The 56,153-nt window shown below is 62.1% G+C and carries 57 protein-coding genes (2 of these 57 cut by a window edge); 38 read left to right on the top strand and 19 right to left on the bottom strand.

The features are described from left to right. On the top strand, positions 1–482 hold the end of the coding sequence (locus SJ05684_RS26530; protein ID WP_034855198.1) for an NADH-quinone oxidoreductase subunit N. Its footprint begins 958 nt before the window's first position; 482 of the gene's 1,440 nt are visible here — the last part of the coding sequence; the start codon falls outside the window, past its left edge; it ends in the stop codon at positions 480–482. A 148-nt stretch (positions 483–630) separates the two neighbouring features. Here the strand turns inward: SJ05684_RS26530 and SJ05684_RS26525 are convergent, their stop codons facing one another. Genes SJ05684_RS26525 through SJ05684_RS26515 form a run of 3 tightly spaced genes read right to left on the bottom strand, consistent with a single transcriptional unit; the run spans position 631 to position 3,874 of the window. Continuing rightward, positions 631–1,647 (bottom strand): sensor histidine kinase, encoded by a 1,017-nt coding sequence (locus SJ05684_RS26525; protein WP_034855196.1) that lies wholly within the window; start codon positions 1,645–1,647, stop codon positions 631–633. Beyond that, a complete protein-coding gene (locus tag SJ05684_RS26520; RefSeq protein ID WP_034855195.1) occupies positions 1,644–2,333 on the bottom strand; it encodes a response regulator transcription factor in 690 nt (229 codons plus the stop codon). The genes SJ05684_RS26525 and SJ05684_RS26520 overlap by 4 nt, the downstream gene beginning before the upstream one ends. A gap of 14 nt (positions 2,334–2,347) precedes the next feature. Continuing rightward, a complete protein-coding gene (locus tag SJ05684_RS26515) occupies positions 2,348–3,874 on the bottom strand; it encodes a DUF4153 domain-containing protein (protein WP_034855193.1) in 1,527 nt (508 codons plus the stop codon). A gap of 381 nt (positions 3,875–4,255) precedes the next feature. Here SJ05684_RS26515 and SJ05684_RS26510 point away from each other — a divergent pair, with 381 nt between their 5' ends. Beyond that, positions 4,256–7,498, top strand: a complete 3,243-nt coding sequence (locus SJ05684_RS26510; protein WP_083846151.1) for a PAS domain S-box protein — start codon at positions 4,256–4,258, stop codon at positions 7,496–7,498. Here the strand turns inward: SJ05684_RS26510 and SJ05684_RS26505 are convergent. Next, positions 7,431–7,820, bottom strand: a complete 390-nt coding sequence (locus SJ05684_RS26505) for a response regulator transcription factor (RefSeq protein WP_034855192.1) — start codon at positions 7,818–7,820, stop codon at positions 7,431–7,433. The genes SJ05684_RS26510 and SJ05684_RS26505 overlap by 68 nt on opposite strands. Before the next feature lie 237 nt (positions 7,821–8,057). On the opposite strand from SJ05684_RS26505, the gene SJ05684_RS26500 reads away from it, so the two are divergent. The 6 genes from SJ05684_RS26500 (at position 8,058) to SJ05684_RS26475 (ending at position 14,036) form a co-directional block, all read left to right on the top strand. Continuing rightward, positions 8,058–8,528 (top strand): hypothetical protein, encoded by a 471-nt coding sequence (locus tag SJ05684_RS26500; RefSeq protein WP_034855191.1) that lies wholly within the window; start codon positions 8,058–8,060, stop codon positions 8,526–8,528. Between the two features lie 263 nt (positions 8,529–8,791). Continuing rightward, positions 8,792–9,478, top strand: a complete 687-nt coding sequence (locus tag SJ05684_RS26495) for a response regulator (protein ID WP_034855189.1) — start codon at positions 8,792–8,794, stop codon at positions 9,476–9,478. Positions 9,479–9,521: 43 nt separating this feature from the next. Continuing rightward, entirely contained in the window at positions 9,522–10,691 is a 1,170-nt protein-coding gene (locus SJ05684_RS26490; protein ID WP_034855187.1) for an FIST N-terminal domain-containing protein, read from the top strand. Next, positions 10,688–12,931 (top strand): hybrid sensor histidine kinase/response regulator, encoded by a 2,244-nt coding sequence (locus SJ05684_RS26485; protein WP_034855185.1) that lies wholly within the window; start codon positions 10,688–10,690, stop codon positions 12,929–12,931. Before SJ05684_RS26490 ends, SJ05684_RS26485 begins: the two co-directional genes overlap by 4 nt. A gap of 77 nt (positions 12,932–13,008) precedes the next feature. Then, complete coding sequence (locus tag SJ05684_RS26480; RefSeq protein ID WP_034855183.1) at positions 13,009–13,686, top strand: hypothetical protein; 678 nt, start codon at positions 13,009–13,011, stop codon at positions 13,684–13,686. Continuing rightward, positions 13,683–14,036, top strand: a complete 354-nt coding sequence (locus tag SJ05684_RS26475) for a hypothetical protein (RefSeq protein ID WP_034855181.1) — start codon at positions 13,683–13,685, stop codon at positions 14,034–14,036. The genes SJ05684_RS26480 and SJ05684_RS26475 overlap by 4 nt, the downstream gene beginning before the upstream one ends. Positions 14,037–14,108: 72 nt before the next feature. Here the strand turns inward: SJ05684_RS26475 and SJ05684_RS26470 are convergent, their stop codons facing one another. Next, the gene (locus SJ05684_RS26470; RefSeq protein ID WP_034855179.1) at positions 14,109–14,735 is read right to left on the bottom strand and encodes a hypothetical protein; all 627 of its coding nucleotides are present in this window, start codon (positions 14,733–14,735) and stop codon (positions 14,109–14,111) included. Between the two features lie 170 nt (positions 14,736–14,905). Here SJ05684_RS26470 and SJ05684_RS26465 point away from each other — a divergent pair, with 170 nt between their 5' ends. The 10 genes from SJ05684_RS26465 to gfa all read left to right on the top strand — a co-directional run bounded on the left by SJ05684_RS26465 (position 14,906) and on the right by gfa (position 24,322). After that, the gene (locus SJ05684_RS26465) at positions 14,906–16,033 is read left to right on the top strand and encodes an S-(hydroxymethyl)glutathione dehydrogenase/class III alcohol dehydrogenase (protein WP_095694392.1); all 1,128 of its coding nucleotides are present in this window, start codon (positions 14,906–14,908) and stop codon (positions 16,031–16,033) included. Between the two features lie 10 nt (positions 16,034–16,043). Continuing rightward, positions 16,044–16,874, top strand: a complete 831-nt coding sequence (fghA, locus tag SJ05684_RS26460) for an S-formylglutathione hydrolase (protein ID WP_034856428.1) — start codon at positions 16,044–16,046, stop codon at positions 16,872–16,874. Positions 16,875–16,887: 13 nt separating this feature from the next. After that, complete coding sequence (locus SJ05684_RS26455; protein ID WP_034856426.1) at positions 16,888–17,301, top strand: c-type cytochrome; 414 nt, start codon at positions 16,888–16,890, stop codon at positions 17,299–17,301. A 153-nt stretch (positions 17,302–17,454) separates the two neighbouring features. Beyond that, positions 17,455–19,260: a lanthanide-dependent methanol dehydrogenase XoxF5 gene (gene xoxF5, locus SJ05684_RS26450; RefSeq protein ID WP_034856424.1), complete on the top strand. Its 1,806-nt coding sequence runs from the start codon at positions 17,455–17,457 to the stop codon at positions 19,258–19,260. Between the two features lie 77 nt (positions 19,261–19,337). Continuing rightward, the gene (locus tag SJ05684_RS26445) at positions 19,338–19,874 is read left to right on the top strand and encodes a c-type cytochrome, methanol metabolism-related (protein ID WP_034856422.1); all 537 of its coding nucleotides are present in this window, start codon (positions 19,338–19,340) and stop codon (positions 19,872–19,874) included. Next, on the top strand, positions 19,831–20,700 hold the full coding sequence (locus SJ05684_RS26440) for a substrate-binding domain-containing protein (protein WP_095694391.1): 870 nt from the start codon (positions 19,831–19,833) through the stop codon (positions 20,698–20,700). Before SJ05684_RS26445 ends, SJ05684_RS26440 begins: the two co-directional genes overlap by 44 nt. Before the next feature lie 168 nt (positions 20,701–20,868). Continuing rightward, complete coding sequence (locus tag SJ05684_RS26435; protein WP_034856408.1) at positions 20,869–22,056, top strand: lanthanide ABC transporter ABC transporter substrate-binding protein PedA1; 1,188 nt, start codon at positions 20,869–20,871, stop codon at positions 22,054–22,056. A gap of 1 nt (position 22,057) precedes the next feature. Next, on the top strand, positions 22,058–23,029 hold the full coding sequence (locus tag SJ05684_RS26430; RefSeq protein ID WP_034856407.1) for a YVTN family beta-propeller repeat protein: 972 nt from the start codon (positions 22,058–22,060) through the stop codon (positions 23,027–23,029). A gap of 37 nt (positions 23,030–23,066) precedes the next feature. After that, positions 23,067–23,507, top strand: a complete 441-nt coding sequence (locus tag SJ05684_RS26425; protein ID WP_050980079.1) for a cupredoxin domain-containing protein — start codon at positions 23,067–23,069, stop codon at positions 23,505–23,507. A gap of 245 nt (positions 23,508–23,752) precedes the next feature. Next, complete coding sequence (gene gfa / locus SJ05684_RS26420) at positions 23,753–24,322, top strand: S-(hydroxymethyl)glutathione synthase (RefSeq protein ID WP_034856419.1); 570 nt, start codon at positions 23,753–23,755, stop codon at positions 24,320–24,322. Between the two features lie 216 nt (positions 24,323–24,538). Here the strand turns inward: gfa and SJ05684_RS26415 are convergent, their stop codons facing one another. From SJ05684_RS26415 to SJ05684_RS26375, 9 genes are all read right to left on the bottom strand, one after another. After that, the gene (locus tag SJ05684_RS26415) at positions 24,539–25,090 is read right to left on the bottom strand and encodes a thioredoxin family protein (protein ID WP_034856405.1); all 552 of its coding nucleotides are present in this window, start codon (positions 25,088–25,090) and stop codon (positions 24,539–24,541) included. A 110-nt stretch (positions 25,091–25,200) separates the two neighbouring features. Then, positions 25,201–25,893 (bottom strand): ribulose-phosphate 3-epimerase, encoded by a 693-nt coding sequence (rpe, locus tag SJ05684_RS26410; protein ID WP_034856404.1) that lies wholly within the window; start codon positions 25,891–25,893, stop codon positions 25,201–25,203. Further along, a complete protein-coding gene (gene cbbX, locus SJ05684_RS26405) occupies positions 25,890–26,822 on the bottom strand; it encodes a CbbX protein (protein WP_034856403.1) in 933 nt (310 codons plus the stop codon). The genes rpe and cbbX overlap by 4 nt, the downstream gene beginning before the upstream one ends. Before the next feature lie 14 nt (positions 26,823–26,836). Next, positions 26,837–27,226, bottom strand: coding sequence for a ribulose bisphosphate carboxylase small subunit (locus tag SJ05684_RS26400; RefSeq protein WP_034856401.1), 390 nt, complete (start codon positions 27,224–27,226; stop codon positions 26,837–26,839). Between the two features lie 26 nt (positions 27,227–27,252). Next, positions 27,253–28,713, bottom strand: coding sequence for a form I ribulose bisphosphate carboxylase large subunit (locus SJ05684_RS26395; protein ID WP_034856399.1), 1,461 nt, complete (start codon positions 28,711–28,713; stop codon positions 27,253–27,255). Positions 28,714–28,742: 29 nt separating this feature from the next. Next, positions 28,743–29,822: a class II fructose-bisphosphate aldolase gene (gene fba / locus SJ05684_RS26390; RefSeq protein WP_034856398.1), complete on the bottom strand. Its 1,080-nt coding sequence runs from the start codon at positions 29,820–29,822 to the stop codon at positions 28,743–28,745. Between the two features lie 4 nt (positions 29,823–29,826). Beyond that, positions 29,827–31,914, bottom strand: a complete 2,088-nt coding sequence (gene tkt / locus SJ05684_RS26385) for a transketolase (protein WP_244426663.1) — start codon at positions 31,912–31,914, stop codon at positions 29,827–29,829. A 10-nt stretch (positions 31,915–31,924) separates the two neighbouring features. After that, entirely contained in the window at positions 31,925–32,794 is an 870-nt protein-coding gene (locus tag SJ05684_RS26380) for a phosphoribulokinase (protein ID WP_034856397.1), read from the bottom strand. A 10-nt stretch (positions 32,795–32,804) separates the two neighbouring features. After that, a complete protein-coding gene (locus SJ05684_RS26375; protein WP_034856395.1) occupies positions 32,805–33,854 on the bottom strand; it encodes a class 1 fructose-bisphosphatase in 1,050 nt (349 codons plus the stop codon). A 106-nt stretch (positions 33,855–33,960) separates the two neighbouring features. On the opposite strand from SJ05684_RS26375, the gene SJ05684_RS26370 reads away from it, so the two are divergent. The 6 genes from SJ05684_RS26370 to pqqE all read left to right on the top strand — a co-directional run bounded on the left by SJ05684_RS26370 (position 33,961) and on the right by pqqE (position 38,664). Then, complete coding sequence (locus tag SJ05684_RS26370) at positions 33,961–34,902, top strand: LysR family transcriptional regulator (RefSeq protein WP_034856394.1); 942 nt, start codon at positions 33,961–33,963, stop codon at positions 34,900–34,902. Positions 34,903–35,313: 411 nt separating this feature from the next. After that, positions 35,314–35,409, top strand: a complete 96-nt coding sequence (pqqA, locus tag SJ05684_RS26365; RefSeq protein ID WP_026187092.1) for a pyrroloquinoline quinone precursor peptide PqqA — start codon at positions 35,314–35,316, stop codon at positions 35,407–35,409. A 147-nt stretch (positions 35,410–35,556) separates the two neighbouring features. Continuing rightward, positions 35,557–36,468 (top strand): pyrroloquinoline quinone biosynthesis protein PqqB, encoded by a 912-nt coding sequence (gene pqqB / locus SJ05684_RS26360; protein WP_034856391.1) that lies wholly within the window; start codon positions 35,557–35,559, stop codon positions 36,466–36,468. Between the two features lie 2 nt (positions 36,469–36,470). After that, the gene (gene pqqC, locus SJ05684_RS26355) at positions 36,471–37,250 is read left to right on the top strand and encodes a pyrroloquinoline-quinone synthase PqqC (RefSeq protein ID WP_034856389.1); all 780 of its coding nucleotides are present in this window, start codon (positions 36,471–36,473) and stop codon (positions 37,248–37,250) included. Next, positions 37,247–37,543: a pyrroloquinoline quinone biosynthesis peptide chaperone PqqD gene (gene pqqD, locus SJ05684_RS26350; protein WP_034856387.1), complete on the top strand. Its 297-nt coding sequence runs from the start codon at positions 37,247–37,249 to the stop codon at positions 37,541–37,543. Before pqqC ends, pqqD begins: the two co-directional genes overlap by 4 nt. After that, positions 37,540–38,664: a pyrroloquinoline quinone biosynthesis protein PqqE gene (gene pqqE, locus SJ05684_RS26345; protein WP_034856386.1), complete on the top strand. Its 1,125-nt coding sequence runs from the start codon at positions 37,540–37,542 to the stop codon at positions 38,662–38,664. Before pqqD ends, pqqE begins: the two co-directional genes overlap by 4 nt. Before the next feature lie 195 nt (positions 38,665–38,859). On the opposite strand, the gene SJ05684_RS26340 is transcribed toward pqqE, so the two are convergent. Then, on the bottom strand, positions 38,860–39,792 hold the full coding sequence (locus tag SJ05684_RS26340; protein WP_034856385.1) for a LysR family transcriptional regulator: 933 nt from the start codon (positions 39,790–39,792) through the stop codon (positions 38,860–38,862). A gap of 95 nt (positions 39,793–39,887) precedes the next feature. Here SJ05684_RS26340 and SJ05684_RS26335 point away from each other — a divergent pair, with 95 nt between their 5' ends. The 14 genes from SJ05684_RS26335 to arsH all read left to right on the top strand — a co-directional run bounded on the left by SJ05684_RS26335 (position 39,888) and on the right by arsH (position 51,226). Next, a complete protein-coding gene (locus tag SJ05684_RS26335) occupies positions 39,888–41,039 on the top strand; it encodes a muconate/chloromuconate family cycloisomerase (RefSeq protein ID WP_034856384.1) in 1,152 nt (383 codons plus the stop codon). Positions 41,040–41,043: 4 nt separating this feature from the next. Continuing rightward, positions 41,044–41,334: a muconolactone Delta-isomerase gene (gene catC / locus SJ05684_RS26330; RefSeq protein ID WP_034856383.1), complete on the top strand. Its 291-nt coding sequence runs from the start codon at positions 41,044–41,046 to the stop codon at positions 41,332–41,334. A 73-nt stretch (positions 41,335–41,407) separates the two neighbouring features. Further along, a complete protein-coding gene (gene catA / locus SJ05684_RS26325) occupies positions 41,408–42,346 on the top strand; it encodes a catechol 1,2-dioxygenase (protein ID WP_034856382.1) in 939 nt (312 codons plus the stop codon). Between the two features lie 113 nt (positions 42,347–42,459). Further along, positions 42,460–43,818 carry a Rieske 2Fe-2S domain-containing protein gene (locus tag SJ05684_RS26320; protein ID WP_034856379.1) on the top strand — a complete coding sequence of 453 codons (1,359 nt, stop codon included), beginning with the start codon at positions 42,460–42,462 and terminating at the stop codon, positions 43,816–43,818. Then, positions 43,815–44,303 carry a benzoate 1,2-dioxygenase small subunit gene (benB, locus tag SJ05684_RS26315; protein ID WP_034856378.1) on the top strand — a complete coding sequence of 163 codons (489 nt, stop codon included), beginning with the start codon at positions 43,815–43,817 and terminating at the stop codon, positions 44,301–44,303. The genes SJ05684_RS26320 and benB overlap by 4 nt, the downstream gene beginning before the upstream one ends. A gap of 42 nt (positions 44,304–44,345) precedes the next feature. Beyond that, positions 44,346–45,371, top strand: coding sequence for a benzoate 1,2-dioxygenase electron transfer component BenC (gene benC / locus SJ05684_RS26310; RefSeq protein ID WP_034856376.1), 1,026 nt, complete (start codon positions 44,346–44,348; stop codon positions 45,369–45,371). Then, positions 45,368–46,156, top strand: a complete 789-nt coding sequence (benD, locus tag SJ05684_RS26305) for a benzoate diol dehydrogenase BenD (RefSeq protein WP_034856375.1) — start codon at positions 45,368–45,370, stop codon at positions 46,154–46,156. The genes benC and benD overlap by 4 nt, the downstream gene beginning before the upstream one ends. A gap of 37 nt (positions 46,157–46,193) precedes the next feature. After that, positions 46,194–47,525, top strand: a complete 1,332-nt coding sequence (locus tag SJ05684_RS26300; RefSeq protein WP_034856417.1) for an MFS transporter — start codon at positions 46,194–46,196, stop codon at positions 47,523–47,525. A 120-nt stretch (positions 47,526–47,645) separates the two neighbouring features. Then, positions 47,646–48,473: a 3-oxoadipate enol-lactonase gene (gene pcaD / locus SJ05684_RS26295; protein WP_034856373.1), complete on the top strand. Its 828-nt coding sequence runs from the start codon at positions 47,646–47,648 to the stop codon at positions 48,471–48,473. Between the two features lie 37 nt (positions 48,474–48,510). Beyond that, positions 48,511–48,867: an ArsR/SmtB family transcription factor gene (locus SJ05684_RS26290; protein ID WP_034856371.1), complete on the top strand. Its 357-nt coding sequence runs from the start codon at positions 48,511–48,513 to the stop codon at positions 48,865–48,867. A 19-nt stretch (positions 48,868–48,886) separates the two neighbouring features. Then, on the top strand, positions 48,887–49,396 hold the full coding sequence (locus SJ05684_RS26285; RefSeq protein ID WP_034856370.1) for an arsenate reductase ArsC: 510 nt from the start codon (positions 48,887–48,889) through the stop codon (positions 49,394–49,396). Between the two features lie 3 nt (positions 49,397–49,399). Continuing rightward, positions 49,400–50,098, top strand: a complete 699-nt coding sequence (locus tag SJ05684_RS26280) for an aquaporin (RefSeq protein WP_034856368.1) — start codon at positions 49,400–49,402, stop codon at positions 50,096–50,098. Beyond that, on the top strand, positions 50,095–50,526 hold the full coding sequence (gene arsC / locus SJ05684_RS26275; RefSeq protein ID WP_034856367.1) for an arsenate reductase (glutaredoxin): 432 nt from the start codon (positions 50,095–50,097) through the stop codon (positions 50,524–50,526). Before SJ05684_RS26280 ends, arsC begins: the two co-directional genes overlap by 4 nt. Next, a complete protein-coding gene (gene arsH, locus SJ05684_RS26270) occupies positions 50,483–51,226 on the top strand; it encodes an arsenical resistance protein ArsH (protein ID WP_034856365.1) in 744 nt (247 codons plus the stop codon). Before arsC ends, arsH begins: the two co-directional genes overlap by 44 nt. Positions 51,227–51,256: 30 nt before the next feature. Here arsH and SJ05684_RS26265 read toward each other — a convergent pair whose 3' ends face one another. The 4 genes from SJ05684_RS26265 to SJ05684_RS26250 form a co-directional block, all read right to left on the bottom strand. Continuing rightward, positions 51,257–52,276, bottom strand: coding sequence for an AraC family transcriptional regulator (locus tag SJ05684_RS26265; protein WP_034856364.1), 1,020 nt, complete (start codon positions 52,274–52,276; stop codon positions 51,257–51,259). A gap of 271 nt (positions 52,277–52,547) precedes the next feature. Next, positions 52,548–54,092: a malonate--CoA ligase gene (locus SJ05684_RS26260; RefSeq protein WP_034856362.1), complete on the bottom strand. Its 1,545-nt coding sequence runs from the start codon at positions 54,090–54,092 to the stop codon at positions 52,548–52,550. Further along, a complete protein-coding gene (locus SJ05684_RS26255) occupies positions 54,089–55,528 on the bottom strand; it encodes a malonyl-CoA decarboxylase (RefSeq protein ID WP_034856361.1) in 1,440 nt (479 codons plus the stop codon). The genes SJ05684_RS26260 and SJ05684_RS26255 overlap by 4 nt, the downstream gene beginning before the upstream one ends. Beyond that, positions 55,525–56,153, bottom strand: the 3' portion of a protein-coding gene (locus SJ05684_RS26250) for a TRAP transporter large permease (protein WP_034856359.1). It continues 688 nt past the right edge of the window; 629 of the gene's 1,317 nt are visible here — the last part of the coding sequence; its start codon lies beyond the right edge, outside the window; it ends in the stop codon at positions 55,525–55,527. The genes SJ05684_RS26255 and SJ05684_RS26250 overlap by 4 nt, the downstream gene beginning before the upstream one ends.

Here is a 56,153-nt window from a genome sequence, read left to right as displayed (position 1 = left end):
AGGATGGGATCGCCAGCGTCATGCTCTACCTGCTGATCTATGCTTTCATGACTCTCGGCGTCTTTGCCGTTGTCGTAATGATGCGCAACGGCGACTTCTCCGGCGAGGCAATCCCGGACTATGCGGGCTTCGCCAAGTCGCATCCGGGGCTTGCGTTCCTCATGCTGCTCTATCTCTTCTCGCTGGCCGGCATTCCGCCGACGGCCGGGTTCTTCGCCAAGTTCTACGTGCTCGTCGCGCTCGTCGAGCAAGGTTTCGTCGCGCTGGCGGTGGTCGCGGTGCTCTTGAGTGCCGTCGCCGCCTATTTCTATATCCGGGTTGTGATGGTGATCTACATGCGCGAACCGGAGAGGGTCTTCGATCCGGCACTGACGCCCTCCGTCCGCGCCACGCTCGCCCTGACCGCCGCCGGCACCATCGGCATCGGCCTGTTTCCCGCCTGGTTTCTGAGACTTGCACAAACGTCGGTGTTCGGCGGCTAGATGTGGAGTCTCGGCGATGTGTCTTCCGGCGCCGATGCTGCGGATGGGCGGCCTGGATGGATGGTCCGGACACACCGCCTTGGCAGGCGCAAATCCAAAGGGTTCAGAGCGACCTCTGCGCGCCTGAAAAGACGCGCGGCGTTGCAGCTCATTTGAGGACGGGCAAGACAAGCTCGAACCGGGTGCCTCGGCCATCGCTATCCAGGAGCCTGATGGTGCCGCCGTGGGCGGCGAGCATGGCTTGCGTGATCGCGAGGCCCATACCGGTACCGCCGCTTTCACGGCGGGTCGAGAAGAAGGGCTGAAATATGAGGGCGCGATTGCCCTCGGAAATCCCCGCACCGTCGTCCGCGACGAGTAGGGCGAGAGTGCGCTCTCCGGATGAGGCGGCGAGCTTGAGCTTGGAGGCCCCATGCTGGTCGGCATTTTCCGCGATGTTGGCGAGCGCGATCGCCAGGGCTTCTTGCGGCATCGCAATGGGGGTCTCGACATCGCCTGAACTTATGACCTTGAGCCCTTCGAACCGCCGGCTCAGTTCGGCTGCGACTTCGGCGATGCTTGTCTTACCCTTCATCGCCGGAAGCTCGGCCTGTGCGAGCTCCCGCAGCCGGACAAGCAAGTGATCGAGCCTTTCGGCATCGGCAAGGATATTCTCGAGAAAGCGGCGGCTTTGCGCCTTTGCCATGGGCGCTTCCGTGTCGTCGTCGATGAGAAGCTCGGCGGCGCCTCTGATTGCGGTCAGCGGCGACTTCAGTTCGTGGCACACATGGGCGGCGAAGGAACGGACATAATCGGTGCGGTCGACGAGTTCGCCGGCCAGGTCGAGAAAGCTCTGCGACAGCGAGGCGATCTCACGCGTGCCGTATCGCTCCAACGGCTTCAGCGCCGCACGTCCTCCGCGTGCGATTTCTTCGGTTCGGCCGATCAAGGCTTCGATCGGCCCGGTTACGCTGCGTGTAAGAACGTAGGCGACACCCAAGGTGAATAAAAAGGCGATGACCAGAGCGCCGAGCTCCGACGCGGCAAGGTAGTGGGTGTCACCCTCGACGGCACGAAACCATATGAGGATCGTGACAGGCAGCGCCATCACCGCTAGCAGGACCGAATAGACGATCAAAGCCAGCGACGGGCGCCATTTCCGCCTGATCCTGGGGGCTCGCGTCATATATGGGACCCAGGTTCTGCGGCAAGCTTGAAACCGACGCCATGGACCGTTGCGATGATGCTGGTGCACCCGGCCTTGGCGAATTTCGCCCTGATGTTCCGGATGTGGCTGTCGATGGTCCGGTCGGCGACATGGATGCTGGCGCCATAGGCCGCCGCCATCAATTGCTCCCTCGCGAACACCGTTCCTGGCCGGGCAAGCATGGCCGCGAGAATGGAAAATTCGATGGCGGTCAGGCCGATCTCGACGCCGCCAAAGGTGACAGACCTGCTATCCCGGTCGAGCCGAACGGGCCCTCGGTTCAGGGACGATTGCTGCTCGCGCCCGCCCACCCGCTTCAGGATGGCCTTTACGCGCGCCATCAGTTCTCGCGGACTGAACGGCTTGGTGACATAGTCGTCACCGCCGATCTCCAGCCCGACGATCTTATCTATTTCTTCGTCACGCGCGGAGAGAAACAGGATCGGCAAGGCCGACGCTGCGCGGATGCGGCGGCAGACTTCAAGTCCATCCATTTCCGGCATGCCGATGTCGAGGATTGCGAGGTCGATGTTTCCCCGATGAAAGGCCATCATCGCTTCCGTTCCGTTCCTTGCGGCGACGGGGCTCATACCGGCCCGCTCGACCGCGAAGCAAATCACGTCGCGAATATGGGGTTCGTCATCGACGACCAGGATGCGTGACACGGGTGCAGGTCCTGTCAAAACTCTTGCCGATCGTTCTTAGCGCCCTCCGCCGGCCTTGCAATGTTTTTATGCTCGGAGAGGTAGTGCTGAAGCCGATGAGCACTGAAGCTCCAGCTTCGCCAGTTGCTCGCGGATGCAAGTGCGTCAGCTTCAAGACGGGTCCTCACAGAAAGCGCGCCAGTCGTTTCGTAGGCACCTCGCGGGAGCGCTGCAATGTAGATGTCGAGCGCGGGAACGGCGGCAGGCCCAAGCGAGTACACGTATTCCAGATCTAGAGGCATGCCCTCTCCGGTAAGCTCGCGGCTATGCTCCACGTTGAAGCGTGCGACCAATGCCGGGAAGTCGATGAAAGCGCAGATATAGAGCGTCGCAGCCAGAACTGTCAGATTCATGGCAATCAGCCATTCGTTGGACCGGCGCATGAGGATGCGCAGTAATATCAGCGCGAGGCCGACCGCAACGAGGCCCATCCAGATGCCCGCCGCCAACCGCAACTCCGTCAATGAGTAGGCCTCGACATAGAGATCGAGTCTCAGGATCGAAGAAGTGCAAAGCAGGATATTCTGGCCGATCCACGCATGCACGAGTCCGCGGATCACCGGGCTTGCCTCGCCTGGGCCGTTGCTGCGCATTGCGACGAGGACGAATGCACCGGCAAGCAGGGCCGTGACGATCAGGGGATAGGCGCCGCGATGGGCATATTCCGCATGCGTCATTCCGTCCGGCAGCTCCGCGCCGCCCCAAAGATAAACAAGGTCAAGTGACGTCTGGACGGCGAACAAAACGTTGAAGATCAGCAGCGATCGGAAAACGGCGGCTTGCCCGAACAGATTGCCGTCGAACGCTTCGCCGCCGGCTTTGGTTCGCGAGGCCCGTCTACGGCGCCGCTTGAGCCGGGGCCGCAAGAGCGCCCAGACGGCTGCCGCGGCCACAAGCCAGAAGGCGAGACGCCAGGGATTGAGGAAGTGAAGAATTGCTGCGAAGTCGATATTCGACAGGACTTGCTCGATCAGTGGATTGGCAAGCGAAAAGAGGGTGAGAAATACCAGCGTGAGCAGCCCTGGGACGAGCCAGCCGACGAGTTTCGGAAGGATCCTGGCAGCCTGGTGATGCGAGGCGCGATCGGCCCTCAATTTGTGCCAGTCTCGGACGAGCCGCATGGGAGCCGCAAGTGCGAAGCGGAAGAGCACGGAAGGAAACGCGGTAAGGCGCTGCGGCATAAGCCTCGATCGGGCCAGCGCCGCGACCGCGATTCCGAAAGCCGCGAACAAGGCGCCTGGAAGCGACGGTGTTTCCAGGAGCGGGAGGGACGCGAGGAATGCGATCGCGGCAAGGGCGACGGCCGACCTAACAGCAAGCGGCTTCGAGGCTGAAAACAGGACGCCGGCCGTCACAGCCATGGCAAACAGGAACATGTTGATGCCGAGCGGCTGTTGAAAGAACAGGCCATCGGCAGCCGCAACGAGGGTCAGCAGGACGAAGATAACGCCATTCCTTCGGCCGGCCTGCTGTTGAACCACGGCGCTATCGGTCATTGTCATCGACAAGTTTCTCCTTGGTGAATGTCCGTGCGTGCTCGCGGCCGGCAAGGACGCGTCTGCAGCTCGTTTCCGAAGTCAGCCACCACCCGTCATCACGGAGGCGGTCTGGAATCTGGTGTGAGGGGGAGGAAGAGAGTTCGAAGCGGGTCATGGTGACAGGATGTCGTCCGGATTTGCAGATTCCGTGCAGGCTCTTGGGAGTTATTCAGGAGCGCGGACCTCGCGGGGCATTGTTGGGGAGCGGCGCGATCACAGCGGCTCCCGTGGACCACCTCGGAAAGGCGGTAATGTGCGCCTCCATATGCGCCGCGGATTGCAGGCGCCCATACATGAGCGCAATATAAGCGACACATGATATTTGTCTGGGGGAACTCGGCGATCATGTTACGTAACCGCTTGATCTTTCCTGTTGCCGGCGTCGCTCTCGTTCTCAGTCTCGTGTTGGCGGGGCTATGGATCTGGACGGGGAACACCATCGTCTCGATCATGTCCGAGCGTCTGATCCGAGAGGTGACGCAAGCCGTGCATCGCGATGTTGGCCATTTGGTGCGCGGCGCCAATAAAGCTGTGACCCGATTGGCCAACGGCCTTGTTCGAGACGACCTGCCGCTCGGCGATCGGGACGCGGTCGCACGACAGCTCTACGCGTCGCTGACCGAGGAGCCCGACGTCGACTGGATGTTTTTCGGGAACGAGGCCGGCGGGATCGTTTCGGTCGGGCGATTGGCGGATTCAACCATTGTGTTTCTGATGACGGACGACTCTCGCGCGGGTGTCGTGCGCGAGTTCGAAGCCTTGCCGGGCGGACGGATCGGCCGTTTGAGAAAGTCGGAGGGCACGTTCGATGCGCGCGAAAGGGCCTGGTATTCGCAGGCGAAGGAAACCGGCGAGCGGTACTGGACCGAGGCCTATCTCGGCGTCGGCGAGCCGATCCTGGGTGTCTCGCTCTCCGGCCCGGTACTCGATCAGGACGGTAATTTCGTAGGTGTGTGCGGGATCGATCTCATTCTGACGCAGCTTTCCAGGTTCTTGCAGACACTGGACATAGGCGAGAACGGGCGGGCCTTCATCGTCGATGCGACCGGACATCTGATTGGTGCGTCGGGAGGAGTGTCACCCGTCGCAATCGGGGCGGACGGAGAGCATCTGCGCCTGCAGGCATCAGAGTCTACGGATCCCATTCTTCGCGAAACCGCGCGCTACCTTGGTCGACATCCCGACCTCGCCGGATCCTCGCCCTCCGCACCGGCGGTGTTTTCCTTCGAAGACTCTTCCCTCGGCGAGGTCTATGCGGCGGCCGACCGCGTCGAAGGACCCGGGGCACTTGAGTGGACGATCATCGCGGCCGTGCCATCCTCGGATTTCCTCGGACCAGTCCATCGCGCCGCCTATCTTTCGATGGGCATCGGCGCCGCCATCGTTGCAGTCTTCGTCCTTCTTGGCATAGGAGTGATCGGACGCACGTTGCGGCCGCTTGCTACCCTGACCGAGGCCGCGAACGCGATCGCAAAAGACGAATGGCAAGAGGTGCCCGAGTTTCGGCGGAAGGACGAGGTCGGCCGGCTCGCCCAGGCCTTCACGCTCATGACCTCCCGTCTCAAGGAGACTTTGGAGGGCCTGCGGCGAAGCGAGGCCAATTTTGCGGAAGCTCAGCGCGTCGCCCATGTCGGCTATTGGGAAAGGGATCTCGGCACGGAAAGTCTTTTGTGGTCGGAGGAGACATTCCGCATCTTTGGCATGGCGCCGCGGCCGGGCATGGTGGTCAGCCTTGCCGAGGCGGTCGAGCGGATTCATCCGCAGGATCGGTCGTTCTGGAGCCAGGTCGCAACAAGGGCCCTGAGCGGTGAGGGCCGCTATGAAATCGAGTACCGCATTGTCAGGCCCAGCGGCGAGTTGCGCATCGTCCACAGCCAGGGCGATCTGACCAAGGACGCGTCGGGCCGGCCGCGCAGCATGTTCGGTACGATCCAGGACATAACCGAGCGCAAGCGGGTGGAAGCGGCGCTGCGAGACAGCGAGGAGCAATGGAGGGCCGTATTCGAGAACAACCCGACCATGTACTTCATGGTGGACGCGACCGGCCGCATCGCGTCCGTGAATCCGTTTGGTGCGGAGCAGCTCGGCTACACGGTCGACGAGTTGATCGGCCGTCCCGTGGAGGATGTCTTCTACAAGGACGACCGAGCCGCCGTCCAGAGGCATGCGGCGGCCTGCCTCGAAAATCCCGGCCGCGCCATGAGCTGGGAACTGCGCAAGATTCGTAAGAACGGCTCGATGCTCTGGGTCCGCGAAACTGCCCGGACGATGTACATCAAGAAACGGCCCGTAATCCTGATCGTTTGCGAAGACGTCACGGAGCGCAAGCGCGCCGAAGAGGCGGCCCGGCGGAGCGAGGAAGAGCTGCGCGAGGTCATCGAGACCGTTCCGGCGATGGTGTGGACCGCCCTGCCTGACGGCCGGGTCGATTTCATCAATCGGCGGTGGCAGGATTTCACTGGATTGTCGCTGGATGCAACGGGAGAAGCCTGGGAGTTTAAAGCCCGAATCCACCCCGACGATCTTGAGCACTATATGGCCCTGTGGCGCACCTCGTTGGCCACGGGAGGTCCGTTCGAGGCTGAAATGCGCGTCTGCCGCGCGTCTGATGGGGAATATCGCTGGTGGTTCGAAAGTGCCGTGCCGCTCAGGGATGAGCATGGAAACATTCTCAAATGGTATGGATTTCTCTTCGACATCGAAGACCGCAAGCGGGCGGAAGAAGCTCTGCAGAAGGCGCAGGCGGAGCTCGCGCATGTCACGCGCGTGACGGCAATGGGAGAGCTGACCTCATCGATAGCGCACGAAGTCAATCAGCCTCTCGCCGCCGTGGTCACCAATGCCAACGCAGCCCTGCGCTGGCTTGCAAGCCGACCCCCCGATATCGACGAGGCCCGGGAGACGCTGGAACGGATCGTGCGCGACGGGCACCGGGCCGGTGAGGTGATCGGCCGGGTACGCGCGCTGCTGAAGAAGACTCCCGCTACAGTCGTGCAGGTGGATCTGAATGGTCTCATCGAAGATACGATCGCCCTCGTCCACCGTGAGCTACGCCGCAACCGCATTGTCCTTAAGACCGAACTGGCACACGACCTCCAGACCGTTAAGGGCGACCGAATTCAGTTGCAGCAGGTCATTCTGAACTTGGTGATGAACGGCATCGAGGCGATGAAGAACGTGACGGATCGGCCACGCGAGCTTTTGATCAGGTCGAGCCCGGAGGCAGCCGGGGCCGTGCTGGTAACGGTACAGGACACAGGCGTCGGGCTTGAGCCCGATAGCCTGGATCGCGTGTTCGAGGCGTTTTACACGACGAAAGCCGAGGGTCTGGGCATTGGCTTGGCCATCTGCCGCTCGATCATCGAAGCGCATGGAGGGCGGCTGTGGGCTGTGGCGAATGAGCCTTCGGGGGCTGTGCTCCGCTTCAGCCTGCCTTCGGACCCGGACGACCGCGCCCGGGGGAGGCAGTCGGCCAACCTCCAGCTATCTGAAGGGGCAGATCCGCCTGAACCGTCTCCGATCATCCCTTACCGTCGCTCCCGCGCGCCAGCGCGGAGCGGACGCAATTCAGCAGATCCTGTTCGCTGAATGGCTTTTCCAGATAGCCGACAACGTCGGATCCAAGGCCGTGCGCGCGCGCATCCCCGTTCGGATAGGCAGTGATCAGAACGGTCGGGATGCTCTCTCCCAACGCCACGAGCCGGCGGTGCAGATCGATCCCGCTCATCCCCGGCATATGGATGTCCGTTACGAGACAGTCCGTGCGGCGAAGATCAGGGAATTTCAAGAAATCACCGGCGGACGAAAACGCCTCCGCATCAAATCCCAGCGACCTCATAAGGCCCCTGGTGGCCTCGCGCATAGACTGGTCATCATCGACAATCGCAATGAGAGGCTTTTTCGTCGGCACTGCAGCCTCCAGTTCGCGATAGGCGCCTTGCGAAGATCTATGGTTGCGGCCAATTTGTGGCTTGCTTGCAGCATGCAAGGTCGACGACGGCTCGGGAAGCTATACGATGGTATAGAATGTCAGAATGGGCCGCTGCGACGCGGACAGGCTTTGTTTTTCGCGCGGGTTTGATGGCGCTCAGATGTGGCTCGATGAGCTTGACGGCATCGAGCTCAGCATGCAGTGGGGACAGTTCTGATGGTAACTGATGCCGAGGATGATGGCACCCGTGGCGACGATCTCGTCTGGCGATGGCATGACAATCTCATCTACGGGATCCGGTTTGATATTGGCGATCCCGAAAGGCAAGATTGGCGCAGCGATCTGGTGCTCGATATCGACTTCATCGTCGAGTGGCTTTGTGGAAATTCCGGGGAGGCTCGTTTCCGCATAGCGCCAGCCACGCTGACGTTCCACGACGTCGCCGATCTGCAGCTCTCGATAAATCACGGGGATAGCGAGGGGCGCACCGCGATGAGTGAACTGTCCATCGACCGGGTCAGTCGGGAGCGTTTGGCGCGTCCATTCGAGTTTTGGCGGTGGACGATCAGCTTGAACTCGCCTCAGGGCGGCAAGATCGCGTTCTGTGCCAGCGGGTATTCCGAAATGCTTCGGGTCGGTCCGCGGCTGGTCAGCGAGCAACGTCTGCCGCGCGGCCAGCGCTCTTGATACCGGAAACTGCACCAAGTCCTCGCGACGAGCGGCAACGGGAAGTGGTGCAGTCACGTTGTGCGTCAGATTGAATGCGCGGCGCTACGGTGCCCTGTGGCGGACGTGGTCGCCATTGCCTGACCTGGAAAACTGTGCGACAAATTGCCTCGCGTCGTGCTGGGGGAGAGCATGGCTGCGTCGGGAGCAGGGACATTGCACGGTGACGTTGGAGCCGTTTGAGGCTGCTCCCCAACCTGGGAAGTACTCTTGGGAGGAGAGCCATGCCGCGGGCCCCGTCCGTCCATCCGCTTTCGATAAGATCGGCGCTGGTGATCGATGATCATCCGCTCTATTGCGACGCGCTGGCCGCAACGATGGAAAGCGCCTTCAATACGCGCCGGATTCGAACGGCGACATCGCTGAGCGAGGCGCTGCTGCAATTGCGAATGCGATTTTCGCCCGATCTGATCATGCTTGACCTGAACCTGCCCGATGCGTCCGGTCTGAGCGGCTTCCTCAAGATCAAGGAAAGGACGCCCGATATCCCGGTGATCGTGATCTCGGCGATCACGTCCAACGACATCGTCCAATCGGTGATCGCTGCCGGTGCCGCGGGGTTCATCCCCAAGGATATCGGCCGCCAGAATTTCCACGAGGCGATGCAGGATATCTGGAACGGCAAGACCTATGTGCCGCCGGGCTACACGGCGGCGGCCCGCGCTCCGATCACGGACCGGTCGGTGGAGGCGATATCGCGCAAGATCGCGAATCTGTCGCAGCAGCAGACCCGCATTCTGGGGTTCATCTGCGAAGGCATGCCGAACAAGCTGATCGCTTACGAGATGCAACTGGCCGAGGCGACCGTCAAAGCCCATATCACCGCGCTTCTGCGCCGACTGGGCGTCCATAATCGCACGCAGGCTGCGATGCTGGTGCGCGAAGTCTCAATCCGCCACAGTCTCCAGTAGGCTGTTGGCAAGGTACCTGGCGGGGCTGGAGGATGGCGGCGAATTGACGGCTGTCGACGATCTTGACCGCATGCCGGCGGAGGCAGTGCAACTTGCCGCCTCGCGTGCCGAAGACGCGGCCGTTGCCGTTGCCGAGATTCGTCGGCAGCTTGCCTCGGCGAAGCCAAGCTTCATCCTTCTGTTCGTGCCGCACAGGCTGCAAAGCAGCGACCTGGCCGGCGCCCTGCGAAGATCATTGCCGGACGTCGTGGTTTTCGGCTGCACGACGGCGGGCCAGATCACGCCGCGTGGATACGAGGACCACGCATTGCTGGCGATCGCCTTCGAGCGGCATCACTTCCGTGTGGCGTCGATCCTGTTCAAGCCGATAGCGCCGGTGTCGATCGCCGATGTCGTGTCGAAGACGGAGCGTCTCGTCTCTCAGTTTCCCGCAACGCCCGGACGAAAGCGGCTTGCCCTCATCTTTGCGGACGGACTGTCCAAGCAGGAGGACATCCTGATGTCGGCCCTGGAGGCGGGACTGAAGGACATTCCCGTGTTTGGCGGATCGGCCGGCGACGGGCTCCGGTTCGAGCGCACGCAGGTGCTGCGCAATGGCGAATTCCACAGCAACGCCGCGCTCCTTCTGCTCTTGGAAACGGACCTCGCCTTTACCGGTCTCGGCTTCGATCATTTCCAGCCGACGGAGCAACGCATGGTTGTCACCCGTGCAGTGCCGGAGGAGCGGCTGGTGCTGGAGATCAACGGTTCACCGGCGGCGCAAGAATATGCCCGGCTCGTGAGGGCCCCGGTTGCCGAGCTTTCGCCGACCATCTTTGCCGAGAACCCGGTATTGGTGCGCAACGGCAATCTCTATCACGTGCGGGCGATCCAGCAGATCCACGGCGAACACGGCCTCACTTTTCTTTCGGCGATCGACGACGGCCTGCTGTTGCGGCTCGGGCGCGGCAAGGAAATCATCCGCACGCTGGAAACGGGTCTTGCCGTCAGCGGCGAGGGCGGTGAGGCACCGGACTTCATCCTGGGCTTCGACTGCTATCTGCGCAAGCTTGAGATCGCCCGCAAGGGCTTGTCCGGCGAGGCATCCGAGCAGTTCCGCCGGCGTCGGGTCGTCGGCTTCAGCACCTATGGCGAACAGCACCTCGGTGTGCATGTGAACCAGACCTTTGTCGGCGTTGCTTTCTTCCGCCCGAAAGGAGACACCCTGCTGTGATCGATCCGAACGAGCCATACGAGGTTCAGATTGCCAAGCAGGCCAAGATCATCGAGGCCCTGATCAATCGGGCCGAACGCGCTCACGAAGTCGGCGGCTCGGCTTACTCGCTGTTCGAATCAGCTATCGCCCTGCAGGCCAAGGTCTGGGAAAAGACCAAGGACCTGGAAGAGGCCCTCGACACGCTCGGACGGGCCTCGAGCGAGCTTGAGATCGCCTATAAGACGCAGGAGCGCATCCAGAGAAACCTTGCGGATGCCATGGTGGCCATGGAAGGCGGTTTCGCGCTCTTCTCCGAAGACCGCCTGCAGGTCTGCAATGCCCAGTTCCGTGAGTTGCTTCCCGACATCGAGCCGCTGATCAAGCCCGGATTGGAGTTCGACGACTATCTCGCGGCCGTCAACACCAGCAAGTATCTGAACCCGGACGAAAACGGGGTGCTCGGTCGGGCCCAATTGCTGATGAGCGGACAGAGGCCGGGCCGGCGCTTCTCATCCTTCGTGATGGTGCTCAGGAACGACCGCTGGTTCCAGTTTTCCTGCCGACTGACCAGTTCCGGCAACATCGCCGTGTTACAGACCGAAGTCACCGACATCGTGCGGGAGAACCGGCGCGAGAAGAACCGCCTGATCGATCAGCAGGCGCATTTCCTGCACGCGGCCTTCGATCACATGTCGCTCGGCATTTGCACCTTTTCGGCAGAGAGCGAATTGCTGATTCGCAACGAGCGCTTCGGCCAGCTTCTCGGCGTACCGCTACCACTTCTGAGAAAAGGTACGCGGTTCCAGCGCATCGTCGAACATGTCGAACGCCACGAGATTCTCGACCGCAAAGGCGGCCGGTCCGACTTCGCCGGCTGGTTCAGGGCCGTTCGCAGGGGCGATACGGTGCAGGAAAGGTTCAGGCGGCGCGACGGTATGAGTCTCGACATTCGCATCCATTCCTTGCCTGACGACGGTTTCATCGTCTCGGTCATGGACGTAACGGCAGAGACCCAGGCTGCGGCACTGCTGGAGCAACGCGTGCAGGAGCGGACAGTCGAGCTGACGGAGGCCAATCGGCTCCTGCAGATCCATGCCGACGAGCAACGGAAGATTGAGGCGGCGCTGCGGCAGGCCAAGGAGGCGGCCGAAGCAGCCCACACTTCCAAGACCCGTTTTCTGGCCGCAGCCAGCCATGACCTTCTTCAGCCGATCAATGCCGCCAAGCTTTATCTTTCGATGCTGACCGAAAGGGTGGGCGAGCCGGGGGCGAGCGAGGTGGTCAGCCGGCTCAACCGATCCTTCACCTCGATCGAATCGCTCCTGCAGGCGCTTCTCGACATTTCCCGCCTCGACAGTTCAGGCGCGGAGTTCAACATCACCTCTTTCGACCTTGGAAGCCTGCTCCAGGGCGTAGCCGAGGATTTGGCGCCCCTGGCGACGGAAAAGGGAATAGATCTCCGGATCGTCCCCTCGACGCGCTGGGTCACCAGCGATCAGCGTTACCTGATGCGCTGCATCCAGAACCTGGTGGTGAACGCCATCCAATACACGGAGCGCGGCCGCGTTCTGGTGGGTTGCCGCCTGCGCCGCAACCGGGTGCGGATCGAAGTCTGGGACACGGGCATCGGGATTTCGCAGGATGACCAGACGCGGATCTTCAACGAGTTCACCCGGGCAGGCGGTGCGGGAAAAAGCACCGGCATGGGGCTTGGCCTGTCGATCGTCGAGCGCGCGTGCCGGCATCTCAATCATCCCGTCCGCCTGGTTTCGCGGCCTGGACAAGGCTCCGTATTTTCGATCGAAGTGCCGCAGGCCGTCGCCGGCCGCGCCAGCGCCTGCGAAAATCCGACAATGGAACCCATTGCCGATGGCGACCTCGATCTCATCGTCATGCTTGTCGAAAACGATGCCGACGAGCTCGATGCCATGACGCAGATTCTCGAGAGCTGGGGAGCAAGCGTGCTGGCGGCCAGCTCGACGGCCGAGGCGGCCGCCCTCATGCAGGAAATAGGCACTGCGCCCGACATTCTGCTGGCCGATTATCAGCTGGACGATGGCGACAACGGCATAGAAACGATCCGCACGCTGCGCGCTCTGGCTGGAGTGGAAATTCCCGCCGTCATCATTTCGGCCAATCGGCAACGCGATTTCGTGCGGGTCGGCGAAGAGATGTCTTTCGCCGTCCTCGCCAAGCCGGTGCAACCGGTGCGGCTGCGGGCGCTCATCGACTGGAAGACCCGCGCGCGTGTGGCGTGAGACAAACACAGACAAAGGTCTCCGGTGACATTGCCGCAGCCCTTGCTAGGGTCAGGACAGGGAAAGGGAGGTCTAAGATGCGTGTTCTTCTTGTGGCTGCTCTGCTCCTTGTGGGAAGCGGTCAGGCACCGGCAACGGCAGCCGGAACCTACGAGCTTCTCTTTCGCTCTACGGCGCTGAAGGGGCTCGAGGCGGTCCCGGCCGGCAGCGAAGCCGGCCAAAGCACAGTTGTCTACGATAGGCTCGTTTCCGGCGCCGCCGACGGGCAGATGGATGGCAGTTTCAGCATCGGCCTGAAGGTCAAGGCCGACGACAAAGTCACCATGACGCTCTATCAGGGGACGCGGTCCCGCGGCCTGGGTGAGTATCCGGCCTCGGTCGGCAATCCCGTCATCATGTATTTCCTGGAAAGCGTGCTTGCGGATATTGCCGCTCAATCGGGCGGCAGTCCCTTTTACATGCGCAACCGCATCAAGGAGGCCCTGCTCGAGGATGCGCAGGTCGTGCCGGTGACGCGTCAATACCGGAACCGCGATGTCGCCGCGCAGGAGGTGATGATCCGGCCGTTCCTGAAAGACAAGGCGCGGGCGCGGATGGGGAGGTTCTCCGAACTGGCGCTTACCGTCACCGTCTCGGAAGAGATTCCCGGCTGGTACTATTCGCTGGTCGCCACTGTGCCTGCAGCAGCAGGCGCGTCGGAGGTTGGTTATTCCCATGCGATTACTTTGGACGGGAAAGGGGAAGGCAAGCCATGATGCGCGGTGCCGTAAGCGCGCTGGCGTTCGCCGCCGCGATCGCGCCGGCCGGTGCCCAGAACATGTCCGAGCGCCTGAACGATTATCCGACCGAAGCGCGGGCGGACTACGTGTTCGGTTGCATGGCGACCAACGGGCAGAGCCGGGCGGTGCTGAGCCGATGCGCGTGTTCGATCGACGTGATCGCTTCCATCCTGCCCTATGATAAGTATGTTCAAGCGGAAACGGTGCTGTCGCTTCAGCAGGTCGGCGGCGAGCAGACGGCCATGTTCAAGTCGGCGGTCGTGCCACGCACCATGGTGGCCGAATTAAGGCGCGCCCAGGCCGAGGCCGAGATGCTCTGCTTTTGACCTTTGAGGCAGCAGCGGACAGGCGCGAAAGAGGAAACGTCTAGGCGGTTTCCCGCATCCAGCGCTAACTCTTTACTGGGTGTCCCTGTCAGGCATGTGCTTGAGCAGAATTTGGCCGATCGCATAGGCGCGTTTTTCCAAGAGAACCGGCGTTTCGCAGACATATGTCAGCGCTTGCGCACGATCGCGGTAGATGCGCTCATCCCAGTCCATCTGTTCCTCAAGCTTGTCGAGCCGGTCGAAATCCGGATCCTTTTCTCCCGCAAGCCTTGCCGTTTCTGTCCGGCTGCCCTCTATCCGCGACGAGAGCGCGATCTGTTTGCGGGAATAGCGGGAAATCCCCGCGATCAGCTGCCTTCGGGTGTCAGCGATATTGTCGAATACGGCGAGGAAGATATTGCCGAGCAACTCGCCGTCCACCGGCGCACTCTTCTCGACGAAATCGCGGACATGGATCTCGGCCTCATCCAGCGAGACCCGGCGGAGCGACAGCGTCGCAGCGAGATCCTTGGCCGCGGGGGTGAGTTGAGCGCGGGTTATCGGCGCCGGCCAGATCAGGCTCGCCGAAAGGTTCTCGACCTTGCGCTGAATGCATGGCCAGTCCGGATCCGAGAAATCGGTGGCGGTTGCTACGGGAGCCTGCGTCAGCCAAAGCGCCATGCCAAGCGCCGTACCAAACCGATGACGGGCCGCATTCATTCTTCTCGCCTCCATCTTCGAACGAGCGTCAGTATAGGCTGACCAAAGTAAAAGCCAAAGGTCGCGATTTACACACTAAGGTCGCAATTGTCTTTGCGCCTGGGCCCGTCTGTAATCCTGGTACAAGGCCCCACAAGGGACCCCCTACGAATTGTTACCGGAGGCAATCCATGCGCACACGCGCTGCTCTGGCTGTCGAAGCCGGAAAACCCCTTGTCGTGACCGAAGTCGACCTGGAAGGTCCGCGGGCAGGCGAGGTGCTCGTCGAGGTGAAGGCGACCGGAATCTGCCATACCGACGATTTCACCCTCTCCGGCGCCGATCCGGAAGGGCTGTTTCCGGCAATCCTCGGCCATGAGGGCGCCGGCATCGTCGTCGATGTCGGTGCCGGCGTCACGAGCGTCAAGAAGGGCGACCACGTCATTCCGCTCTATACGCCGGAATGCCGCTCCTGCCCCTCGTGCTTGTCGCGCAAGACCAATCTCTGCACCGCCATCCGCGCCACCCAGGGCCAGGGCGTGATGCCGGACGGCACCTCGCGCTTCTCGCTCAACGGCGAGAAGCTGCACCATTACATGGGCTGCTCGACTTTCGCCAATTTCACCGTGCTGCCGGAGATCGCCGTCGCCAAGGTCAACCCGGACGCCCCCTTCGACAAGATCTGCTATATCGGCTGCGGCGTCACCACCGGCATCGGCGCCGTCATCAACACCGCGAAGGTCGAGATCGGCGCAACGGCGATCGTCTTCGGCCTGGGCGGCATCGGTTTGAACGTCATCCAGGGGCTGAAGCTTGCCGGCGCCGACATGATCATCGGCGTCGATTTGAACAATGACAAGAAGGAATGGGGCGAGAAGTTCGGCATGACCCACTTCGTCAATCCGACGGAGGTGGGCGAGGACATCGTGCCCTATCTCGTCAACCTGACGAAGCGCGGCGCCGACCAGATCGGCGGCGCCGACTACACCTTCGACTGCACCGGCAACGTGAAGGTGATGCGCCAGGCGCTGGAGGCCTCGCATCGCGGCTGGGGCAAGTCGGTGATCATCGGGGTCGCCGGCGCCGGCCAGGAGATCGCGACGCGGCCGTTCCAGCTCGTCACCGGCCGCACCTGGATGGGCACCGCCTTCGGCGGCGCGCGCGGGCGCACCGACGTGCCGAAGATCGTCGACTGGTACATGGAGGGCAAGATCCAGATCGATCCGATGATCACCCACACCATGCCGCTCGATGACATCAACAAGGGCTTCGAGCTGATGCATTCCGGTGAAAGCATACGCAGCGTCGTCGTCTATTGAGAGCCAAAAAATGGAACTCGTCTCGCAAAACAAATGCTTTGGCGGAACGCAGTCGGTATTTCGGCACGCTTCCGAGCTCTGCGGCGTCGAGATGACGTTCGGCCTGTACATGCCGCCGCAAACACGGACGCGCCGGGTCCCGCTGCTCTGGTATCTCTCGGGACTCACCTGCACCCATGAGAATGCCATGATCAAGGCGGGCTTGCAGCGATACGCGGCTGAACACGGGCTGGCTCTGCTCTTTCCCGACACGTCACCGCGCGGGGAAGGGGTTGCAGACGATCAAGCCTACGATCTCGGCCAAGGCGCCGGGTTTTACGTCAATGCGACTCAGCAGCCCTGGGCGCGGCATTACCGCATGTACGATTACATCGTGGCGGAGCTGCCCAACCTGCTGCTCGGCAAACTGCCGTTGAACGGCGTTAACGGCATCACCGGGCACTCCATGGGCGGCCATGGAGCATTGACGATCGCCTTTCGCAATCCCGGCCTGTTCCGATCCGTTTCGGCCTTCGCACCGATCGTCAATCCGACCCGATCCGACTGGGGCCGCAAGCAGTTCTCGGCCTATCTCGGCGACGACGAGGCCAATTGGGGCAATTACGACGCCTGCCTGCTCTTGAGCGAGCTCGGATGGCGGGGCGATATCCTGATCGATCAGGGCGCAGCGGACCAGTTTCTGGACCAGTTGCAGCCAGAGGCAATGGCGCGGCTCATGGCGGAGCGGCGGCAGGCCGGCGTGCTGCGGATGCAGGCCGGCTACGATCATAGCTACTATTTCGTGGCGAGCTTCGGTGAAGACCATGTGCGCTGGCATGCAGAGCGGCTGAACGCCGCGTAAGGGAGAGGAAGGAATGACTTCAAGGCTTTGTATCGGGCTGGCTGTTGCAATCGCATTCGGCAGTGTCTTTGCAGGCGTGGGTTCGCCGGCACTTGCCCTGGATCCCGCGGCCGGAAATCCGGCGGCGGGCGAAAAGGTTTTTCGCAAGTGTCAGGCCTGTCATGCGATCGGGCCGGATGCCAAATCGAAGGCCGGCCCGCTGCTGACCGGCGTCATCGGCCGCCCGGCGGGCAAAGTCGAAGGCTTCTCCTATTCCCCCGCGTTGAGCAAGGCGGCCGAATCGGGGTTGACCTGGACGCCTGAAAAAATCGCGGAGTTTCTGACCAATCCGAAAAGTTTCCTGCCGGGCACGAAGATGGCCTTTGCGGGGCTGCGCAAGGATCAGGAGCGCGCCGATCTCATCGCATATCTGGCAACCTTTCCCTAACGCGAGCAGGAGGAGCTTAAAGCAAGACACAGGAGGAGCCGCCCCTCACAGGCGGCAGTGTCGCAAGCCGATACCGGGAAGAGGAGACCGCGAGGTTTCCCGGGGCGAGCGGGTTGAACGGCCCTGATCGGCAGACCCAAGAGGAGGATGAAAATGAAACGACTTCTTACAGTGCTTGCCTTCATATCGATAGGCGGTAGCCCGCAGGTCGCTCTCGCCAACTCGGAACTGCAAAAGCACATCGACGACCCCAATCAGTGGGCCATTCAAACCGGCGACTATGCCAACCTGCGCTACTCCAAACTTGACCAGATCAACAAGGACAATGTCGGCAAATTACAGGTCGCGTGGACCTTCTCCACGGGCGTTCTGCGCGGCCATGAAGGATCGCCGCTCGTCGTCGGGGACATGATGTATGTCCACACCCCCTTCCCGAATACGGTCTATGCGCTGGATCTCAGCAAGGAAGGCCAGATCGTCTGGAAGTACGAGCCGAAACAGGATGAGAACGTCATTCCCGTGATGTGCTGCGACACCGTCAATCGCGGCGTAGCCTATGCGGACAACAAGGTCTTCCTGCATCAGGCGGATACCACCGTCGTGGCGCTTGACGCCAAGACCGGCAAGGTAATCTGGAGCGTCAAGAACGGCGATCCTTCCAAGGGTGAGACCAATACGGCCACCGTCATGCCGGTAAAGGACAAGGTTCTCGTCGGGATATCCGGCGGTGAGTTCGGTGTCCGCGGCCACGTGACGGCCTATTCGATTGCAGATGGAAAGCTCCTGTGGCGTGGTTACTCCATGGGGCCGGACGGCGATACGCTAATGGATCCCGAAAAGACCACCCATCTGGGCAAGCCGGTCGGCAAGGACTCCGGCCTCACCACCTGGGAAGGCGATCAGTGGAAGATCGGCGGAGGCACCACTTGGGGGTGGTATGCCTATGACCCCGAACTGAACCTGATGTATTACGGGTCCGGCAACCCGTCGACCTGGAACCCGAGCCAGCGGCCCGGCGACAACCGCTGGTCGATGACCATCTGGGCGCGGGACGTCGACACCGGTATGGCCAAATGGGTCTATCAGATGACGCCGCATGACGAATGGGATTATGACGGCGTCAACGAGATGATCCTGACAGACCAGCAGATCGACGGCCAGGAGCGCAAGCTGCTCACCCATTTCGACCGCAACGGTTTCGCCTATACGATGGACCGTGGCACCGGCGAGTTGTTGGTGGCGGAGAAATACGACCCCGTTGTCAACTGGGCGACTGAAGTGGACATGGATCCCAAGTCCGACCAGTATGGCCGGCCGCAGGTCGTGGCTGAGTATTCTACGGAGCAGAACGGCGAAGACGTAAACACGACCGGCGTCTGCCCGGCGGCGCTCGGCACCAAGGACCAGCAGCCGGCAGCCTACTCGCCGAAGACCGAGCTCTTCTACGTGCCCACCAACCACGTCTGCATGGACTACGAGCCGTTCCGGGTGACCTATACCGCCGGGCAGCCCTATGTGGGGGCCACGCTATCCATGTACCCACCGAAGGACAGCCACGGCGGCATGGGCAACTTCATCGCCTGGGACAACAAGGAAGGCAAGATCAAGTGGTCCCTGCCGGAACCGTTCTCCGTCTGGTCGGGCGCGCTGGCAACGGCCGGAGACGTGGTCTTCTACGGGACGCTCGAGGGATATCTGAAGGCGGTCGACGCCGCCACAGGCAAGGAGCTCTACCGCTTCAAAACGCCTTCCGGAGTGATCGGCAACGTCATGACCTACGCTCATGGTGGCAAGCAGTACGTCGCCGTGCTTTCGGGTGTGGGCGGCTGGGCCGGTATCGGTCTGGCAGCCGGCCTAACCAATCCGAATGACGGTCTCGGAGCAGTGGGCGGCTATGCGTCGCTAAGCAACTACACCGCGCTTGGCGGCACGCTCACCGTCTTCAAGCTGCCGGATTAAGCGGCAATCTTTCCTCCGGAATGGGCGCGGGTCAATGAAACCTGCGCCCGTTCGCTCTCCGCCTAAAAGGACGCAAGATGACCAGCAGAACCCATGCCGTATCGATGATCCTTACCGTGTTGACGCTTTTGGCCGGCGCCGCAGGTGCAGAAGAGGCGCAAGCGCCGGTGGATAATATCACAGCCGCCCGCGAAGAAGACGGACGCTACTACACCGCCGACGACGTTCCCACCTTCAAGATCGCCGAGGATGGCACCGTCGACTGGCTGACCTATTCGGGCTTTCGCCGCTACCATGCGGAATGTCATGTCTGTCATGGTCCGGAGGGCGAGGGATCGAGCTATGCGCCGGCCTTGAAGAAGTCGGCGATAGATCTCGACTACTACGCCTTTGTCGATGTCGTCACGAATGGGCGCAAGAGGGTGAACGTGGCCGAAAACTCGGTAATGCCAGCCTTCGGCGAGAACCCCAACGTGATGTGTTATCTCGATGACATCTATGTCTATCTGAAGGCGCGCGGATCCGGCGAATTGCCGCGCGGGCGCCCGGCCAAGAAGGAGGCGAAATCGGATGCGATTCGGGATGCTGAAAGCTCTTGTCTCGGCCACAACTAGCTTAAGGGCGGCAGGCGGCATTCTGCTGCTGGCGTGCGCCGGCACTGCCCCTGCGCTGGCCCAGACCTCGGATCTCGTATCGAAAACGGCATTCCGTGTCTGTGCCGATCCGGCCAATCTGCCGATGTCGGATCGCTCGGGTGCGGGATTCGAGAACAAGATCGCCGCGCTGATGGCGTCGAGGCTCGGATTGCCCCTGGAGTACAAGTGGTTTCCGATGGCGACAGGCTTCATTCGCAAGACCCTGCAGGCGAACGACTGCGATGTTGTCATCGGCTATGCGCAGGGCGACGAACTGGTGTTGAACACCAATCATTACTATACCTCCGCCTATGTGCTGATCGTCGCCTCGGGCGGCCCGCTGGACGGGGTCACGACGCTCGCCGACCGTCGTCTCAAGGACAAGAGGGTCGGCATCATCGCCGGAACCCCGCCGGCGACGCATCTGGCAAGGAACGGGCTCATGCCCAAGGCCAAGGGCTATCACCTGATGGTCGACCGGCGCTACGAGGATCCAGCCGACGAGATGCTTGCCGATCTGGAATCCGGTGCCATCGATGCAGCGATTCTCTGGGGTCCCATCGGGGCACCGCTGGTCAAGGCGAGCCATCCGAGCCTGAAGGTGACGCCACTTTTGTCGGAGCCGAGGCCGCCGAAGCTCTTCTACCGCATCACCATGGGCGTCCGGCAGGGCGAGAAGGTATGGGAGCGGAAGCTGAACTCGCTGATCCGCCGGAATCAAGCCGAGATCGACGCCATCCTAACAGCGGCGGGTGTGCCGCTCCTCAACGATATGGGAACTGGGCCGCTCGAGGCGCAGCATTGATCCTGTGGCGGCCGCCTTTCCGGTCCTGCCGATGCCGGGCAGAGACTGGCTGAGGCGAGTATACGCGTATTGCTGAACTACGCTCCATAAGTATCGGTTCTGCGATAAAACTTGCGCTGTTAGTCTCCACTTCGGGAGTGTCAGGAAGATTGGGAGGTCGTTCCGGCAATGTCTAAGCTCTCGCTTACGCTCGCCGTATTCGGACTGGCGATGTTTGTGACGTCGCCCGGAGGGGCGGCGGAGGTGAAGACGGCTGTGCTGCGGGTCGATCGTGTCGTCGGCCCGCCGATTTCGCGGCTCGACGCGCCACCTGCCGATCTGGGGTTTGCCGGCGCCATGTTGGGGAACGAGGACAATCGGACGACCGGCGCCTTCACCGGCATGGACTATACGCTGAAGACTGAGGCAGTTGCGCCGGGTGAGGCTACGGCGGCACTCGATCGATTGAAGGCCGAAGGAATCGGCCTTATCGCGGTCATCGCCGAAGGCGACATTTTGAAGGCGCTCTCCGACAGGGCCGGCCCCGAGGTGCTGCTTTTCAACGCTGGCGCTCGCGACGAGGCACTGCGCGATGCCGAATGCCGCGCCAACCTGCTGCATGTCTCGCCGAGCCGATCCATGCTCAGCGATAGCATCGTCCAGTTTCTGATGTGGAAGAAATGGCCGCGTATCCTGCTGATCCACGGCTCGCATCCCGAAGATAGGCTCTTAGCCGACAGCTATCGCAAATCCGCCGCCAAGTTCGGTGCGGAGATCGTCGAGGAACGCGAGTTCGAAGACACGGGCGGCGCCAGGCGCACGGATACCGGCCATGTCATGGTGCAGAAGCAGATTCCTGTCTTTACCCAGGACGCCGAGGATTATGACGTGATCGTCGCGGCCGACGAGGCCGGCGTCTTCGCGCCATACCTGCCATATCACACCTGGGATCCGCGGCCCGTTGCGGGATCCGCGGGGCTACGTCCGGCATCCTGGCATGCTGCCCATGAAGCCTGGGGTGCGACCCAGTTTCAGCGCCGCTTCGAGAGACTGGCCGGGCGCAATATGCGCGAAGAGGACTACCAGGCATGGCTTGCCACGCGCGTCATCGGCGAGGCGGTGACCCGCTCCGGCAAGACAGATCCGGCGAGCGTGCGGACCTACGCGCTTTCGGCAGACTTCGAACTCGCGGCGTTCAAAGGCCAGAAGCTGACTTTCCGCTCATGGAATGGACAGATGCGTCAGCCGATTCTTTTGACCGATGGTCGCGTCACGGTTTCCATTTCGCCGCAGGATGGCTACCTGCACCAGCATTCGCCGCTCGACACCTTGGGCATCGACGCGACCGAAACCGCCTGCCATGCCTTTGGAGAATAGGATGCTGAGATCCGCACTGCTGCTTCTGCCTGCCGTTCTGATGTTTGCCGCTCCCGCCAAGGCCAACAAGGTCTTCGTGACAAATGAACGCGGCAATAGCGTCACCGTTCTCGACAGCGAGAGCTGGGAAGTCATTGCCACCTTTCCGGCCGGCAACCGGCCGCGCGGCATCACCATCAGTCCGGACGGCAAGGAACTCTATGTCTGCGCCTCGGATGATGACACCGTCCGGGTCTTCGATCCCGGGACTTACAAGGAACTGCACACGCTGCCGTCGGGTCCGGATCCGGAGCTCTTTGCGCTCGATCCGTCTGGAAACCCGCTTTACATCGCCAATGAGGACGACAATCTGGTGACCGTCGTCGACGTCAAGACGCGCCAAGTGCTCGCCGAAGTGCCCGTCGGCGTCGAACCGGAAGGCGTCGCGGTCAGCCCGGATGCCAAGACCATCATCAATACCTCCGAAACAACCAACATGGCGCACTTCATCGACGCCTCGAGCTACGAGATCGTGCACAACGTGCTGGTCGATCAGCGGCCGCGCTATGCCGAATTCACCTCCGACGGCAAGAAGCTTTACGTCAGCTCCGAGATCGGCGGCACCGTTTCGGTGATCGACATGGCGGCGACCGAACCGGTGATCGCCAAGAAGATCAGCTTCGCCGTGCCGGGCATTCTGCCGGAATGGCTGCAGCCGGTCGGCGTCAAGGCGACCAAGGATGGCTCGCGCATTTTCGTGGCACTCGGCCCCGCCAACCGCGTCGCAGTGATCGACGGGGCGACTGACGAGGTTCTCGATTACCTGCTTGTCGGGCAGCGAGTTTGGCAGATGGCGTTCACGCCAAACGAAGAATTCCTGATCACCACCAATGGCAATTCCAACGACATCAGCATCATCGACGTCAAAGCGGAAGAGGTGATCCGCTCGGTCCAGGTCGGCGAGCAGCCCTGGGGGGTCGTGGTCGCCCCTTGAGACGCACACGTGCAACGGAGTGGGAGGAAAGGACATCATGCGCAAACCGATTTTTGCGGCACTGGCCGCGCTCTTTCTGGCAAGCCCGGCGGCTGCGGCGCCGCTTTGCGCCGAACTCGGCTTTGCTGGACTGCTCGCCAAATGCAATCGAGGCGAGCCTATCGAGATCACGCTCAGCGCCGGCAAGCCGCTTGGGAATGCCGTCACATTGCAGTCCGGCGCCTATTACGAAATGCGCATTACGGCGGACGGATCGGCAGAGCTGGCAATTAGCGGCGCGCCGTTCTTCCGTGCGATCTGGATGAACGAGATCGTCATTAACGGCATAGAAGTCCGCCCCATGGCGATCGACAGCCTGGAATTCGACGAGGAGGGCACGGCAACCCTCTCGTTCATCGCCATAAAGCCCGGCAGCTACGAGGTGAAGATTCCAAACACGACGGGCGACAGTCAGAAAGTTGCGATCGCTATCCAGTGACACCGAAAATGGCCTTCCGCACCACCTGACGGCACTCGCATGGGTCAGCGCCTCTTTCGTCCTCTTCATGCGGGGCGCTCTGGGGCTTTGATCCTGCGCGGCATGCTCCGCCATAAAGTGTAAGTGGAGAGCCAGCGGGTCGACGCCGAAAACCGACACTTTCCGCTATATTGCCGCGGTCGGCATTTGCCCTGATCCTGTTGACGGACGAAGACGCAAAGACGTCCAAAGCCGAGGAGGAACCAATGCTCAAGCTGCATCCGTCCATCGATAATGGCTTTCCGCCGGCCAGTCCGGGCTTTCAAGGCGGCACGCTGAAGTGCAAGTGCGCCACCGATCCGGTAACCGTTCAGATCAGCTCCCAGACAGCTCATAACCATGCCTGCGGCTGCACCAAATGCTGGAAGCCGGACGGCGCGATCTTCTCGCAAATCGCCGTTGTCAGCCGCGACGACGTAAATGTCACTTCAGGATCCGAAAGACTGCAGGTCGTCGATCCGAGCGCCACGATCCAGCGCTACGCATGCAGGGATTGCGGCACGCATATGTATGGTCGGATCGAGAACGCGAAGCATCCCTTCTATGGTCTCGACTTCGTTCACACCGAGCTCAGTGACGAGACGGGCTGGTCTCCACCGCAATTCGCCGCCTTCGTCTCCTCCGTTATCGAGAGCGGGGTCAATCCCGAAAGTATGCCGGAAATACGAGCTCGGCTGACGGAGCTCGGGCTTCAGCCCTACGATTGCTTGTCTCCGGCGCTGATGGACGCGATCGCCACCCATATAGCCAAACAGACCGGCGCCCTGCCGGCCTGACGCGTCGCGCCGGCCGTGTGCGCTCGGAGACTCATCGTCTCCTCCCTCGGACCCCGCTCGTTGTTGCCTCCCTCGAGGAGGTATTCCGACGGGCGGGGTCTGATGGCGTTTTTTTTGGCAAAAGACGGTGTAGCGACGACGTTCGGAAAAAGCGCAGGTTAACACCACTCTGCCGGGAGAAGCGGAGCCAACTGGAAGGATTCACGCCTGATAAGGCTACGCCTTCCATTTGATAGAGCAGCCCATTGAAGGCTGCTGTTCTGCCGGGCCCTTGCCGGTCTGCGAAACCATGATCATGGTTTCATAGAGCTCGCGCTTCAGATCGGCAGCGCCTGTCTCCTTGCGCGAGGCGTCCAGCCTACCGCGATATTGCAGTTCCATATCCCTATTGAAGCCGAAGAAATCAGGCGTGCAGACCGCACCATAGGCTTTCGCGACGGTTTGGTCCTCGTCATGGAGATAGGGAAACGGCAGGGCGTGGTGCGACGCGAAACGCTTCATGTTCTCGAAGGAGTCCTCCGGATAGGCCTCGGCGTCATTGGCGTTGATGGCCACGAAGCCGATGCCGTGTTCCTCGAGGTCGATCGCGTCACGGACGATGCGGGCGATGACCGCTTTCACGTAAGGGCAGTGATTGCAGATGAAGGCAACGACCAGTCCATTGGGACCGGAAAGGTCAAGGATGGAATGGGTGCGGCCGTCAGTTGCCGGCAGTCGGGCGTCGATCGCCTTCCAGCCGAAATCGCAGAGGGGTGGGATTGCTGCCATGCCGCCGTCACCTCGTCTTTCAACAACGGAGTAGGGAATTGTACGCGGATTCCGCTCGCTTCCCGATCAAATGTGATTGATTGATCCTGATCTTCGTCGAAGAGCCGGAGTCAGCCCGGCTTGAATTCGGTCAATCCTGGCTCGTCCGCCCCGCTGCGCAACGCGCTTATGTTGCCGGCGTAAGCTTCCCGGCCGCCCTTGAAGACCGCCGAGCCGGCGACGAGCACGTCGGCGCCGGCTCGGGCGACGAGCGGCGCGGTCTCGGGCGTCACGCCGCCGTCGATTTCGATATGGATCGGGCGGCTGCCGATCATGGCTTTCACTCGCCGCACCTTCTCGACGACGGACGGAATGAAGGCCTGACCGCCGAAGCCGGGATTGACCGTCATCAGGAGGATCAGGTCGAGCCGGTCCAGCACATATGCGATGACGCTTTCCGGCGTCGAGGGGTTGAGCGATACGCCGGCCTTGCAGCCGAGGTCGCGGATTGCCTGCAACGACCGGTCGAGGTGCGTGCTCGCTTCGGAATGCACGGTGATGATGTCGCAGCCGGCCTCGGCGAAGGCGCCGAGAAAGGGATCGGCCGGTTCGATCATCAGGTGACAGTCGAAGATCTTGTCAGTCCGGTTCCGGATCGACTTGATGACCGGCGGCCCGAAAGTGATGTTGGGCACGAAATGGCCATCCATCACGTCAAGATGGATCCAATCGGCACCGGCCTGACAGACGTCCGCGACCTCTTCGCCAAGACGTGAGAAGTCCGCCGAGAGGACCGAGGGGGCTATGGTGGTCTTCCTGCTCATGACGAGATCTCCTGATTGGGCTCGACTATGCCGAACACCCGGCTTGCCGAAATGTCCCGCGCGGTGATGGTCGACAGCTGCTCGGCGTCGACCGGTCCGGTGCTTTCCTCGAACAGGCGGTTCGCCTGGCGCAGCCGGGCCCGGTCGAGCGCGTTGCGGATCGAGCGCGCATTGGCGAAATGCGGCTGGCGCCGGCGACGGGCGATGTAGTCGCCCATCACGGCCGTCGCCTTGGGATCGAAGTGGTAACCCTGCCGGCTCAGCATGGCCTCGGCGATCGACAGGAGCTCTCCATCGTCATAGTCGGGGAAATCGATGTGGTGGGCGATGCGCGAGCGAAAGCCCGGATTGCTCTCGAAAAACCGGTCCATGCGATCGGCATAGCCGGCGAGAATGACGACCAGGTCGTCGCGGTTGTTCTCCATCACCTGCAGCAGGATTTCGATCGCTTCCTGGCCGTAGTCGCGCTCGTTGTCCGGGCGATAGAGATAATAGGCCTCGTCGATGAACAGCACGCCCCCCATTGCCTTTTTCAGGATCTCCTTCGTTTTCGGAGCAGTATGGCCGATATATTGTCCGACGAGGTCATCTCGCGTCACCGAGACTAGATGCCCCTTGCGGATATATCCGAGCCTGTGCAGCAAATTGGCCATGCGCAAGGCGACCGTTGTCTTGCCGGTGCCCGGATTGCCCGTGAAGCTCATGTGCAGCGACGGCGCCTCGTGGGTTAGGCCCATTGCACGGCGGGCGCGCTCGACGAGCAGCAGGGCTGCCGTCTCGCGGATCCGTTGTTTCACAGGTTTCAGCCCGACGAGTTCTCGATCGAGTTCATCGAGGATTTCGGCAACGCCGGAGGTCTTGTATTCCTCGGCGAGGTCGACCGATGTCGGCAGGCTTTCGGTGCTTGATAGGGCTTCCGGCATCGCCATTTTGTGAACTCCTTCTATCGCCGCGTTTCCCAGGCATAGTGCTGGCTGCGACCACGGCTTTCCGTCCGGGTCATCCGCAGTTTCGGTTCGTTATCGGGCCGATTGACGATGAAGGACATCGTCACGGTCTCGAAGCCGCGGCTGGAATCGAACGCATTGAGGCGGATGTAGTCGTGCGGATAAGCCTTGCGGCAATCCTCCAGCTCCATCATGACGCCCTTGGCGTCCTTCAGGTCGAACATCGGATTGCCCCACATTTCCCAGTAGATGTTGCGGGGGTGCGGGTCGTCGGTATGTTCGACGCCGATCGCCCATCCCTTGCCGAGGCAATATTCCACCTGTGCCGTTATCTGCTCATCCGTCAGGTCCGGCAGGAACGAGAAGCATCCTTGGGTGATACGCATGTTTTCTCTCCTTACTTCTTGTGGCCTCAGGCGACGCTTACGCTCGGGACGAAATCCGAAGAGTCCGTCGGGGTATAGTTGAAGCTGATATTGCCCCAGGTATCGAGGGCTGCTTCCAGCGGTTTGCACCACTTCGCCGCCGCCCGCAGAATCTCCGGGCCTTCATGGGCGATGTCACGGCCCTCGTTGCGGGCGAGCACCATGGCTTCCAGCGCGACCCGATTGGCGGTGGCCCCTGCCTGGATGCCCATGGGATGACCGATGGTGCCGCCGCCGAACTGCAGCACGACGTCGTCGCCGAAAAGATCGAGCAACTGGTGCATCTGGCCGGCATGGATGCCGCCTGATGCCACCGGCATGACCTTCTTGATATCCGCCCAGTCCTGCTCGAAGAAGAGGCCGCGCGGAAGGTCGACCTCGTTCTTCATTTCGCGGCAGACATTGTAGTAGCCCTGCACGGTCAAAGGGTCGCCCTCGAGCTTGCCGACGGCGGTGCCGGCGTGCAGGTGGTCGACGCCGGCGAGGCGCAGCCATTTCGCGATCACGCGGAAGGAGATGCCGTGGTTCTTCTGCCGCGTATAGGTGCCGTGACCGGCTCTGTGCATGTGCAGGATCATGTCGTTCCGTCGGCACCACTCCGAGATCGATTGGGTTGCCGTCCAGCCGATGATGAGATCCACCATGACGATCACAGACCCGAGTTCCTTGGCGAACTCGGCACGGCGATACATCTCCTCCATCGTGCCGGCGGTGATGTTGAGATAGTGCCCCTTGACCTCGCCGGTGACGGCGGAGGCGTGGTTGACGGCCTCCATGCAGTAGAGGTAGCGATCGCGCCAATGCATGAAGGGCTGCGAATTGATGTTCTCGTCGTCCTTCATGAAGTCGAGACCGCCCTTCAGACCCTCATAGACAACGCGCCCATAGTTCTTGCCCGAAAGCCCGAGCTTCGGCTTGGTGGTGGCGCCAAGCAGCGGCTTGCCGAACTTGTCGAGCCGTTCACGCTCGACGACGATGCCGGTCGGCGGGCCCTTGAAAGTCTTCACGTAGGCGACGGGCAAGCGCATGTCCTCGAGCCGTGCCGCCTTCAGCGGCTTGAACGAGAAGACATTGCCGATGATCGAGGCCGTCAGATTGGCGATCGACCCTTCCTCGAACAGGATCAGGTCGTAGGCGACGTAGCAGAAATACTGCCCCGGCGTCCCAGGTACAGGATCGACCCGGTATGCCTTGGCGCGGTATTGATCGCAGGCCGTCAGGCGATCGGTCCAAACAACCGTCCAGGTGGCTGTCGAGCTTTCGCCGGCAACGGCGGCGGCCGCCTCGATCGGGTCCACCCCGTCCTGGGGCGTGATCCGGAAGAGCGCAATCAGGTCGGTGTCCTTCGGCTCGTAGTCTCCGTTCCAATAGCCCATCTGCGCGTATTTGAGCACGCCGGCCTTGTAGCGCTCTTTGCCCTTGATCTCTGTCTTTGCATCGGCGTTCATGACACAGTCCCTTTCTATGGGTGATGTGATTAGGCGGCTTGCGATCGCGCCGTCTGGGGTTTCAGGGATCCGCTCGCGTAGCGGCGGGCCATCTCGGACAACGGTACGGTCTTGATGCGGGAGGCGTTGCCGGCGGTGCCGAAAGCCTCGAAGCGGGCCTTGCAAACCGCCGACATGGCGTCCATGGCGGATCTCAGGAATTTGCGTGGATCGAATTCGCTGCGGCTGGTGTCGGCGACGCGGCGAAAGGCTGCGGCTGCCGCCAGGCGCAGATCCGTGTCGATGTTGACCTTTCGCACGCCGAAGCGGATGCCTCGCACGATCTCCTCGACCGGCACGCCGTAGGTTTCCCGCATTTCGCCGCCATGGGCGTTGAAGACGTCCTGCCACTCCTGCGGCACGGACGAGGAGCCGTGCATGACGATGTGGGTATCCGGCAGCCGGTCATGGATTTTCTCGATCACGTCCATGGCGAGCACGTCGCCGGTCGGCTTCCGGGTGAATTTGTAGGCGCCGTGCGAGGTGCCGATGGCGACAGCCAGCGCATCGACCCCGGTCTCGGTGACGAAACGGGCGGCTTCATCCGGGTCGGTTAAAAGCTGCGAACGATCGAGCGCACCTTCGAAGCCATGGCCGTCCTCGGCTTCACCATGGCCGGTTTCGAGCGATCCGAGGCAGCCGAGTTCACCCTCGACCGAAGCGCCGACCATATGAGCGAGGCGGCTGACTTCCGCAGTGATCGCGACGTTATAGGCGTAATCGGCAGGAGTCTTTGCATCCTCCGTCAACGAGCCGTCCATCATCACCGAAGTGAAGCCGTGCTGGATCGCCGTGAGGCAGGTCGCGACATTGTTACCGTGATCCTGATGGATGCAGAGCGGGATGTCAGGATACATCTGCTCGAGCGCTTCCATCATCTTGGCGAGCATGATGTCGTTGGCATAGGAGCGGGCGCCGCGCGAGACCTGCAGGATTACAGGAGCGTCGCAGGCCCGCGCCGCTTCCATGATCGCCAGCCCCTGTTCCATGTTGTTGACGTTGAATGCCGGGACGCCATAGGTGTTTTCGGCGGCATGGTCGAGCAATTGGCGAAGCGTGATACGGGCCATTGGGTCAAGCCTCCTTCAAATGATCTGATGACGTGTTTGCCCGGCTGCGGATCGGTCCGGGTGCTCCTGAGCGGCTTCTCCCCGGACCCCCTGCAGACAGCTTCAAAGCTTCGGCGACGATATGGTCGGCAGTGATGCCGAAATGGCGGTAGAGATCTCCGGCCGGTGCCGATGCGCCGAAGCCGATCATGCCGACGAAGATGCCGTCCGGCCCCATCCAGCGATCCCAGCCGAGGCGGCCGGCCGCTTCGATGGCAATGCGCGGGGCATCTCCAAGGACCTGCTTCTGATACGGTGCATCCTGGGCCTCGAACTTCTCCCAGCAAGGCATGGAGACCACCGCCGCTTCTATGCCATTCTCGGCCTGCAAGCGCTGCGCAGCGGCGATGGCGATCTCGACTTCGGATCCGGTGGCAAGGAGTGTGATGTCGCGAGGTCCGCGCGCTTCCTTCAGGACATAGGCGCCGAGCGCCGACAAATTCTCGTCCCCGTCCGTCTGGCGCAGCATCGGCAGCGCCTGCCGCGACAGGGCAAGGACGCTCGGCGTCCTCTTCTCGCCAAGCGCGATCTCCCAGCATTCTGCCGTCTCGATGATGTCGGCGGGCCGAAAAACATTGAGGTTGGGGGTGGCACGCAGCATGGCCAGATGCTCGATGGGCTGGTGGGTTGGTCCGTCCTCGCCCAGACCGATGGAATCATGGGTCAGCACATAGATCACCGGCAGGCCCATCACGGCGGAGAGACGCATCGCGCCGCGGGCATAGTCGGAAAACACCAGGAAGGTGCCGCCATAGGGAATGAAGCCGCCATGCAGGGCGATGCCGTTCATGGCGGCCGCCATGCCATGCTCGCGGATGCCATAGTGCAGGTAGCGGCCTTTGAAATTGCCCGGCGAAATGTGCTGGGTTTGCGAGGTCATCGTCAGGTTCGAACCGGTCAGATCGGCGGAGCCGCCGACCGTCAAGGCCGTCGCGCCATTGATGACCTCCAGGGCCATCTGCGAGGCCTGCCGCGTCGCAACCTTGGTGGCTCTTTTGCGATGCGCGGCTCGGAATTTTGTCAGCAGATGGGTGACCTCTCCGTCCAGCTGCCGCCCGGCGGTCTGTTCGTACCGCTTTTTCGAACGCGAAGCGTCGAGCCGGATTTCCCATGCCTCGCGGGCCATCCGCCCCCGCACCGCCACCCTTTCCCAAGCGGACTTAATCTCGGGCGGAACGAAGAAGGGCGGATGGGGCCAGCCAAGCTTTTCGCGTGTCGCGGCGATTTCCCTGTCGCCGAGCGCCGCCCCATGGGTCTTGTGCGACCCTTCCATGCTGGCCGCCCCCTTGCCGATCCGGGTACGGCACGCAATCAGCGATGGCTTGCGGGTCCGTCGCGCCCGCTCGAGCGCCTTCGCCACGGCCTCAGGATCGTGGCCATCGACGGCTTGCGCATCCCATCCGGCTGCGCGGAATCGCGCAAGCTGGTCCATGGACGTGGAGAGCTCGGTCGAACCGTCGATGGATATTTGGTTGTCGTCCCAGAGCACCACAAGCTTGCGCAGCTTCAGATGTCCGGCAAGGTCAATCGCCTCGTGGCTGATGCCCTCCTGCAGGCAGCCGTCACCGGCGACCACATAAGTGAAGTGATTGCAGAGCGAACTGCCGAAGCGGGCGGCCATCATCTGTTCCGCAATCGCCATGCCGACGGCGGTAGCGATCCCCTGGCCGAGCGGGCCGGTGGTGGTTTCGACACCGAGTGCATGGCCGTATTCGGGGTGACCGGCCGTCTTCGAGCCAAGTTGGCGGAAGGCCGAGAGCTCAACCATCGGCATGTAGGCAAAGCCGATCAGGTGATGGATGGAATAGAGCAGCATCGATCCATGGCCAGCCGACAGCACGAAACGATCGCGATCCGGCCAGTCGGGCAGCGAAGGGTCGATCTTGATGAAACGGTTGAAAAGGACGGTCACTGCGTCGGCCATGCCCATCGGCATGCCGGGATGACCGGAATTGGCCTTCTGCACGGCATCCATCGCGAGAAACCGGATGGCATCGGCCATGTTTTGTTCCGATGCGGCGGGACGGGTATCGATCTGCTGCGAAACATTCATGGTGTCCTCCTCACGACATTCGGTGTTTGCGCTCGAGCAGTTTGTGGATGAGCGGCGTGAAAATCAGCTGCATGGCGAGATCGAGCTTGTCGCCCGGCACCACGATGGAATTGGCACGCGACATGAAGCTGTTGTGCAGCATCGACAAGAGGTAGGGAAAATCGATGCTTTGCGGTTTGGCAAAGCGGATGACCAGGATCGATTCGGCGTGCGTTGGTATCCAGCGCGCGATGAACGGATTGGACGTATCGACGATTGGCACGCGCTGGAAATTGATGTCCGTCAGAGAAAACTGCGGACAGATGTAATGCACGTAGTCCGGCATGCGCCGCAGGATGGTGTCGGTTACGGCCTCTGTGGAGTAGCCGCGTGTCGCCTTGTCGCGATGGATCTTCTGGATCCATTCGAGATTGATTACCGGAACCACGCCGATCTTCAGGTCGCAATGCTGCGCGAGATTGACCGTGTCGGTGACGGCGCAGCCATGCAATCCCTCATAGAACAAGAGATCGCTGTCGCCGAACTCCTCCCAGTCGGTAAACGTGCCGGGTGCCGCGCCATATTTCGCGGCCTCGGCGTCGTCATGCACGTAGCGACGGGTGCGTCCGACGCCGCGCCTGCCATATTCTGAAAAGACACTTTCGAGGACTTCCAGCTCGTTCGCCTCTGCCGAAAAATGGGTGAAATCGACGCCCCTGGCTTTCTCCTCGGCTATCTTGCGGCGCATGCTTTCCCGGTCGTGGCGGTGAAAGGCGTCACCTTCGATGAAGGATGCGCGAATGTTCTCGCGCTTGAAGATCTTTTCGAAGGTGTCCTTGACGGTCGTTGTGCCGGCGCCGGACGAGCCGGTGATCGATATGATCGGATATCTGGCTGACATGTTGCTCTCCTCAGGCCCGAAACAGACCGCGCTTGCCGAAAAGCGGTGCGCGTTCGCCGATCATGTTCGGGTCAACGTGGTAGCGGGCGACGCGCGCTACCTCGCGACGCGAACCGAAAACCAGCGGCACGCGCTGGTGCAGGTTCTCCGGAACGAGATCGAGAATGCGGGTGACGGAAGTCGTGGCTGCCCCGCCTGCGTTCTCGATGATGAAGGCAATCGGGTTGGCCTCGTACACGAGGCGCAGCCGGCCTTGGCCGTAGCCCTTCCGTCCATCGGCCGGGTAGAGATAGATCCCACCCCGAACCAGGATCCGATAAGCTTCGGCGACCAGCGAGGCGATCCATCGCATGTTGAACTCCCGCTCGCGCGGCCCCTCCGAGCCCGCCAGGCAGTCATCGACATAAAGCCGGATCGATTCCTCCCAATGCCGGTAGTTCGACATGTTGATGGCGAATTCGCTGGTGCGGTCGGGAATGCTGATCGATTTGCAGGCCTCGACGAAACAGCCAAGCCGGCTGGAGAAGACGAAGATCTCCGTGCCCGTGCCCAGCGAGAGCACGAGCGCGGTTTGCGGTCCATAGAGGAAAAATCCCGCCGCCAGTTGCCGATTTCCGGGTTGCAGGAAGGACTGGGAGGGGTCCACGTCCGGCCCCTTGGCGGCGGGGAGCACTGAGAAGATCGTGCCGATGGTGACGTTGTTGTCGATGTTCGAGGAGCCGTCGAGCGGATCGATGGCAACCGCGAGGCGCGCATTCGGGTCGAGCAGGACAGGATTTTCCAGTTCTTCCGAGGCGTAGCATGCGACCGGTGCGCCCTGGACGCACGACAGGAACAGGTCGTCGCAAAGCACGTCCAAATCCTTCTGCAGATCGCCGTCTGTATTGCTGCCGCCGCTGGTGCCGTTGAACGTCGCGCCAAGCGCTCCCTGGTTGACGAGCTTACGGACTTCGAGCGCCGCCATGACGAGCCTTTGGACTACGGTGGCCACTTCCGCTGCGAGATCGTCACCGCGGGCCGTGAATGAAGCGAGATAAGCCTCGAGAGTTGCGCCTGACATTGATGTCTCCTCCCACGCGATGTCGGGGCAAGGATGGCGCAAACAGCGGGTTTGTAAAATTTATTGATTTGACTTTCTGCATTAGAAATATTTACCGTCCGAGACCATGCGCAATGTGACCTTTCGACAACTTCGCACCGTCGGGGCCGTTTGCCGGCTGGGGAAGATCAATCTTGCCGCGGATGCTTTGGGTCTGACCGGACCGGCGCTCACCCTGCAGATCCAGCAATTGGAGCGCGACGCCGGTGTCCCGCTGTTCGACAGGACGCGCAGCGGCATGGTTCCGACGGCTTATGGTCTAGCTTTCCTCGAAGCGGCACGGGCGGTCGAGGATAGTTTGACTGCCCTTGAGGATTCGATCAGCGCAATCAAGGGGCTGCGGACCGGCCGCTTGCGGCTAGGCGTGGTGTCGACCGGGAAATATTTCGCGCCGCAACTGATCGCCGCCTTCCGTCAACAAATGTCGGGTATCGAGGTTAATCTCTTCATCGGCAACCGTGCCGAGATCATCGCCAAGCTCCGGGATCACGAGATCGATATGGCGCTGATGGGACGACCCCCGCGAGATTTCGAGGTGCGCGCACAGGTATTCGGCGACCATCCACTGGTCTTCATCGCCCCCGCCGGCCACCCGCTCGCCAGCGTGCTGGAGATCTCGCGGGAGCGGATTGCGCAGGAGCAGTTTCTGGTGCGCGAAAAGGGCTCGGGGACCCGAATATCGCTTGAGATATTCCTGAGCGATACGCCCCACAAGCTCGAGGAAGTCGGCACCGAAATTGCCTCGAACGAGACGATCAAGCAGGCCGTCATTGCCGGTCTGGGGATTGCCTTCATCTCGGCCCACACCATCGAGCAGGAGGTGAAGCTCGGCCGGCTCGTCGTTCTCGACGTCGTCGATACGCCGATCCGCCGGCAATGGTTCAGCGTATCGCGCTCGGACCGAGCCACTACTCCAGCAATGCAGGCTTTCGAGCGGTTCCTGCTGGCATCGGGCGCGCGCTATCTGCCGGTGGTCAGCAAACCCTATCCGGCCAACGCGTTCGGCTAGGCCGAGGAAACTCTGCGTCGAATGCTGCGGCCGAGATAACGACGTTTCCGCCCGCTCGTCGCGCGCCTCCTTGCGAGGGGGACCAGTGTCGACCGACACCTTGGTCTTAATTGCGGTGCCCCTGAGCGGTTGATACCATCTTGCACAGAGGAAGATTTGCGTAACGTCTGCCGGGCTGAAAGCCAGCTGATGAGCGAGGTCTCTCTGACCAGACCATTTAGGCGCGGCGACCAGGCAGATTGCGGGAAACCCGGCGACGGCGACGCCGGGCCATGCCGGGCGGCGGAAGCCGCTCCGGCTCTTCACCCAAGCAGAGCTCTCCTGGGCGAAGCTTGTACAAGTGTCCGACCGGTTTGCAATTGCGCCGGCAATTCAGGGGTGGACACACCCGTCTGGACCAATGGAGGAGACATGTCCTGGCATAAACCGAAATTCATCGAAGTCAGCTGCGCGATGGAAATCACCCGCTACGCTCCCGCGGACGGGGATGAGCCGATCCTCTTCTAGCGCATCGGCCCGAAATTCTTCAAAGACTTACAGCGCCATTGCGCGCCCTCAAGGACGCACGGCGCTGTAAGGCCCAGCCACCCGAGGGTTGGCCAGCAACATCCGACGTCGGGTTCCGCCCGACTGGAAAAACGCTCGGGTATCCCGGTGAAGAAAACGTCCGATTTTCGCATCATCGTTCTGGGGGCCGCTGCCGGCGGTGGTCTCCCGCAATGGAATTGCGGCTGCCTGAATTGTTCCATGGCCCGCGATCCAGCCTCCGGATTGGAACCCCAGAGCCAGTCGTCGCTTGCCGTCAGCCTCGACGGAGAGGTCTGGGCCGTTCTCAACGCCTCTCCCGACATCCGCCAGCAGATTTTGCACAATCGCGCCCTGCAGCCGCGACGCCTGCGCCATTCACCGATCGAGAGCGTCGTGCTGACAAGTGGCGACATTGATCACCTGGCCGGCCTTCTCGTGCTCAGAGAGAAGCAGGCTTTCATTCTTTATTCGACCGGGACCGTCGGCCGGATCATTGCGGACAATCCGGCCTTTCAGGTCCTCGACCCGGAAATCGTCTCAAGAAGAACCGTCGCCATCGAGGAAGCTTTCGCCCCGCTTTCGGGGCTCGAGGCCCGGCTTTTTGCCGTTCCCGGCAAGGTGCCGCTTTTTCTCGAAGACGGTGAGCCGGAGCTCGGCGTCGAGGGCGAGCACACGGTCGGCCTGGAGCTCACGGCCGACGGCAGGCGCGTATACTACATTCCGGGCTGCGCGATGGTGAACGAGGCCCTTGCTCAGCGCCTCAGCGGCGCCGATGCGCTATTCTTCGACGGTACTGTCTTCCATAACGACGAGATGGTCGCCACCGGCACGGGCAACAAGACCGGCCGCCGCATGGGCCACATGCCGATTGCCGGCGAAGGCGGCAGCCTCGACGCCCTCGGCGACCTCGACATCCGCAGAAAGATTTATGTCCACATCAACAACACGAACCCGATCTGGCGGGCTGGAGCCGAGCGCGAGCGCGTGGAAGGCCGCGGCTTTGAAGTCGGCTTCGACGGCATGGAGGTCCGACTTTGACGATGGCAGTCGACAAGACGACGACGGACAGAGAGGCCCTTCACGCCCGCCTTCTGGAGATCGGTAACCAGCGCTATCATGACAAACACCCCTTTCACGTGATGCTGCATGGCGGCCGCGCTTCGACGACGCAGGTTCGCGCCTGGGTCATCAATCGCTACTATTACCAGAGCCGCATCCCGATGAAAGACGCGGCTTTTCTCTCGCGCTGCGAGGATCCGGAACTGCGCCGGGCTTGGCGCTCCCGCATCGAGGACCATGACGGCGGCCTCGACGAGGGCGGCGGCATCCGGCGCTGGCTGCGCCTTGCAGAGGCCGTCGGTCTCGATCCCCAATACGTCGCTTCCACAAGGGGCGTCCTATCTGCGACCCGCTTTGCCGTCGACGCCTATGTGGCGTTCGTGCGCGAGAGGCCGCTCATCGAGGCCGTGGCCTCCTCGTTGACAGAGCTTTTTGCACCGAAGATCCATTCTGAACGCATCACCGGGCTGCTGGAGCACTATGCCTTCGCCGACGACGCGGCCCTCGCCTATTTCCGCCAAAGGTTGAATGAGGCGCCGCGCGACGTCGAGTTCGGCCTCGCTTATGTCCTGGGTCACGCCGACACGCGGGAGAAACAGGACGCCGCCGCAGCGGCGCTCACCTTCAAGACGGACGTCCTCTGGGCCCAGCTCGATGCGCTTTACTTCGCCTATGTCGTCCCCGGCCGCATTCCGCCGGGGGCCTGGGACGGCCGCGAGGGGGTCGCCCGCGAGCCGACAGCGAAGGAGGCCGCGGAATGAATGTGCAGGCGCCGCTGATCTCCGGCTCGAGCGTCGTCAAGCTGGCGCGCGGCGTCAAGCTCCGCGAGGATCCGGTTCGCGGCCACATGGTGCTCCTCGCACCGGAGCGGGCGATGGCGCTCGACCAGATCGCGGTCCGGATCGTGCAGGCGCTTGACGGCGAGCGAACGCTTGCGCGGATCGCCGCCGACTTTGCGGCCGAGTTCGAGGCCCCGCTCGCGGAGATCGCCAACGACGTCGAGGCTTTCGTCCGCGAACTTTCCATTCGCCGCATGCTGGAGTTCGTCGAATGAGCGATGCTAGAACCGCCCCCGCGGGTGCCGCCCGCACCCGTTCGCGACCACCGCCGCCCATGGCGATGCTGGCGGAACTGACGCACCGCTGTCCGCTTGCCTGCCCCTACTGTTCGAACCCGATCGACCTGACGAAGGCGAGCGAAGAGCTTGCGACCGAGGAATGGATCGGCGTATTCGAGCAGGCCGCCGATCTCGGCGTGCTGCATCTGCATCTCTCCGGCGGCGAGCCCGCGGCCCGCCGGGATCTGGTCGAGCTGACGCGAGCTGCGGTTTCCTTCGGGCTCTACTCCAATCTGATTACTTCGGGTGTCGGTTTGACCGAAGAGAGGATCTATAGCCTAGCCGAGGCCGGACTCGATCACATTCAGTTGTCCATTCAAGGCATTTCCCCGGAAGGTGCCGACCGGATCAGCGGATACAAGGGCGGTTATGACCGAAAGATCGCCGTCGCCGGTTGGGCGATCGAGGCGGGCATCCCGCTGACGCTGAACGCCGTTTGTCACCGGCAGAACATGGACGAGATCGACGCCATGATCGAACTCGCGATAAGGCTGAAAGCGCGGCGCATCGAGGTTGCCACGGTGCAGTTTCACGGTTGGGCAGAGCGCAACAAAGCGGCGCTGATGCCGACACGCGAGCAGGTCGAGCGTGCAACCGAAACCATCACTAAGGCGCGCGAAAAATACAAGGGCATATTGGTGATCGACTACGTGCCGGCAGACTATTACTCCAGCTATCCAAAGGCCTGCATGGGCGGCTGGGGCCGGGTCGGTTTGAACGTCACGCCTTCGGGACGGGTGCTGCCCTGCCATGCCGCCGAAACCATTCCAGGCCTTTCCTTCGAGACGGTGCGCGGAGCCCCGCTTTCCGAGATCTGGTATGAGAGCGCCGCCTTCAATGCCTATCGCGGCGAGGACTGGATGCCGGAGCTCTGCCGGAGCTGCGAGCGCAAGAAGGTTGACTTCGGCGGCTGTCGTTGCCAGGCGCTGGCGCTTGCCGGCGACGCGGGCGCAACGGACCCGGTTTGCATCCGATCGCCGCTGCGCCAACATCTGACGCGGGAAACGGAACGGTATCCGGCAACCTCATCGATGGGCTTCATCTATCGCGGGCGGTAGTCGAGATCTAGCGCATCGACCCGAAAATCGGACCCGATTTTCGGAAGGCTCGATGCGCAGATTCAAAGCGTTACGGCGACCTTTGCGCGTCTGAAAAGACGCGCGGCGCTGTAGGGCGAATTCGAGCGTTTGACCGGTCAGCACCGCGCTCCTGTCGAAGCTCCAGCCACGGATGGCCTCTCGGCAATCGAATCCTCACGCGCCTTCGAGTTGCACGTTGGACAGTTGCAGCCAAGGCGGATTGTCGGCGTACATCTCGCGAATGAGCTGCTTGATCTCTTCGATCCTGCCTTTCGCATCGTCGCGCCGGAAGCTCATGATGATCGGCGAGGTGGCGTTCTCGTCCTTGATAGTGCGGTAGCACACGTCGTCGGGCCTTTGCCGCTGCGACGCCGCCGGAATGACGCACAAGCTCATTCCGGCCGCCACGATACCCAATGCGGTCTGAATTTCTCGGACCTCTTCCACGCTGCCAGGCGAAATGCCTTGCTCGGTCAACATGTTGAGGATCTCGTCGGCAAAGCTTGGACGCGGCGCCGACGGATAGACAATCAGCGGTTCACCCTCCAGTTCGGAAAGCGCGATCGGGTCGGCTGAGAGCGATTTCGGATGCCCTTTCGGGAACGCGACGACCAGTCGCTCCTCGCGAAGCGTCAGCCTCTCGACCTCCCTGTCGTTGAAGCGAACCCGGCCGAAGCCGAGATCGATCCGCCTCTCCTTGAGAGCGGTGACCTGCTCGGTCGACATCATTTCCCTGATCTCGATGTCGAGATCCGGCCAGCGCATGCGCATGCGGCGGACGAGATCCGGCATGCCGCCATAAAGCGTCGAGCCGACGCAGCCGATGACGTAACGCTCCCGTTTCGACAAGCCGATCTTGCGCGCCTGCTCGCGCATGTGCTCGATCCGGGCCATGATCTGTCCGGACTGCTCGTAGAAGAAGCGCCCGGCCTCCGTCAGATCGAGCGGGCGGCTCGAACGGTCGATGAGCAGGACGCCGAGCTCGTCTTCCAATTGCTGGATCTGCCGGCTGAGGGGCGGCTGTGCGATATGCAGGACTTCCGCGGCGCGCGAAAAGTTCCGCTCGCGTGCGACCGCAAGAAAATAGCGCAGCTGTCTCAGCTCCATAATTATACCTTTCAGGTATCAAATCCAACTTATATAGTTTTGGACTGATTTTAAAGTGGACGCTAATTTCCTTGCAATCAAGGGAGGAAAGCCTGGTGTCTACCGAAATCCGCATCAGCGCGATCGAAACAATTATACTTGATCTGCCCACCATCCGGCCGCATCGGCTGTCGATGGTGACCATGAACCGGCAGAGCATGACCATCGTCCGCGTCCGCTGCTCCGACGGCTGCGAAGGGCTCGGGGAGGGGACGACGATCGGCGGTCTCGCCTACGGACCGGAAAGTCCTGAAGGCATGAAGTTGACGATCGACGAGTATATCGCGCCGCTGCTGATCGGCCGTGACGCAACGCGCATCCAGGCTGCCATGGACGCGGTCGTCAAGGCGGTTAAGGGAAATCACTTCGCCAAATGCGCGGTCGAGGCGGCGCTCATCGATTGCCATGCGCGCCGCCTCGGCCTGCCGATGTCGGAACTGCTCGGTGGGCGGCGGCGCGACAGCCTTCCCATCGCCTGGACGCTCGCCTCCGGCGACACCGCCAAAGACATCGACGAGGCGCAAGCCATGCTCGACCGGCGGCGGCACAAGGACTTCAAGCTGAAGATCGGCGTCAAATCGATTGAAGAGGATATCCGCCATGTGGGCGCCGTCCGCAAGGCGCTGCCCGCCCTCGCATCCATCCGCGTCGACGTGAACATGGCGTGGCGCGAGCGGGAGGCACGCAACGCGATCGCAGCTCTGGCCGATGCCGGCTGTGTGCTCGTCGAGCAGCCGGTGCAGGGGATCGCATCGCTCGCCCGGCTGCGGCGGACTTCCCCGATCGCCGTTATGGCGGACGAGGTCCTGGTCGGGCCTGAAAGCGCGCTCGAGGCGGCGACTGCGCGAGCTGCCGACGTGTTCTCGATCAAGATCGAGCAGGCGGGAGGGTTGTTCGCCGCCGCCCGGGTGATCGCCATCGCGGAAGCCGCAGGCATCAGCATCTATGGCGGCACCATGCTGGAGGGGCCGATCGGCACGATCGCCGCCTCTCAGTTGATGGCAGGCGTCAAGGAACTGGAATGGGGCACCGAGTTCTTCGGTCCCCTGCTTCTGACCGAGGAGATCCTGGAGGAGCCGCTTCGCTTCGAGAACTTCGAGCTGCAATTGCCAAAGGGGCCGGGGCTCGGCGTGGCTCTTTCGGAAGAAGCCGTCAATCGCTTCCGCAGGGACGGTAAACACGCTTCGACCTTGCGTGTGGTGGGGTGAGATCATGCTGTTTCATGTCGAGATGACCGTCAGTCTGCCGCACGATCTGTCATCGGACGTCGTTGCGGAGCTCAAGGCCACGGAACGCGAGCGGGCGCAGGAACTGCAGCGTTCCGGCAAATGGCGCCATCTTTGGCGCGTGGCCGGCCGCTACGCGAATGTGAGTATTTTCGATGTGAGCGGGCCAGGCGAACTGCACGAGGTTCTGTCCACCTTGCCGCTCTTTCCCTTCATGGACGTCAAGGTCGCGCCGCTCTGTCGGCACCCTTCGTCGATCCGCGAGGACGATACCTAGAACATTTATCTGCGGTGCTCCCGGGAGGACGGGAACCGTACCAGTTTCCAAAGCAATCCGAGGAGGAATGAACATGAACGTGAAGATTTTCGACAGGCCGGACATTCAGGAGTTTCTGAAGGTCCTCAGCGGTTTGGACAAGGCCGGCGGCAACCCACGCGTCAAGCAGATCGTCCATCGAATTATGTCCGATCTATTCAAGGCGATCGATGATCTCGACATCACGCCCGACGAATACTGGACCGGCATCGCCTGGCTCAATGAAATCGGTGCCGCCGGCCAGGCTGGCCTGATCTCGCCCGGTCTCGGCCTTGACCATTTCCTCGACGAGCGTCTCGACGCGATCGATGAGGCCCTTGGCATCGACAATCCGACCCCGCGCACCATTGAAGGCCCGCTTTACGTGGCGGGCGCGCCCGTGTCGCATGGCTTCGCCCGTCTCGACGACGGCACCGACGAGAACGGCCACACCCTCATCATGCATGGCATCGTCTATGGAGCCGATGGCAAGCCGCTGCCGGGCGCCGCGGTGGAAGTGTGGCACTGTGACACCCGCGGCTTCTATTCGCACTTCGACCCGACCGGAAAGCAGGCGCCGTTCAACATGCGTCGGACGATCATCGCCGACGAAAACGGCTGTTACAAGTTCCAGAGCATAGTGCCGCATGGCTATGGCGTGCCGCCGGGCAGCCCGACCGAGCAGCTGCTTTCCGCGCTCGGACGCCATGGCCAGCGTCCGGCGCATATCCACTTCTTCATCAGCGCCGACGGCCATCGCAAGCTGACGACCCAGATCAATATCGACGGCGATCCGCTCGTCAATGACGATTTCGCCTATGCAACGCGCGCCGGTTTGGTTCCGGCCGTCATCGAGCGAACCGACGAGGCCAGCATCAAAGCCAACGGCCTGAGCGGTCCGTTTGCGGAGATCAAGTTCGACATCCATCTGACGGCCATGGTGAACGGCGTCGACAACCAGATCAACGAACTGCGCAAGCGCGCGGCCGCCTGAGCGGCGAGGCCGGCGGCCCCGATCGGGTCGTCGCCAGCCTTGATAACCATCGTCATCAACGACTTAGTTGCAAAAGTTGCGCCTGGTAGCGCGCACTTTGCGGGAGATAGGTCATGTCTGCGATCATCGACAAAGCCAGGGACCTCGATCACCTGCTCGCCACCGCCGTGCAGGACGACAAGGAAACCGGCAAATTCCGCTGCCGACGCGACATCTTCACCAACGAAGACCTTTTCGAACTGGAGATGAAGCACATCTTCGAGAGCAACTGGGTCTATCTGGCCCATGAGAGCCAAATCCCGGAGAACAACGACTACTACACGACCTATATCGGTCGCCAGCCGGTGGTCGTCACCCGAGATAAGAACGGCGAACTCAACGCGGTCATCAACGCCTGCGCCCATCGCGGCGCGATGCTGTGCCGGCGCAAGCACGGCAACAAGGGCAGTTTCACCTGTCCTTTCCACGGCTGGACCTTCTCCAACACCGGCAAGCTGCTCAAGGTGAAGGACGAGAAGACGACGCAGTATCCGCCCCAGTTCGCGAAAGACGGTTCGCATGACCTGAAGCGCGTTGCGCGTTTCGAAAGCTATCGCGGCTTTCTGTTCGGCAGCCTGAAGGAGGACGTGGCCTCGCTCGAGGACTTCCTCGGCGAGACGAAGGTCATTATCGACCAGATCGTCGATCAGGCGCCGAACGGGCTGGAAGTACTGCGGGGCAACTCATCCTACATCTACGACGGCAACTGGAAGCTGCAGATGGAGAATGGCTGCGACGGCTATCATGTCAGCTCCGTGCACTGGAACTACGCCGCGACGATGGGGCGGCGCAAGGAAGAGGGCACGAAGGCCGTCGATGCCAACAGCTGGAGCCGTTCGGTCGCGGGCGTTTACGGTTTCGAGAACGGCCATATCCTGTTGTGGACGACCACGATGAACCCGGAGGTTCGTCCGGTCTACAACCACCGGGACGAGATCAAGGCACGCGTCGGCGAGGACAAGGCGGATTTCATCGTCAACCAGACCCGCAATCTCTGCATTTACCCGAACGTGTTCCTGATGGATCAGTTCAGCACGCAGATCCGCGTGACGCGCCCGATCAGCGTGGACAAGACCGAGATCAGCATCTTCTGCTTCGCGCCGAAGGGCGAAAGTTACACCGACCGCGCGCTGCGCATCCGCCAGTACGAGGACTTCTTCAATGTATCCGGCATGGGCACGGCCGACGACCTAGAAGAATTCCGTGCCTGCCAGGCGGGTTATGCCGGCACGGCGGCACTCTGGAACGACCTTTCGCGCGGCGCGCCGCTCTGGATCGACGGTCCCGACGAAAACGCGAAGAGAATGGGCATCGAGCCGCTGCTGTCGGGCGAGCGCAGCGAGGATGAGGGGCTGTTCGTACGCCAGCACGAATATTGGGCCAAGGTGATGCGGCAGGCGCTCGTCGCCGAGAAGAAGGGAGCCGTCGCATGAGCGCTTCGCACGAATCCATCTGCGCGTTCCTCTACCGGGAAGCGCGCCTTCTGGACGATCGTGAGTGGGACGAATGGCTCACTTGCTATGCGCCGGATGTGACCTACTGGATGCCGGCATGGGACGACGACGACCAGCCTACCGAAGACCCGCAGTCGCAGATCTCGCTGATCTACTATCCGAACCGCGACGGCCTCGAAGACCGGGTATTCCGTATCAAGACCGAGCGTTCCGGCGCCTCGACGCCGGAGCCACGCACCAGCCACAATGTCACCAATGTCGAAATGCTCGAGGATCGGGGCGACGAGGTCGACGTGCGCTACAACTTCCACACGTTGAACCATCGCTACAAGGTCACCGACCAGTTCTTCGGCACCATGTTCGTCACGCTGCGCAAGAGCGGCGCCTGCTTTCTGATCTCGAACAAGAAGATCGTGCTGAAGAACGACTACATCCGCCAGGTCATCGACGTCTATCACATTTGACGGGCGTCGCCGGCCGGCAAGGGGAGCGATGAGGAGGGTTCCATGGCCAGCTACAGGATTGCATTGAACTTCGAGGACGGGGTGACCCGCTTCATCGAATGCAAGGACGGCGAGAAGGTGCTCGATGCCGCCTTCCGCAACAAGATCAACCTGCCGATGGACTGTTCCGACGGCGTGTGCGGCACCTGCAAGTGCCGCGCCGAGAGCGGCAGCTACGACCTCGGCGACGACTTCATCGACGATGCGCTGACCGCCGACGAGGCCGAGAGCGGTCTCGTGCTGACCTGCCAGATGAAGCCGGCCTCGGACTGCGTCATCGCCGTGCCGACGACATCGGTGGCCTGCAAAACCGGGCAGCAGAAATTCGCCGCTATGATCGCACGGGTGACGCCGCACAACGACTCGGCGATCGTGTTGGAGCTGGATGTCGAAGCCGCCGTGCCCGCCTTCCTGCCCGGTCAGTACGTCAACATCGACGTGCCGGACAGCGGCCAGAGCCGATCCTATTCGTTCAGCTCGGCGCCGGGCGAGCAGCGGATCGGCTTCCTCATCAAGAAGATACCGGGTGGGCTGATGAGCAACTGGCTGGAGCGCGCCGAGGCCGGCACGAAACTCGAGCTCACAGGTCCGCTGGGGAGCTTCTACCTCCGCGACGTCCGGAGACCGCTTCTGTTCCTCGCCGGTGGCACGGGCCTCGCGCCGTTCCTGTCGATGCTGGAAGTTCTAGCGCGCACAGGGTCGGAACAGAAGATCCACCTGATCTATGGCGTGACACGTGATTTCGATCTGGTTCTCGTCGACGACATCGAAGCCTATGCGGCGCGCCTGCCAAACTTCAGCTTCACGACGGTGGTCGCCGAGGAGGCTTCCAGCCATACGCAAAAGGGCTGGGTCACCCAGCACATGCCGGCCGAGGTGCTTCATGGCGGCGATGTCGACGTCTATCTCTGCGGGCCCCCGCCGATGGTCGAGGCCGTGCGCAGGTATTTTGACGACAACGGCGTGAAGCCCAACAGCTTCCACTACGAGAAGTTCACGCCCAATGCAGTCGTGAAGGAGGCCGCATGAGCGCGCCGCGCTTCAATGGCCGCTTTAGCGGCAGGGTGCTGGTGGTGACCGGTGCCGCGCAGGGAATCGGTCGCGCGGTGGCAATCCGGGCTGCGGAGGAGGGCGGTAAGGTCGTGTTCGTCGACCGCGCCGACTTCGTCGCCGAGGTTGCAGCCGAGGCGCGGGACGCCGAAACCGCGGCATTCAACGCCGATTTGGAGACCTATGAAGGCGCGGCTGCCGCCATGCGCTTTGCCTCCGAAACGTTCGGCGGCATCGACATCCTGATCAACAATGTCGGTGGGGCGATCCGCATGCGTCCTTACGCGGAATTCGAGCCGCAGCAGATCGACGCGGAGATCCGCCGTTCGCTGATGCCGACGCTCTACTGCTGCCATGCGGTGTTGCCGCACCTCTTCGCGCGCGGCGGCGGCACCATCGTCAACGTGTCGTCGAACGCCACGCGCGGCATCCATCGCGTGCCCTATTCGGCAGCCAAAGGCGGCGTGAACGCCATTACTCAGGCGCTCGCGATGGAACTGGCGGAACGCAATATCCGCGTTGTCGCGACTGCACCGGGCGGCACGGAAGCGCCGCCGCGCCGCGTCCCGCGCAATGCCGCCGGCGACACGGCGGAGGAGGAGGCCTGGATGGGCGACGTCGTCCACCAGGTGAAGCAATCCAGCTTCTTGAAGCGATACGGGACCATCGAGGAACAGGTGGCGCCGATCCTTTTCCTGGCCTCGGACGAGGCGTCCTACATCACCGGCAGCGTGCTGCCCGTGGCCGGGGGCGATACCGGCTGATTTTTCAACATGCGTAGCAACTCGGGGAGGAGCGATGATGCGCACTATCGATGTGAATGAAGCAATCGACAACAATCCATTCGGGGGATTCCAATGGTTGGTGGTGGGGCTCTGTGCCCTGCTGCTGATCGTCGACGGCTATGATGTCTTCGTTGCGGGCACCGTTCTGCCGACGCTGATCGCGGAATGGGGCCTAAGCAAGCCGCAGGCCGGCGCGCTGCAGGCATGGGCTCTGTTCGGCATGATGTTCGGCGCGCTTGTTTTCGGACCGCTGGCGGACAGGATCGGTCGAAAGAAGGGCATCGCGATCAGCTTCATGCTGTTCACCGTTTCTACCCTTCTCACCGGCTTCGCCAACTCGCCGGATCAGTTCAAGGTCTTTCGCTTCATCGCCGGTATCGGCTGCGGTGGATTGATGCCGAACGCCGTGGCGCTGATGAACGAATATGCACCCAAGCGCCTTCGCGGCACCATGGTCGCCCTGATGTTTTCGGGCTACTCGGTTGGCGGTATGGTTGCGGCGGGCCTCGGCATCGGCCTCATCCCGCAATATGGCTGGAAGCCGATGTTCTTTGTTGCCGCCCTGCCGCTGCTTCTGCTTCCGGTCGTCCTGTGGAAGCTGCCTGAATCGCTCGGCTTCCTCATCCGTCAGGGCCAGCAGGAAAAGGCGAAGCGGATCTATGGCAAGATCGATCCCTCTGCACGCCTTGGCGACGACGACAGGCTGGTCTTCGCCGAAACCAACGGCGCCTCGGCATCGGTCGCTGAACTGTTCCGCCACCAGCGCACGCTGCGCACCCTCATGCTGTGGGTCGCCTTCTTCTGCTGCCTGCTGCTCGTCTATCTCTTGTCGTCCTGGCTGCCGAAGGTGCTGCAGGAAGCCGGCTATGCCGAAAAGGCCAGCCTCTTGAGCCTCTTTTCCCTCAACTTCGGCGGCATGTTCGGCGCGATCGCGGGCGGCTGGCTGGGCGACCGGTTCGGCCTGCCGAAGGTGGTGGTCGGTTTCTTCGTGGCGGCTGCCGCATCGATTGCGCTGATCGGCTTCAATCTACCAGCAGTGCTGCTGTTCCTGATCGTGTTCGTTGCCGGCGCCACCACAATCGGTACGCAGATCCTGCTCTATGCCAGCGTTGCGCAGCTCTATAACCTCTCCGTCCGCTCCACGGGGCTGGGCTGGGCATCGGGCGTCGGCCGCATCGGCGCCATTGTCGGCCCCACTCTGGGCGGCGTGCTGCTGGCGATGGAATTTCCGCTCCAGCAGAATTTCCTGATCTTTTCCATCCCGGCGGCGGTCTCGGCTCTGGCAATGCTGGTATTCGCGATCAGCAACGCGCGCCGCGCCGGCGCCGTGCAGCTAGCCGCGGCATAACTGAGCACGGCCGATCGCATGTGCCAGACCGCTGGTCATCCGAATTTGAAGCAGCGCCGGGCCAACCCGGCGCTGTCGATCACCCTTCTGCCGAGGGTCCATATCGTGAGTACTTGACCTATGCCTTTCCTAGAACTTCCCAGTCATCGCCTCCATTACCGCATCGACGGCGATACGGATGGGTGCCAGAGCAAGCCCTGGCTCATGTTCTGCAATTCGCTCGGCACCGACCTGCACATGTGGGACGCGCAGGTGGCTGGGCTGCGGCCGCATTTTCGCATGCTGCGGTACGATCGTCGCGGTCACGGCCTGTCGTCGGCTCCACCGCCGCCATACGGTCTGTCCGATCTCGGCAATGATGCGCTCGCGCTGCTCGATGCGCTTAAAATAGAGCGAGTGCATTTCTGCGGCCTTTCTATCGGCGGCCTGACAGGGCAGTGGCTGGGCATTCATGCCGGATATCGCCTTGCCAAGATCGCTCTGTGCGCGACATCCGCGAAGATCGGTACCGGCGAACACTGGATCGAGCGATTGGAGGCCGTGCGGGGGAGCGGTCTTGCGGCACTGACCGCCGCCACCGCCGAACGCTGGTTCACCCCGGCGTACAACACCGTCGAACCCGGCGCTGTCGGCAAGGTGCTCGACAGCTTTGTCGCGACGTCGATCGATGGCTATGTCGGCTGCTGTGCGGCTCTGGCCGGGGCCGACCTACGTACTGATATCAAGCGGATCGCCAACCCCGTCATGGCCGTTTCCGGCGATGACGACCCGGTGTGCCCGCCATCCGACCTGGAAGATATTGCTGCGCGCGTGCAGCAGGGCCGACATCTGTCGTTGCCGGGCCGCCACGTCGTCAACGTCGAATCGGCACAGGCATTCAATGTCGCACTTCTCGGATTTTTCGGGTGCGGAAGCTTCGTCCCACCGAATTGTTCTGAGATGCAGTAGGATTGACTGTTAAAAATATATCCAATATTCTGGATATATGGATGAAATTCAAACGATCGTGGCTCTTGCCGCCCTTGCCCAATCCACTCGCTTGAGGACGTTCCGGCTGCTGGTCGAGCGGGAACCGGACGGTATCGCCGCCGGCGAACTGGCCAGGCTGGTCGATGTGCCGCAGAACACGATGTCGGCACATCTTTCGACGCTCGCCCAGGCGGGGCTGGTCCGGGGCGATCGGCAAAGCCGTTCGATCATTTATCGCGCCGATCTCGATCGCTTCCGCGCCGTGATGCTCTACCTGCTGCAAGACTGCTGCGGCGGCAATGCGAGCCTCTGCGCGCCATTGATTTCAGATTTGACCCCATGCTGCGCTCCGAGGGAAGCGCAGACACGTTGAGCCAACCGGGAGAGCGCCCATGAGCGACAAAGTCTACAATGTCCTCTTTCTGTGCACGGGCAATTCGGCCCGCTCGATCATCGCCGAAGCCATTCTGAACCGGCTCGGAAGCGGTCGGTTCCGCGCCTATTCGGCCGGGTCCTATCCGAAGGGAGAAGTGCATCCGTTCGCCTTGCAGCTTCTCAAGGGACTGAATTACGACACGTCGTTCGCGCGTTCGAAGTCCTGGGACGAGTTCGCGGTTCCCGGCGCGCCGCAGATGGATTTCGTCTTCACCGTCTGCGACAACGCGGCCGCCGAGGCTTGTCCGGCCTGGCCCGGCCAGCCGATGACGGCCCACTGGGGCGTGCCCGACCCGGCGGCGGCCGAGGGCAGCGAAACCGAGCGGCATTTCGCTTTCGCCGAGACATACCGAATGCTGAACAATCGCCTCTCGATATTCACCAGCCTGCCGATGATCAGCCTGGACAGGCTTGCCCTGCAGAGGCGACTTGACGAGATCGGTCGCGATGTTCCGAAGGCGGGCTGACGCATGACGTTCGATATGAAACGCCGCCTCGCGGCGGAATTTCTGGGCACGGCCATCCTGGTCGCTACCGTCGTCGGCTCGGGCGTCATGGCCGATCGCCTCTCGGATGACGTGGCCGTGTCGCTGCTCGGCAATACCATACCGACGGGTGCCATCCTCATCGTCCTGATCAGCATCCTCGGTCCGGTCTCCGGTGCGCATTTCAATCCGGCGGTGACGATCGTGTTCGCGGCCAGGCGGGAGATCGAGCCGCCCGCCGCGGCGCTCTACATCCTGTCCCAAGTTGCGGGCGGCCTTGCAGGAATGCTTGTCGCCCATGCCATGTTCGAGCTGGATATCTTCCAGGCGTCGCAAACGGTTCGCACTGGCGGCGGCCAATGGTTAGCCGAGACCGTCGCAACCTTCGGTCTGGTCTTCACGATCCTGGCGGGATTGCGCTTCCGCGGCGATGCCATTCCGTGGCTCGTCGGCCTCTATATCACGGCGGCTTACTGGTTCACCGCCTCGACATCCTTCGCGAACCCCGCCGTTGCGATCGCCCGGGCGTTCACGAACACCTTTGCGGGCATCCGCCCCGGGGATCTGCCCGGCTTTGTTCTGGCCGAAGTGCTGGGGGCGCTCCTCGCAGCCGCCGTTGCCGGTTGGATGCTCGCCGAGCGGAGCGCCTCGATTTCTCAGATTGCGGTCAAGGGAGCCGAATGACCATGGACGTCACCATCTACCACAACCCCGATTGCGGCACGTCGCGCAACACATTGGCGCTGATCCGCCACGCCGGCATCGAGCCGAAGGTGGTCGAATATCTGAAGACCCCGCCTGGCCGCGAGGAGCTTGCCGGCATGGTCCGCGGCGCCGGCCTTTCGGTCCGCGAGGCGATCCGCGAGAAGGGCACGCCCTATGCGGAGCTCGGGCTCGACGATCCGTCGCTTTCCGACGACCAACTCCTGACGGCAATGCTCGAGCATCCGATCCTCATCAATCGGCCGTTCGTCATCACCCCTTTGGGCACTCGGCTGGCGCGTCCGTCGGAAGCGGTTCTCGACATCCTGCCCGCCGATGCTTTCAAGGGGCCGTTTGTCAAGGAGGATGGCGAAGCGGTTCTGGACGGGGAGGGGCGGCGCATTGTCTGATCTCCCGGCCGCCGATCCGCGCTGTCTGCGCGCGCCCGATGCCGAGGCGTTGCGGCCGGCATTCTCGACGCATCCCCCGCGCATCCTTGTCCTCTACGGGTCGCTGCGCCAGGTGTCCTATTCTAGGCTTCTGGCGGAGGAGGCGGGGCGGTTGCTGGAGTATTTCGGGGCCGAGGTGCGCTTCTTCGACCCTTCGGGGCTGCCGCTGCCGGACGACGCACCGGCAAGCCATCCAAAGGTCCAGGAACTCAGGGAACTCTCCGGATGGTCCGAAGGCCAGGTCTGGGTGAGCCCGGAGCGCCATGGGACGATCACGGGCATCATGAAGGCCCAGATAGACTGGATACCGCTTTCGATCGGGTCGATCCGGCCGACCCAGGGCAAGACCCTCGCCGTCATGCAGGTGTCGGGCGGCTCGCAGTCCTTCAATGCGGTGAACACGCTACGCCTGCTCGGTCGCTGGATGCGCATGATAACCATTCCCAACCAGTCCTCGGTCGCCAAGGCCTACCAGGAATTCGAGGCGAACGGACGCATGAAGCCGTCTTCCTATTATGATCGGGTCGTCGACGTCTGCGAGGAACTCGTGAAATTCACGCTGCTGACCCGCGACGCTTCAGGTTACCTCGTTGACCGATACAGCGAACGCAAGGAAGACGCTGAGAAGCTGGAACAGCGGGTCAAGCTCAAGTCGGTCTAAATCAGGCGGACAATCCTGCTCCGGCAGTGCCTATCGCCCGGCGGCAGCGAAATGAGACCTGTCCACACGCTTCCTTGTGTCCGAAGGGTATTCCCCATAGGTCGTTCGGTATGCGGATGAGAACCGTCCGGAATGAAAGAAGCCCCATTTCAGGCAGATATCGTTCACGGTCTGATTATTCCCGGGGTCGAGCAGGTCCTGCCGCGCTGCCCGCAAACGGAGCATCGTCAGATAGGCGGCAGGCGTCGTGTCCCTGAAGGCGCGAAAGCCCATCTGGAGCGCTCGGACGGACACGCCGGACGCTTCGGCTACCATGGGCATGGTGATCGGCCGATTGATGTTGGCCTGCATATATTCGATGGCGCGACGGACATGCCGGGGGGCAACCAGGCAAGGCTTCTTGTCCAGCAGATGCGACAGCTGGTGGGGAACAAGGCGCACCACCAGATCGGCCATTGCATGGGTGAGATGTGCCATCGCGATCGGGGAGCGCAGCAATGGACCATTGTCGCGCATGCCGTCCATCATCGTCGCCGCCAGGCTGGCGATTGTCTGGCCGGCCGGGGTGGCCAGGTCCAGCTCCGGCAACAGATCCAGGGAGCCCTTGAGCGGCACCTCAAAATTTTGCTCGATGGCCTGCAGGATGACGGGCCAATTGATCAGGAGCTCATCGATCACATTCGATCGACCATACATCAGGACACTGTTCGGCTCGAAATTGTTATAGAGCAACAGCTTTCCCCGTCCCGCCTCGGCGGTGCGCGGCCCATAGGTCACCCCCATGCCGCCACTTCGCGGAATCACGATCGACAAATACTCTGCCGTATCGCGGGTCGGCTCGATGTTGAACTGAAACTCGTCCTGATGATAGCCGCTGAGCATCACAGCATTGTCACAGGCGGCGAAGTCAATCCCCCAATGGAAATCCCGGGCTTTCCCAATGGGCTCGGCGTTGAACGCACCGAAAGCGCCTCCGAGCGTTTCGATCATGTTGTCGAAGGACGAGCCGCGAAACCGAAACGAGAATTGCGCACTGCTGTCTTCTGCCATGGATCCCCAATCCGGAATGTCGCGTATTCGGCTTCGTCTTGCGGCTCGGCGGCATAGCCAAGCACAGCCCGCCCTCGGCTGGCCCGAATGTCAGCCGAGGGCGCATCGGCTATAGATTAGGGGGAAATGTGGCTTCTGCCCACCGGGCTGAATTGGCAAGACAACCGAGGGCGGAGGCGCGCGCTTCGTTTGATCACCAGCGCCGCTTCCGCCTCGCCGCATCAAAGACACACGGCGCTGTACGGAACTTCTTCTTTGAATGGTTGAAGCCTCACACCCGCGCTTGCACGCTCTTCTCGTTCCCCGCGTGGGCATAAAGCTCGGCATACGTCTCGCGAAGCAGGTTCTTCTGGACCTTGCCCATCGTGTTGCGTGGCAGGTCGTTCACGAAGATCACCCGCTTCGGCTGCTTGTAGCGTGCCAGGCGGTCCTTCAGCCCGTCGAGAACCGCTCGCTCGTCGATCGCCGCATCCGACTTTCTGACGACAACGGCCGTCAGGCCTTCGCCGAAATCCGGATGCGGCACGCCGATGACGGCGCTTTCGACCACACCCGGCATCCGGTCGATTTCCGATTCGACCTCCTTGGGATAAATATTGTAGCCGCCGGAAATAACGAGATCCTTGCCACGGCCGACGATATGGACGTAGCCCCGCTCGTCGACCTTGCCGAGATCGCCGGTGATGAAGAAACCGTCGGCACGGAATTCGGCCTGCGTTTTCTCGGGCATGCGCCAATAACCCTGGAAAACATTCGGGCCCTTCACCTCGATCATGCCCGTCTCGCCGTCTGGAAGCGGCTTGCCGCTCTCCGGATCGGCGACGCGAAGCGAGATGCCGGGCAAAGGAAAACCGACCGTTCCGGCGATGCGATCCCCATCATAGGGGTTCGACGTATTCATGTTGGTCTCCGTCATCCCGTAACGCTCGAGAATGGCGTGCCCCGTCATGTCTTCAAACGTCCTGTGGGTCTCGGCGAGCAGCGGAGCCGAGCCCGAAACGAACAGTCGCATTCCGGCGGTCACCTCCCGCGTCAGCCCGGGATGCTGGACAAGGCGGACGTAGAAGGTTGGAACCCCCATCATCGCCGTTGCCTGCGGAATCAGCCGCAGGACCTCGTCCGCGTCGAACTTCGGCAGGAAGTACATCGATGCACCGGCAAGAAGGATCACGTTCGACGCGACGAAAAGGCCGTGCGTGTGGAAAATCGGCAGGGCGTGGATCAGCCTGTCGTCGGTGGTAAAGCGCCAGTAGTCTCGCAGCGTGGAGGCGTTTGACAGGAGATTGTCATGCGTCAGCATGGCTCCTTTGGAGCGTCCGGTCGTTCCCGACGTATAGAGGATCGCGGCAAGGTCGTCGGGCCCGCGATGTGCATCCGGGAAATCGGGCGCCTCGCCGCGCGCAAGCTCGATCAGCGATCCGCCGCCTTTCTCGTCCAGCGTTTCGACATGGGCCCCGTGGTTTGCGGCGAGCCTGGCCACTCCCTCCTTGGCCGCCGGGGCGCAGACGACGATCCGGGGTTCGGCATCTTCAATGAAATAGTCGAGCTCGGCGAGCGTATAGGCCGTATTGAGCGGAAGATAGACGGCTCCCACGCGCAAGCAGGCGAGATAGAGCATCAGCGCCTCGGGGCTCTTCTCCACCTGCACAGCCACCCGGTCGCCCGGCCGCACGCCGAGGGCTTCGAGCGCCGATGCGATGCGGCCCGAACGATCCAGCATGTCGCCGTAGGTCCAGGAGCGGTCATCGGCTGCCAGGATGAAGCTGGCGCCGGGCCGCGCCGCCTTGCGGATGGCATCGAACAGATGATTGCTCATGAGGTGAACTCCTTGCTGCCTTTCTTCCTTGCGGCATCGCTTGATTGGACGTCGGGAGGAAGGACGCCGGGAACGGGAACCAGACTGCGGGGGCCCTTGTCCGCGGGCACCAGCCGCCGGATGGCCGGAGCGGCGACGACCTGGCCGCGGGTCGCAAATGTCTCGTGGTTCGTCTCTATGTCGTCGAGTTTGTAGAGATAGTTGACCATCAGCCCGTGGGCCTGTCGCATGGCACGACCGGAGCGGTCGGCGAGGAAATTGATGCGCTCGAGCCGTGCGCCGTTTCCGAGATGGAAGCGCGCAACGGGGTCCACGACCTTGCCATTGCGGTTGCGGGCCTTGAGGAAATACCAGGCGGCAGCGGCCGTCATGACCGGCTTGATGCTTGCCAGCAGTTGCGGCTGGTCGGCCCAACCGGGATCATCAAGCGCCGCAAGCTTGCTGCGGTCGGCGGCGGACAGGGCATCGGAGATCTCTGCACGCCGTTCGCGCAACAGCCATTCGGCAAAGCCTGGCACCGGCGACAAAGTCGCGAAGGTATCGAGGCGAGGGAACTCGCGGCGCAGATCCTCCACCACTTGCTTGATCAGGAAGTTGCCGAAGGAAATGCCCTTGAGGCCCTCCTGGCAGTTTGAGATCGAATAGAAGACCGCGCTCGTCGCGTCGGCGGCGCGGATCGGCGCGCGGTCTTCCGTCAACAGGTCCGCAATGTTCGAGGGCATCTCCCGGGTCAGCGCCACTTCCACGAAAATCAGCGGGTCGTCGACGAGCTGCGGATGGAAGAACGCGAAGCAGCGCCGGTCTTCCGGCGCGAGGCGCAGACGCAACTCGTCCCAGCCGCCGATATGATGGACGGCCTCGTAGCGAATGATCTTTTCCAGAATATTGGCCGGCGTCGACCAGTTGATCGGCCGCAATACGAGGAAGCCGCGATTGAACCACGATCCGAAAAGATGGGCGAAGTCTGCGTCGACGGCCGCAAGGTCGGGGTTATCGGCTTTGAACTTGAGGAGATCCTCCCGCATCCGCACGAGCGTGGCGATGCCGTTCGGCGCCAGATTGAGCCTGCGGATCAGTTCCTGCCGGCGAGGCTCGGCCGCCACGCTCAATTCCAGCAGGGCCTTCGGGTTGGGCTCGGCGCGATAGTTCTCGATCGCCTGCTCCAGCCGCTCGGTATCGGGTCCGAAGCGCGCGAGCAGCACGATCACGAAGTCGCGCCGCTGCTGCGGATCGAAGCTTTGCCAGCGGTCCAGAATATTCTTCGCAAGCGCCATACCCGACGCTTCGCCTCGGCTCGACAGCAGCGTTTCGCAAAGGCCTTCCATCGTGTCGACCGCATCGGCTTCGCCTTCGCGTGCGGGTCCTAACGACAGGAAACGGCGGCCGCGGTCGGCGATCGTCTGCAACATGTCGCTGAAGAAAGACGTCCTGCTCATTGGATTGCCCCCAGCATCTGGTTCGGCAGCCACGTCGCAATCTCCGGAAAGAGGCAGAGGATGATGATCGCCAGGAACATCACCAGCACATAGGGGAGGGAGCCCCAGAGAATGTCCTTCGTCGGAATTTGCGGCGCAATCGCGTTGATGACGAAAAGATTGAGCCCGATCGGCGGCGTGATCAAGCCGACTTCCATATTGATCGTCAGCACGATCGCGAACCAGTAGGGGTCGAATCCCGCCTGCGTGACGATCGGGAAGAGCATTGGCGCGGTCATCACGATGACGGCGACGGGCGGCAGGAACATGCCGCAGATCAAGAGAAAGACGTTGATGATCAACATCAACACCCAGCGGTTGACTTCCATGTCGGCGATTGCCGTCGCGACAGTCTGGGTGATGAACAGCGAGGAGAGCGCAAAGGCGAAGAGTTCGGCGGCCGCCATGATCATCATGATCATGACGCTTTCCTTCATCGCCGATCCGAAAATGCCGGCGACGGGCCGAAGGCGGAACAGGCGATAGGCGACGATCACCACGAGCAGCGTGAGGAAGGCGCCAGCGCCGGCCGCCTCCGACGGCGTGGCGATCCCGCCGTAAAGCACGTAAAGCGTTCCTGCGATGA

It is taken from the genome of Sinorhizobium sojae CCBAU 05684 (assembly GCF_002288525.1).
In the GTDB taxonomy this organism is placed as follows: Bacteria; Pseudomonadota; Alphaproteobacteria; order Rhizobiales; family Rhizobiaceae; genus Sinorhizobium; species Sinorhizobium sojae.
The sequence above is the reverse complement of the archived record's forward strand: the minus strand, read 5'-3'. Positions and strand labels throughout refer to the sequence as shown.

Coding starts and splice junctions, on each gene's coding strand:
- SJ05684_RS26525 (WP_034855196.1), bottom strand. CDS start 1,647: ATGACGCGAGCCCCCAGGATCAGGCGGAAATGGCGCCCGTCGCTGGCT.
- SJ05684_RS26515 (WP_034855193.1), bottom strand. CDS start 3,874: ATGACAATGACCGATAGCGCCGTGGTTCAACAGCAGGCCGGCCGAAGG.
- SJ05684_RS26510 (WP_083846151.1), top strand. CDS start 4,256: ATGTTACGTAACCGCTTGATCTTTCCTGTTGCCGGCGTCGCTCTCGTT.
- SJ05684_RS26500 (WP_034855191.1), top strand. CDS start 8,058: ATGGTAACTGATGCCGAGGATGATGGCACCCGTGGCGACGATCTCGTC.
- SJ05684_RS26495 (WP_034855189.1), top strand. CDS start 8,792: ATGCCGCGGGCCCCGTCCGTCCATCCGCTTTCGATAAGATCGGCGCTG.
- SJ05684_RS26480 (WP_034855183.1), top strand. CDS start 13,009: ATGCGTGTTCTTCTTGTGGCTGCTCTGCTCCTTGTGGGAAGCGGTCAG.
- SJ05684_RS26475 (WP_034855181.1), top strand. CDS start 13,683: ATGATGCGCGGTGCCGTAAGCGCGCTGGCGTTCGCCGCCGCGATCGCG.
- SJ05684_RS26470 (WP_034855179.1), bottom strand. CDS start 14,735: ATGAATGCGGCCCGTCATCGGTTTGGTACGGCGCTTGGCATGGCGCTT.
- SJ05684_RS26465 (WP_095694392.1), top strand. CDS start 14,906: ATGCGCACACGCGCTGCTCTGGCTGTCGAAGCCGGAAAACCCCTTGTC.
- fghA (WP_034856428.1), top strand. CDS start 16,044: ATGGAACTCGTCTCGCAAAACAAATGCTTTGGCGGAACGCAGTCGGTA.
- SJ05684_RS26455 (WP_034856426.1), top strand. CDS start 16,888: ATGACTTCAAGGCTTTGTATCGGGCTGGCTGTTGCAATCGCATTCGGC.
- xoxF5 (WP_034856424.1), top strand. CDS start 17,455: ATGAAACGACTTCTTACAGTGCTTGCCTTCATATCGATAGGCGGTAGC.
- SJ05684_RS26445 (WP_034856422.1), top strand. CDS start 19,338: ATGACCAGCAGAACCCATGCCGTATCGATGATCCTTACCGTGTTGACG.
- SJ05684_RS26440 (WP_095694391.1), top strand. CDS start 19,831: ATGCGATTCGGGATGCTGAAAGCTCTTGTCTCGGCCACAACTAGCTTA.
- SJ05684_RS26435 (WP_034856408.1), top strand. CDS start 20,869: ATGTCTAAGCTCTCGCTTACGCTCGCCGTATTCGGACTGGCGATGTTT.
- SJ05684_RS26430 (WP_034856407.1), top strand. CDS start 22,058: ATGCTGAGATCCGCACTGCTGCTTCTGCCTGCCGTTCTGATGTTTGCC.
- SJ05684_RS26425 (WP_050980079.1), top strand. CDS start 23,067: ATGCGCAAACCGATTTTTGCGGCACTGGCCGCGCTCTTTCTGGCAAGC.
- gfa (WP_034856419.1), top strand. CDS start 23,753: ATGCTCAAGCTGCATCCGTCCATCGATAATGGCTTTCCGCCGGCCAGT.
- SJ05684_RS26415 (WP_034856405.1), bottom strand. CDS start 25,090: ATGGCAGCAATCCCACCCCTCTGCGATTTCGGCTGGAAGGCGATCGAC.
- rpe (WP_034856404.1), bottom strand. CDS start 25,893: ATGAGCAGGAAGACCACCATAGCCCCCTCGGTCCTCTCGGCGGACTTC.
- cbbX (WP_034856403.1), bottom strand. CDS start 26,822: ATGGCGATGCCGGAAGCCCTATCAAGCACCGAAAGCCTGCCGACATCG.
- SJ05684_RS26400 (WP_034856401.1), bottom strand. CDS start 27,226: ATGCGTATCACCCAAGGATGCTTCTCGTTCCTGCCGGACCTGACGGAT.
- SJ05684_RS26395 (WP_034856399.1), bottom strand. CDS start 28,713: ATGAACGCCGATGCAAAGACAGAGATCAAGGGCAAAGAGCGCTACAAG.
- fba (WP_034856398.1), bottom strand. CDS start 29,822: ATGGCCCGTATCACGCTTCGCCAATTGCTCGACCATGCCGCCGAAAAC.
- tkt (WP_244426663.1), bottom strand. CDS start 31,914: ATGAATGTTTCGCAGCAGATCGATACCCGTCCCGCCGCATCGGAACAA.
- SJ05684_RS26380 (WP_034856397.1), bottom strand. CDS start 32,794: ATGTCAGCCAGATATCCGATCATATCGATCACCGGCTCGTCCGGCGCC.
- SJ05684_RS26375 (WP_034856395.1), bottom strand. CDS start 33,854: ATGTCAGGCGCAACTCTCGAGGCTTATCTCGCTTCATTCACGGCCCGC.
- SJ05684_RS26370 (WP_034856394.1), top strand. CDS start 33,961: ATGCGCAATGTGACCTTTCGACAACTTCGCACCGTCGGGGCCGTTTGC.
- pqqA (WP_026187092.1), top strand. CDS start 35,314: ATGTCCTGGCATAAACCGAAATTCATCGAAGTCAGCTGCGCGATGGAA.
- pqqC (WP_034856389.1), top strand. CDS start 36,471: ATGGCAGTCGACAAGACGACGACGGACAGAGAGGCCCTTCACGCCCGC.
- pqqD (WP_034856387.1), top strand. CDS start 37,247: ATGAATGTGCAGGCGCCGCTGATCTCCGGCTCGAGCGTCGTCAAGCTG.
- pqqE (WP_034856386.1), top strand. CDS start 37,540: ATGAGCGATGCTAGAACCGCCCCCGCGGGTGCCGCCCGCACCCGTTCG.
- SJ05684_RS26340 (WP_034856385.1), bottom strand. CDS start 39,792: ATGGAGCTGAGACAGCTGCGCTATTTTCTTGCGGTCGCACGCGAGCGG.
- catC (WP_034856383.1), top strand. CDS start 41,044: ATGCTGTTTCATGTCGAGATGACCGTCAGTCTGCCGCACGATCTGTCA.
- catA (WP_034856382.1), top strand. CDS start 41,408: ATGAACGTGAAGATTTTCGACAGGCCGGACATTCAGGAGTTTCTGAAG.
- SJ05684_RS26320 (WP_034856379.1), top strand. CDS start 42,460: ATGTCTGCGATCATCGACAAAGCCAGGGACCTCGATCACCTGCTCGCC.
- benB (WP_034856378.1), top strand. CDS start 43,815: ATGAGCGCTTCGCACGAATCCATCTGCGCGTTCCTCTACCGGGAAGCG.
- benC (WP_034856376.1), top strand. CDS start 44,346: ATGGCCAGCTACAGGATTGCATTGAACTTCGAGGACGGGGTGACCCGC.
- benD (WP_034856375.1), top strand. CDS start 45,368: ATGAGCGCGCCGCGCTTCAATGGCCGCTTTAGCGGCAGGGTGCTGGTG.
- SJ05684_RS26300 (WP_034856417.1), top strand. CDS start 46,194: ATGCGCACTATCGATGTGAATGAAGCAATCGACAACAATCCATTCGGG.
- pcaD (WP_034856373.1), top strand. CDS start 47,646: ATGCCTTTCCTAGAACTTCCCAGTCATCGCCTCCATTACCGCATCGAC.
- SJ05684_RS26290 (WP_034856371.1), top strand. CDS start 48,511: ATGGATGAAATTCAAACGATCGTGGCTCTTGCCGCCCTTGCCCAATCC.
- SJ05684_RS26285 (WP_034856370.1), top strand. CDS start 48,887: ATGAGCGACAAAGTCTACAATGTCCTCTTTCTGTGCACGGGCAATTCG.
- SJ05684_RS26280 (WP_034856368.1), top strand. CDS start 49,400: ATGACGTTCGATATGAAACGCCGCCTCGCGGCGGAATTTCTGGGCACG.
- arsC (WP_034856367.1), top strand. CDS start 50,095: ATGACCATGGACGTCACCATCTACCACAACCCCGATTGCGGCACGTCG.
- arsH (WP_034856365.1), top strand. CDS start 50,483: ATGGCGAAGCGGTTCTGGACGGGGAGGGGCGGCGCATTGTCTGATCTC.
- SJ05684_RS26265 (WP_034856364.1), bottom strand. CDS start 52,276: ATGGCAGAAGACAGCAGTGCGCAATTCTCGTTTCGGTTTCGCGGCTCG.
- SJ05684_RS26260 (WP_034856362.1), bottom strand. CDS start 54,092: ATGAGCAATCATCTGTTCGATGCCATCCGCAAGGCGGCGCGGCCCGGC.
- SJ05684_RS26255 (WP_034856361.1), bottom strand. CDS start 55,528: ATGAGCAGGACGTCTTTCTTCAGCGACATGTTGCAGACGATCGCCGAC.